This window comes from Streptomyces novaecaesareae, from assembly GCF_000716875.1.
GTDB lineage: Bacteria > Actinomycetota > Actinomycetes > Streptomycetales > Streptomycetaceae > Kitasatospora > Kitasatospora novaecaesareae.
This window is the reverse complement of the sequence record NZ_JNWQ01000036.1, coordinates 1-55,837: the sequence shown is the minus strand read 5'-3', so window position 1 is coordinate 55,837 and position 55,837 is coordinate 1. Positions and strand designations below refer to the sequence as shown.

The following is a 55,837-nucleotide window of genomic DNA, read 5'->3' as shown; positions in this document are numbered from 1 at the left end:
CGCGGTGATCACGTGGGTGGTGGAGATCGGCGCCTTGAAGACGAACGACGTGATGTACATGATCGCCGAGGAGGTGGCCTCGGCCGCGAAGCCCTGCGGGGGGTCCAGCTCGATGATCTTGCGGCCGAGCGTCCGCATGATCCGCCAGCCGCCCGCGTAGGTGCCCAGCGAGAGCATCGTCGCGCAGGAGATCTTCACCCAGACCGGGATGTCACCGGTGGTCTGGTGGCCGGAGATGGTCAGGGCCATCACCACGATGCCCATGGTCTTCTGGGCGTCCTGCAGACCGTGCGCCAGGGCCATCGCGGCGGCCGAGGCGGTCTGGGCGACCCGGAAGTTGCGCTTCGCCCGGTGCGGGTTGGCCCGGCGGAAGATCCACAGGATCGCCAGCATCACCAGGAAGCCGCCGACCAGGCCGACCACCGGCGAGACCACCATCGGGATGACGATCTTGTCGATCACCCCGCTCCAGATCACGTCGATCCCGCCGGCCAGCGCCGCGCCCACCATGCCGCCGAACAGGGCGTGCGAGGAGGAGGACGGCAGGCCGAAGTACCAGGTGACCAGGTTCCAGGCGATCGCGCCGACCAGGGCGGCGAACAGGATCGCCATCCCCTGGTTGCCGCTGGGCGTCTCGATGATCCCCTTGGAGACGGTGTGCGCCACGCCGCTGCCGAGGAAGGCGCCCGCCAGGTTCATCACCGCGGCCATCGCCAGCGCGGCCCGCGGGGTGAGCGCCCGGGTGGAGACCGAGGTGGCGATCGCGTTCGCCGAGTCGTGGAAGCCGTTGGTGTAGGTGAAGAAGAACGCAACGCCGATGACGGCGATGAGTGCTGCCATGTCCACGAGGGTCAGGACTCCTTGACGGCGATGGTCTCCACCGTGTTGGCGACGTGCTCGAACGCGTCCGCCGCCTCCTCAAGGACGTCCACGACCTGCTTGAGCTTGAGCACCTCGATGGCGTCGTACTGACCGGAGAACAGGTGGGCGAGCAGCTTGCGGTGGATCTGGTCGGCCTGGTTCTCCAGCCGGTTGACCTCGATCCAGTACTCGGTGAGGTTCGACATGCTCCGCAGGTTCGGCATCGCCTCGGCGGTCAGCTCGGCGGCTCGCGCCAGGACCTCGATCTGCTGCTCGATCCCCTTCGGCAGGGTCTGGATGTCGTAGAGGACGACCAGGTCGACGGCCTCCTCCATGAAGTCCATGATGTCGTCCAGCGACGAGGCGAGGCTGTAGATGTCCTCGCGGTCGAAGGGCGTGATGAAGGACGAGTTCAGCTGGTGGAAGACGGCATGGGTGGTGTCGTCCCCGGCGTGCTCGGCGGCGCGCATGCGCTCGACGATCTCCGCACGGGCCGACACGTCTGATCCCAGCAGCTCCAGCAGGAGCTTCGATCCGACGACGAGGTTCTCCGCCGCGGCGGCGAACATGTCGTAGAAGCTCGTCTCCTTCGGGGTCAGGCTAAAACGCACGGAAATCTCCGATGTGCGGGGTAGGGACTGAACGATGCTAGGTGCAACCAAGCGCAATCATGCAAACGGGGGGCCGAGACAGGAGCCGGAACCTCCCCTTCCGTTCGGCTGCCGCACCGGCCGATTCCGACCGCACCGCCACCTGCGGACGCGAGCCCCCAGTCTGACGGAACCTCGCCCGGATTGTCCCCGTCGTGCAAGCGCAGGACCAGGGCGCCGCTCAGACGGGTGAACCCCCGGACGGCCCGCGCCCGGGCTCCGGCACATGCCGCCTCGGCCGTCGGAACACCACGGAAGGCCCGGGTGTTGGACACTGGTGGCCGACGCAGCCACCAGGCATCCAGACGAAGGCGGGCCGATGACCACCACGCAAGCGCGCACCGAGCCGGAGCAGGTGCCGGGGGCCGACCCGCACGCCGGCCACGCCGCCGCCGCAGCACACAGCGGCCCGCACGGCTACAGCGCGCAGAAGGACGCCCACCTCAAGCGGCTGCGCCGGATCGAGGGCCAGATCCGCGGCCTCCAGCGCATGGTCGACGAGGACGTCTACTGCATCGACGTGCTCACCCAGGTCTCGGCCAGCACCAAGGCACTGCAGTCCTTCGCGCTCTCCCTGCTGGAGGAGCACCTGCGGCACTGCGTCGCCGCGGCCGCCGAGCAGGGCGGCACCGAGCTGGACGCCAAGGTGGCCGAGGCCACCGCCGCGATCAGCCGCCTGCTGCGCAGCTGACCCTCCGGCCACTCCGGGGTCCGTCGCTCGTCGGGCAGGCCGGCCGTCGACCCGTCAGCCGTCGGCTTCCCGGTCGGCCTGCCCCGGCTCCGCCCGGTCGAGCAGCACCTCGTCGATCCGTTCGGTCGGCAGCCGGTCGCCGGAGCTGGCCGTCGCGGCGATCATCAGCTCGCCGGCCAGCTCGATCTCGTCGAGGGCCGCGTCGTCGTGGCCGCCGCTGCGGCCGCCCGTGGACGACACCACCTGCACCACCCCTTCAGTGCCTCGCCAGCCCGGGCGGCAGCCACCCGACGTCCAGCCTAGGCACTCCGGGGCCCGTCCACATGGCACGGACGGGCCATCTCGGCGCCGCCGAAACGGGTGGCCGTCGCTCCCCGGACGGCCACCCGCTCCGGCTGCGCCCGGTCTCGCCCCGGCGCCGGAGCGCTGCCCCGGCGGCCTACTTGGGGCTCTCCGTGGGCTTCATCTGGTAGATGTCCGAGGCGGCCGGCTCGGCCGCCTGGACCGGCTTGCCGAAGTCCGCCAGCGAGACCGTCGAGGTGACCTTCACCTGGTCCTTGGGCTCCTTCGAGCCGGCCACCCCGGCGAAGGTGAACACCTCGACCACCTTGCGCAGCCGGCCCTGGTCGTCCAGCCAGGCGTCGTACGGGACCTCCTTGACGGTGAAGGTCTGCGCACCCATCCGCAGGCCGTCCCCGCCCCGGCCGCCGGTCGCCTCGGCCGCCTTGGCCAGGTCCAGGGTGCCGCGGTAGTGGTGCAGGGCGACCCCGTCGGCGGTCTCGGTGCCGACCGCCTCCGCCTTCTGCGCCCCGCGCAGCGCCCCCGCCGCCGAGGCCGGGTCGGTCGCGCCGCTGCTGACCAGGTTGCCGTCCGGCAGCTGCCGCACGTCCAGCTTGACCCACTTGCCCTCGGGCACCTTGGCGCCGCTGTTCTGCAGGTAGACGGTGCCCGGCAGGACCACCTCGACGATCTTCCCGGTGGTCGCCGCGCCCGGCGGCACCTGGACCTCCAGCCGGCCGATCCGTTTCACGTAGTCGTAGCCGCCCGTGCCGCTGAACGAGGCCTTCTTCTCGGCGGACTCGGTCACCAGCTCGGTGGCGGTGTGCGCGGAGCCGGTGCGGCCGGTGATGTCGGCCGCGTTGCGCACCGCCGTCAACGGGTCCGCGGCGAGCTGGTCGGGGCCGCTCGACTGCTGGTCGGAGGAGCCGCCGCCGGAGCCGCCCGAGCAGCCGGCTGCCCCGGCCGCCAGCGCGGCGGCGAGCAGGGCGGCCCCGGCCGCCGAGCGCAGGTGCGGACCCGGACGGCGCGCTGGCCGCCCGGTGCGCTGCTGGTCGGTCATCTTCATCCTCGCGACAACCCCCTCGGGCCCGTACTGCCCCGCCGACACCGCCGACTGGGCAGAGCTCTTTCCGGGCAAACGAGTTGGGCGGCGAAGGGTTACGGGTGCCGGCGCCCCGGAGGGCGTCGCGCACCGGCCGCCCGGCGCGTTACGGTGAACCACGTGCACAGTGAGCTGCCGGCCGCACCCGGCACCACCCGGATGCCCGAACACCGCCTCGCGATCAGCGAGCGCGGCTCCTTCGCCTTCGCGACCTGCAGCTGCGGCTGGTACGCCCCGGCCCGCCGCTCCCGGGACCTGGCCCGCCGCGAGGGGGCCGACCACCTCGCCGAGAGCGGCGTCGTGCCGGACTGACCGGACGGGGCGGCTCAGGCCGCGAGATCGGACTCCGGCGGCTGTTCCTCGGCCCGTACCGCCCCGCGCCCGCGCCGCCGGCCGCGCCGGCCGTTCCCGGCGACGGCTGCCCCGCCGCGCTCCGGCGCCCGGATCAGCGGGGCCACGGCCGTCCGGCTCAGTGCGTGGCAGAACGGGACCAGCACCGCCATCGCGATCGGCGCCAGCAGCAGCACCACGGCGACGGCGAGCGCGAAGCCGCCGATCACGTCGGTCGGGTAGTGGACACCCATGAACATCCGGCAGAAGCCCTGCAGCAGGGCCAGGCCGCCGGCGATCCAGCCGAGCCGCCGGTTCACCAGGAACAGCGCCACCGCGACGCCCATCGTCATCGTCGAGTGGTCGCTGACGAAGGAGTGCGTGCCGGCCTTGCCGTCCACCAGCACCAGCAGCCCGGGGTGGTCCACGAACGGGCGCGGACGGTCCACGATCGCGGCGATCGGCAGGTTGGCCAGCTCGGCGATGCCGACCGAGAGCGGCACCCAGAGCAGCCCGGCGACGGCCACCGGCGCGTCCGGGCGGCGTCTGGCCTGCAGCCAGGCCACCAGCCCCAGCATGGCCAGGCCGATCAGGATGCCGTACTCGCCGATCCACGAGACCAGGTGGTCCAGCCACTGCGGAGAGCGTTTGGCCAGGCCGTTGACGGCGTAGAGCAGACCGAGGTCGGGGTTGGTCGTGTCGGCAAGCGGCGTCGACACGCCGCACCTCCTTCTGGTCCGCTGCACCTGTTCGATCCCGCCGGGGCCCACCCGGCGCGGACGACTGACGAGGGGCCACCGGAAGAAACGTCATTTCCGGGACACAGCGTTCCACGGAAACGCGCAGTTATGGAAACTTGACTCAGCGTCCACACCGCGCACACAGGTCCCGGCCGCCCCGGCCGTGACACGGCCTACCGGCCCGCCCCGGCCACGGGCGGCGGGGCGGCCGGAGCCGTCGTGGCCGCTGTGGCCGCCGGAGCCGTCGTGGCCGTCGGAGCCGTCGGAGCCGTCGAGCCGGGGCGGCTCGGAGCGTTGACGGCACCGTCGTTGTTGCGGGTCGGCAGCGCCTGGGCGCCGTCCGAGGTGACCCGGGTCGCGCCGATGTACTCCTTGGTGTCGATCTTGTCGTAGCGGATCACCGCGTTGGTGTGCGGCGCGTTGATCATGTACCCGCCGCCGACGTAGATCCCCACGTGGTGGATGCTCCGCGGATCGCTCAGGTCCGTCGCCCAGAACACCAGGTCCCCCGGCCGCAACTGATCGCGCGACGGATGCGGGCCGGCGTACCACTGGTCGTTGGCCACCCGGGGCAGCGTGATGCCCACGCTCGCGAACGCGGCCACGGTCAGCCCCGAGCAGTCGAACCGCCCGTTCTGCGAGGGCAGGCCGTCACCGCCCCACAGGTACGGGGTGCCCAGCTTGGTCTGCGCGAAGTAGATCGCCGCCGCCGACTGCGCGGACACCTCCACCGGCGCGGTCGGCGCGGTGAAGCTGCGGGCCATCGCCTGGATGTTCCGCACGTAGCCCTGGGTCTCCTTGTACGGCGGGATGCCCTTGTTGCTCGTCACCGCGTACGGGCCGGCGTTGTAGGCGGCCAGCATGTTGGCCTGCGGGTCGCCCGGCACGCCCGAGACGTCCTTGGCGAGCGCGCAGTCGTAGGCCGCCGCCGAGGCGATCGCGTCGTACGGGTCCCAGACGTCCTTTCGGCCGTCCCCGTTCCCGTCCGTTCCGTACGTCGCCCAGGTGCCCGGCATGAACTGCGCCATTCCCTCCGCGCCCACACCGGAACGGGCCTTGGGGTCGAAACCGCTTTCCTGGTACAGCTGCGCCGCGAGCATCGGCGGGGAGATCTCCGGGCACAGCGCGCCCCACTTCTGGACCGCATCCTGGTAGGCCGCGGGGACCGTTCCGGGAGAGAGGGCCGAACGATTCGCCGACTGCTGCGGCGTCCCACTGGCCGCATAAGTCCCCATCGTCACCAGCCCGATGAATCCGAACGCAACAACTCCCGCAGTGGCGGCGGCCGTCCCGGCCTTCCGGAGTACCATCAGCACCATCCCGACGAATCGTCAGTCGAAGTGTCCCGGAAGGCGTTGCTCACCGCAATCATCAGAGATACAAAGAGTGAGCGCTATCCTTCGTACGGTGGACATCCTCGCGTACGTGTCCGATGCCTCACGACCAATCCGCGAGAAGTAGCCAAGTCGACATCAGATCTGGCCAAGAATAGGCACCGACCCTTCGCGCGGGCCGGGTCCGGGCCCTTGAATTTGCCTGATCGGGCGGTGAGATGGAAATGAACCTGAGCAGCGTGCACACCTATGCGGTCGGCCACCTGGCCGAGGACCCACCCAAGAAGCCGAATATCGACACCATCATCGGCGGGATCGCCCCGGACTGGGGCCCGTTCGCGAGCCTCGGGTCGGAGGCCCGGGTGATGGTCGAGGTCATCATGGCCGTCGCCATCCTCGTCTGCCTCGGCATCGCGGTCTGGGGCGCGGCCAAACAGCGGATCGGCGCGACCGCGATGCGCGACAGCTTCGGGGCCGAACAGGGCAAGGGGCTGATCGTCGCCGGCCTGACCGGCGTGTTCATCATCGGATCACTCGGCACTCTGTTCACCATTGTCTACGGCATGGCGATCTGACGATCGGACAGCAGTAGTCCGGCTCATCCGAGACCGGGTCCCCGCCCGGACCCCCTCCAGCGGCCGGCCTGCCAGGAGTTCACCCCCGTTCCCACCCTCCGTCCGCGCCCGCCCCCGGGCGGAGGGCCCCCGGAGCCGCCCCCGGCTCCCCGCACCAGGAGGGCCGCCGTGCCGTTGTCCGACGACCAGCCGCACACCCGTACGCGGCTACCGGTCGGCGAACAGCCCTCCCCACAGCCGAGCCTCCGTCAGTCACGGCCCCTGCGCACCCTGCTGACCGTCCTCCTGGTGGTCACCCTGCTCGTCGTGGCCATCGCCATCGCCAACCGCGGCAAACCCGACCTCGGCAGCGGCAGCTCCGCCGACCGCGCCACCCCCAGCGCCCCCTCCGGCGCCGGCCCCGCCCCCAGCGGCGACCAGCCCGTCGGCACCACCGTCAACGGCATCCCGGCCGGCTACCCGCACAGCGACCAGGGCGCCCAGTCCGCCGCGGCCAACTACGCGGTGGCCATCGGCTCCGCCGACATGTTCCGCACCGACAGCCGACACGCCATCGTCGCCACCATCGCCGACCCGGCCGCCGCACCGGGGCTCCAGAGCCGCCTGGACCAGGGCTTCGGCGGCGACACCGTCGCCCGCTACGGCCTCGACGCCCAGGGCCACGCCCCCAAGGGCCTCACCTTCGTCAGCCGCACCGTCCCGGTCGGCACCAAGTCGACGGGCTACAGCGACAGCGACACCAAGGTCGAGGTCTGGTGCACCGGCCTCACCGGCCTCGCCGGCGAACGCTCCGTCCAACCGGTGACCACGAACTGGTTCACCCTCACGCTCTCGCTGCACTGGACGGGCAGCGACTGGAAGCTTTCCGACTTCACCCGCAAGTCGGGACCGGCCCCGATGCCGGGCGATCAGCAGGCGGCCACAGCGGATGAGATCGCCGGAACAGCAGAGCAGTTCGGAGGGTTCCGCTATGCGCGTTGACGGTGCAATCAGGAATCGGCTCCCTCGATTCGGTCGGGTCGTCACGGCCTTCGCCCTCGCTCAGGCCGCGGCCATCGGCATGGCATCCCGGGCCTTCGCGGAACCGAGTCCGAGCCCTTCGGCGAGCAACAACTGTGACGTCCTGCCGCTGCCCGGCAGTGACGTCTACTGTGCGTCGAAGCCCGGAGGGTCGATCCCCGGCGGTGGCACTGTCAGCAACGTGACCGATCCGCTCGGGTCGTTGGCCAAGAGTTGTGCGCAGGCTGCGGCGTGGGTGGTGCGGAACCTGTCGGGGGCGATCGACGGGACGACGCAGGTGGACTTCACCAATGCGTCGTTCCTGCAGCAGTACGCCGTGGTGTTCGCGGTGTCGACGGTGATCACGCTGGTGTTGTGGTTGCTGGCGGTGACGAAGCGGGCGGTGCGGGGGGCGCCGTTGACGTCGGCGTTCTCGGAGGCGATCGGGTTCCTGTGGCTGACGGTGGTGGCGTCCGCGTTCACGCCGTTGATCCTGTACACCGTGGTGAGCGTGACGGACGGGCTGACCAAGGCGATCGCGGTCGGGACGAAGACGGACACGGGGTCGTACCTGGGGGGGTTCGCCGACACCTTGGAGAAGGGGAACGTCGGCGGCGGGCCGTTGATCCTGGTGCTGGTGTCGCTGGTCGCGGTGCTGGCGGCGGCGGTGCTCTGGATCGAGCTGCTGATCCGGGCGGCGATGTTGTACGTGGGCGCGCTGTTGGGTACGGCGGTGTACGCGGGGCTGGTGGACAAGCAGTTGTGGAAGCACGTGCGCCGGTGGGCGGGGGTGATGCTGGCGGTGGACCTGGCGAAGCCGATCATCGTGGTCATCCTGGGGTTGGCGGGTGCGGTGGCGACCGGGGCGGGGGCCGGTGACGACTTCGCCCGGGTGCTGTCGGGGTTGGCGATCCTGTTCCTGTCGATCTTCGCCAGTGCCGCGATCTACCGCTTCGTGCCGGGCTTCGGCGACGAGATCCTGAACATGCGCCAGGCCCGGGCCAACGCGGTGCAGGCGGGTTCGGCGATGATCAACGGCACCGCGAACCTGATGAAGCAGGGCATCACCACCCACGGCGACCGCGGTCAGGCGTCCGGCGGGGGTGGCGGGGGTGCGGGCGGCGGCTCGGTCGCGCCGGGCATCGCCGCTCACGCCGGTCGGACGCCGGCTCCGCCGCCGCAGGCAGGGCCGCCTCAGGCGGCCCCGGTTCCGATCCGCGACAGCAATCCAGCGAAGGGAGGGTGACGGGTAAGTGAGCAGCGAACCGCTCGGCCAGTACGGCGCCCAGTACGCCCAGCCGTACGTGCACCAGCGCCGCACCTACCTGATCGGCAAGGCCCGCCCGAACGCGCCGATCGGCCGGAACCGGGAGTCCGGCGAGATCATGCTGATCATCTTCGGGGCGTTCCTCGGCATGCTCTGGGGCCTGTTGATGCCGATCCTGGCGCTGCGGATCGGCGGTCTGGTCGGTCTGCCGGCGCTCGCCATCGCGGCGGTGTACGTGCCGTACCGCAAGCGGACGTTCTACAAGTGGGTGGAGATCAACCGCACCTACCGCCGGACGATCCGCAGCGGGCGGGCGGTGTGGCGCTCGGACGTGATGGACGCCGGGACCCGGCTGGACGGCCGGGAGGTGGAGGTCGGCCCGCCGCCCGGGGTGGGGCGGTTGCGCTGGCTGACCGCGCCGTTCGGGCCGGACGAGGTCGGGGTGCTGATGCACCTGGAGCGGCGGACGGTGACGGCCGCGATCGAGATCGAGGGCCCGGGTGTCGGGCTGCGCGACTCGGAGGACCAGGAGGCGCTGGTCGACCGCTTCGGGACGCTGCTGAAGCACGTCGCCAACGGGGACGGCTTCGTGACCCGGCTGCAGATCCTGGCCCGCACCCTGCCGGCCGACCCCGACGCGCACGCCAAGGACGTGGAGCGCCGCGGCGATCCGGCCTCGCCGCGCTGGCTGCAGGACTCGTACGACCAGTTGCAGTCGATGGTGTCGACCTCCTCCGAGCAGCACCGGGCGTACCTGGTGGCGTGCATGCACTACACCCGTGACCTGGCCGCCGAGGCGCACGCGATGGGTCGTACGGCGACCGGCCGGCGGGCGCGGGACGACGAGGGGCTGGCGGCCGTGATGGCGCGCGAGCTGACCGACATCTGCGCCCGGCTGGCGGAGGCGGACATCCGGGTGCGCCAGCCGCTGGGCCAGGCCCGGCTCTCCTCGCTGCTGCACTCGATGTACGACCCGGACCACCCGATCGACCACATCCAGGCGATGTCCCGCCGCAACGCCTGGCCGGCCGAGCTGGACGCGACGCACCCGCAGTACCTGGAGGCGAAGACGCGGGAGTCGGCGACCCGGGAGCCGTGGTGCCACGCCACCGCGTGGATCAAGGAGTGGCCGCTCACCCCGGTGGGCGTCAACTTCCTGGCGCCGTTGCTGGTGCACACCCCGGACGTGATCCGGACGGTCGCGGTGACGATGGACCTGGAGCCCACCGACGTCGCGATCGAGCGGATGCTGACCGAGAAGACCAACGACGAGGCGGAGGCCAGCCGCGCCGCCAAGATGAACCGCACGGTCGACCCGCGCGACCTGGCCCACACCGGCCGGGTGGACCAGCGCGGTGACGACCTGGCCTCCGGCGCGGCCGGGGTGAACCTGGTCGGCTACATCACGGTCTCCTCGCGCAACCCCGACGCGCTGGCCCGCGACAAGCGGACCATCCGGGCCTCGGCCGGCAAGAGCTACCTCAAGCTGGAGTGGTGCGACCGCGAGCACCACCGGGCCTTCGTCAACACCCTTCCGTTCGCCACCGGCATCCGCCGCTGAGCACGCCCGCGCCCCCTCGCCGTACCCGTCCGTCCACCGCTGACCCGTCAGGAGGCCTCCCATGGCGCTCGGCAACCTCACCGAGGCCTTCACCAGCCTGATGTTCGGCAAGGTGGAGACCACCCGCCTGCCCGTGCGCACCTCCACCGGCCAGGCGCAGGCGGTCTACCTGCCCACCGCCGCGCCGGGGCTGGGCGACTCGGGCGTGATCATCGGCCGGGAGGTGTACAGCGGCAAGGGGTACGTGTACGACCCCTTCCAGCTGTACGGGCAGCAGCTGCCGGCCCCGCACTGGCTGGTGCTCGGCGAGTCCGGAAACGGCAAGTCGGCGCTGGAGAAGACGTACGTGCTGCGGCAGTTGAGGTTCCGCGACCGTCAGGTCGTGGTGCTCGACGCGCAGGGCGAGGACGGTGTCGGCGAGTGGAACCTGATCGCCGACGCGTTGGGCATAAAGCCGGTCCGGCTGGACCCGATGGCGGCCCGGGACGGCGGCGTGAAGCTCAACCCGCTGGACCCGGCGATCACCACGACCGGGCAGCTGTCGCTGCTGCGCACCATCATCGAGGTGGCGATGGGGCGCGGCCTGGAGGAGCGGGCCGGCTTCGCGCTGAAGGCCGCGCACGCCCACGTGGTGGCCTCGGTGAAGGACCGTCAGCCGGTGCTGAACGACATCATCGACACCCTGCGCAGCCCCGAGCTGTCCTCGGTGGAGTCGCTGGGCGTGGCGGTGGACGAGGTGCAGTCCTGGGGCCTGGACGTGGCGCTGGTGCTGGACCGGCTGGTCGACGGCGACCTGCGGGGCATGTTCGACGGGTCGACCACCGACGGCATCGACCTGGACGCACCGCTGATCGTCTTCGACCTCTCGCACATCGACCGCAACTCGATCGCGATGCCGATCCTGATGGCGATCGTCGGGGTGTGGCTGGAGCACACCTGGATCCGGCCGGACCGGAGGAAGCGCATCTTCCTGGTCGAGGAGGCCTGGCACATCATCAACAGCCCGTTCGTGGCGCAGCTGTTCCAGCGGCTGTTGAAGTTCGGCCGTCGGCTCGGGCTCTCCTTCGTCGCGGTGGTGCACCACCTGTCGGACGTGGTGGACGGTGCGGCGGCGAGGGAGGCGTCGGCGATCCTGAAGATGGCCTCCACCCGGACGATCTACATGCAGAAGGCCGAGGAGGCGCGGGCCACCGGCCGGGTGCTGGGTCTGCCGCGCTGGGCGGTGGAGATCATTCCGACCCTGTCGCCGGGCATCGCGGTCTGGGACGTCAACGGCAACGTCCAGGTGGTCAAGCACATCATCACCGAGGCGGAGCGGCCGCTGGTGTACACCGACCGTGCGATGACCGAGGATGCGGTGGCCGAACGGGTGCGGGCGGAGCGGCAGTTGGCGGCCGAGCCGGGGGTCTGAGGGAGGGGTCTGCGCAGTCTGCGCACCCCGCGGACCGCGATGGTTCGTCAGGAGGTAATCCTCTCGTTACGTTCGACGTCCTGACAGCTACGCGCGTTGACTCTAGGCTTCACAGGCGCAACACATGCCGTACGCCGATGCTGTCCGCAGCCGGTGCTCCTCCGAGGTGCAGGGGACCCCTCATGCTCACCGTCAGATCCCGACGGACGGCGCTCGCCGTCGTCGCCGCCGCAGGTCTGCTCGGCACGGTGGCCGTGCCGACGGCCGCCCAGGCCGCCGACGCCAAGCGTCACAAGACCGTCAACCTCCAGCTGCTGGCGATCAACGACTTCCACGGCAACCTGGAGCCCCCGGCCGGCTCGTCCGGCACGGTCAAGGAGATCGACCCGGCCACCGGCAAGGAGGTGTCCACCCCGGCCGGCGGCATCGAGTACCTGGCCACCGAGCTGCGCAAGGCCCGGATCCCGGCCGACGACTCGATCACCGTCGCGGCCGGTGACATCGTCGGTGCCAGCCCGCTGACCTCGGCGCTGTTCCACGACGAGCCGACCATCGAGGCGATGGACAAGCTCGGCCTGGACGTCACCTCCGTGGGCAACCACGAGTTCGACGAGGGTGCGCAGGAGCTGCTGCGGATGCAGGAGGGCGGCTGCCACCCGACCGACGGCTGCTACGAGCCCGGCCGCACCTTCAAGGGCGCCAACTTCAACTACCTGTCGGCGAACGTCACCGACGAGAAGACCGGCAGGACGCTGCTGCCGCCGTACTGGGTGACCAAGTCCCAGGGCGTGAAGATCGGCTTCATCGGCGTCACCCTGGAGGGCACGCCCAACATCGTGACCGCCGAGGGCGTCAAGGGCCTGAAGTTCGCCAACGAGGTCACCACGATCAACAAGTACGCCGCCGAGCTCAAGGCCAAGGGCGTCAACTCGATCGTCGCGCTGATCCACGAGGGCGGCTACCCGGCCAGCAGCGTCTACAACTACGACTGCGGCGCGGCCGGCCAGGGCATCTCCGGCCCGATCGTCGACATCGCGAAGAAGATCGACCCGGCGGTCGGCGCCATCGTCACCGGCCACACCCACAACGCGTACGCCTGCAGCATCCCCGACCCCAACGGCGTCCCGCGCTCGGTGACCAGTGCCGCCTCCTTCGGCCGGCTCTTCACCGAGATCGACATGAAGCTCGACAAGACCACCGGCGAGATCGTCCGCCCGTCGGTCAAGGCCGAGAACCACGTGGTGCGCCGTACGGTCGAGAAGGCGCCCGACATGACGGCGCTGGTCGACCACTACCAGAAGCTGGCCGCCCCGATCGCCAACCGTCCGATCGGCTACGTCGGTGCGGACATCAACGGCCGTGGCAGCAGCGACCTGGAGAAGCCGCTCGGTGACGTGATCGCCGACGCGCAGCTGGCGGGGCTGGCCCCGGCCGACAAGGGCGGGGCGCAGGTCGCCTTCATGAACCCGGGTGGCATCCGCTCCGACCTGGTCTACAAGGCCTCGGGCAGCGAGGGCGACGGGGTGGTGACCTACGGCGAGGCGTTCACCGTCCAGCCGTTCACCAACATGATGCAGGTCAAGACGCTGACCGGCGCCCAGCTGGTGCAGCTGCTCCAGCAGCAGGTGAGCGGCCCCAACGGCGCTGCGCCGAAGGTCCTGCAGGTGTCGTCGAACCTGCACTACACCCTGGACATGCGCAAGACCGGCGCGGATCGGGTGCTGGTGGACTCGATCCGGCTGAACGGCGCGCCGCTCGACCCGGCCGCCAAGTACCGCGTCGCGGCCAACGAGTTCCTGGCCGGCGGCGGCGACGGCTTCCCGGCCTTCGCGGCCGGCACCGACAAGCTCGTCGGCGCCTCCGACCTGGACGTCTTCACCGCCTACCTGGGCGCCCACAGCTCGGCGGGCGCGCCGCTGCAGGCCCCGGCGCAGGACCGGATCAAGGTCATCGGCCCGGGCACCGACATCGACTGACCGTGAGTCGGCCGGGGCCCGTGGGCCCCGGTGGGGACGGGCGGGGCGCTGTCGGGGCGCCCCGCCCGTCCCTTTTCGCTATTCGGGTGCGGGCCCGCCGGGCAGCCGGACGGTGGCCAGCGCGCCGGGGCCGCCGTCCGCGGCCGGGCCGAGCGTGACCTCCCCGCCCGCGTCCCGGACGCTCTGCGCGACGATCGACAGCCCGAGGCCGGAGCCGGGCAGCTGCCGCGAGGACGGCGAGCGCCAGAACCGGTCGAAGACGTACTGCAGTTCGTCCGGCGGGATGCCGGGGCCGTGGTCGCGGACGGTCAGCACGCCCTGCCGCAGCCGGATGTCGACGGTGCCGCCGGGCGGGCTGTACTTGACCGCGTTGTCCAGCAGGTTGATCACCGCCCGCTCCAGCCCGGCCGCGTCGCCGTGCACGTACCAGGGCTCCGTGCTCGTCTCGAAGACCAGCCCCGGGCCGCGCAGCTTCGCCCGCTCGACGGCCCGCCCGGCGATCTCGTGCAGGGCGACGACGGCGAGGTTCGGCCCGGCCTTGGGGGAGTCCGGGCGGGAGAGCTGGAGCAGGTCGCCGATCAGGACGGTGAGCTCCTGCATCTGCGCCTTCATGTTGCCGAGCAGCTTGGTCTTGGTGGCGGCGGGCAGCGGGCGGCCGGTGTCGTTGCTGCGGATCAGCAGGTCGACGTTGGTGCGCAGCGAGGTGAGCGGCGTGCGGAGTTCGTGGCCGGCGTCGGCGATCAGCCGGGTCTGCCGCTCGCGCGAGTTGGCGAGGGCGGTGCTCATGGAGTTGAACGAGGTGGAGAGGCGGGCGATCTCGTCGTCCCCGTGGACGGGGATGGTGGTGCCGACCTCCTCGGTGCGGGCGATGTGCTCGACGGCGTCGGTGAGTCGGTCGACCGGCTTGAGGGCGGAGCGGGCGACCAGGCGGCCGGCGACGGCGGCGAGGAGGATGCCGCCGACGGAGACGGAGCCGAGGAGGATGGCGAGGCCCTGGAGGGACTCCTCGACGGGCTTGATCGGCGCGGCGACCATGACCAGGACCGGCGGGTAGCCGGGAATGACGTTCGGGTACCAGGCCAGGCGGACCATGGCGGGCGAGCCGTCCGTGTACTGCCCGTCGCGGACGGCCGACTGGCCCTTCTTGAGGGCGAAGACCTTGGCGTCGCTCGGCTGGATGACGATGGCCCGCTTCGCGCCGGGCGGCAGGCAGACCTGGGACAGGTCGGAGGAGACGTTCTGGGTGTCCCGCAGCGGCGGGCTGCCCAGGTCCGTCGGCGGGCGGCTGCTGCGGGGGGTGGCCAGGGACTTGGCGAGCGCTTCCTGCGGGGTGTCGCCGCAGGGGAAGTTGCCGTTCCTCGGCAGCGGCTCCGGTTCGGCACTGAGCAGGTCGGTCCGGACCTGGTTGTAGAGCTGCTTCTCCACGATGAACCAGCACGCCAGGGCCGACAGGGCGATCGCCACCGCCACCGCCGCCGCGCTCAGGAAGGTGAGGCGGCTGCGCAGGGAGCGGGAGCGGAACCAGTGGACGAGGTGCTGCCAGCGGCCCGGCGTGCGGGGCGGGGCCAGCGGAGGGGCCGGCGGAAGGGACGGGACGTTGCTCACGCGCCGGCGCCGGCGGCCGGGCGCAGGGCGTAGCCGACGCCGCGTACGGTCTGGATCAGGCGGGGCATGCCGCCCTGCTCGGTCTTGCGGCGCAGGTACATCACGTACACGTCCAGGGAGTTGGAGGAGGGCTCGAAGTCGAAGCCCCAGACCGCCTTGAGGATCTGTTCGCGGGTGAGGACCTGGCGGGGGTGGGAGAGGAACATCTCCAGCAGCATGAACTCGGTGCGGGTGAGTTCGATCGGCTTGCCGGCCCGGGTGACCTCGCGGGTGGCGGTGTTCATCCGCAGGTCGGCGAAGGCGAGCACCTCGCTCTCGTCCTCGGCGGCGGCGCGGGCGGCGGCCTCGGTGGCGAGGGCGTTGCGGCGCAGCAGGGCGCGGACGCGGGCGAGCAGTTCGTCGAGCTCGAAGGGCTTGGCGAGGTAGTCGTCGGCGCCGACGTCGAGGCCGGTGACGCGGTCGCCGACGGCGTCGCGGGCGGTGAGCATCAGCACCGGGACGGTGTCGCCGCGCGAGCGCATCCGGCGGACGGCGGTGAGGCCGTCCATCCGGGGCATCATGATGTCCAGCAGGACGAGGTCGGGCCGGTCGCGTTCGACGGACTCCAGTGCTTCGTAGCCGTCGGTGGCGGTGGCGACCTCGTAGCCCTCGAAGGCGAGGCTGCTCTCCAGGGCGTCCCGGAGGGCGGGTTCGTCGTCGACCACGAGGAGCCGGGCGGAGGGGTGGCCGGGCTCGGCGGGGGTGCGGTCGTCGGCGGACGGGGTCATGGGCGGGTGCCCTTTCTCGTCGGGTGGAGGGCCTGCTGGGAGCAATTGTCCGTCGTGCGGGTGGTGGCCCGAGCGGTTTCGGCCTGCGGGTTCCGGCCTACAGGTTCTGGCCGGCTTCGAGCTTCGGCAGGACCTGCTTGATGTCGTTCATCGGGATGGCGAAGCCGAGGCCGACGCTGCCGGCGGTGCCGCCGCCGGCGGTGGAGCTGGTGCCGTTCGGGGCGTACATGGCCGAGTTGATGCCGATGACCTGGCCGTTGGCGTTGATCAGCGGGCCGCCGGAGTTGCCGGGGTTGAGGGCGGCGTCGGTCTGGAAGGCCTTGTAGGTGGTGCTGCTGCCGCTGTTCGACTGGGGCGTGTTGCCGCGCGTGCCGGGCAGGGTGGGGAAGCCGAAGCCGCCGTTGCCGCTGGTGGTGCCCTGGTCGAGCTGGACGGTGACGTCGCGGTTCTCGGCGCTGATGATGCCGGAGGTGACGGTGCCGGTGAGTCCGTCGGGGTTGCCGATGGCGACGACCGGGTCGCCGACGGCCACGGTGGAGGAGTCGCCGAGGACGGCGGGGGTGAGGTTCCGGGCGCCGGTCGCGGTGATCACGGCGACGTCGAGGGACTTGTCGGTGCCGGTGACGGTGGCCTGGGCGGTGGAGCCGTCCTTGAAGGTGACGGTGATCCGGCCGCCCTGGGCCGCGGTGTCGATCACGTGGTAGTTGGTGAGGATCCGGCCGTCCTTGTCCAGGACGACGCCGGTTCCGGTGGCGGTGCCGTTGCCGTTCTTGACGGTGATCTGGACGACGCTGGGCGAGACGGCGGCGGCGATGGCCGGCACGTTGGCGCTGCCGTCGCTGCGGGCGGAGACCGGGCTGGCGACGGTGCCGACCCGGGTGTCGCCGGACTGCCGGTCGGCGGCGACCACCCCGCCGGTGACCCCGCCGATGACGGCGGCGATCGCGGCGACGGCGGTCACCAGGGCGAGCCGGCCGCGCAGCAGGCCGCGCCGGGCCCGGCCGCCGTGGCCGCCGGGGCCCTCGGGGGCGCCGGGGCCGATGAGGGTGGGCGGCTCGGGCGGCATGGGCGGGGGAGGGGGCGGTCCGTCGAAGCCGCCGGCGGAGTGGTCCTCACGGTAGGCGTACCCCGCCGGGCCGGTGGTGGCGTCGGTGCCGCTGCCGAGCACGGTGCCCTCGATCACGCGGGGCCGGGGCTCGTACGGGCCGTAGTGCTCGCCGGGGTACTGCTGCTGCTGTTCGCTCATGCCGACCAAGCTCCGCCCGGTGGATGAGGAGCGGATGAGAACCGGCTCAGAAGGGGGAGAGAAGCCCGTTGGGTTCTCATAAAGCCTGGTCAGACGGCATGCGGAGCGGAGGCGGGGATTCCGGATCGGCCCCGCTTCCGACTCCGGGTGCTACGCGGCCCCGGATCGGCCGGGCGCGGCCCCGTCGCAGCCGCAGGAGCGGCGGATGACCAGGCGGGACGGGAACTTGCGGACCCGCTCGGTGTCCGAGCCGGGCACCATCAGGGAGTCGTCCAGCACCAGGTCCACGGCGGCCCGGGCCATCGCGTCGCGGTCGGAGGCGACGGTGGTCAGCGGCGGGTCGGCGAGCGCGGCCTCCGGCACGTCGTCGAAGCCGGCCACCGCGAGGTCCTCGGGGACCCGCAGGCCGACCTCGCGGGCGGCCCGCAGCACGCCGATGGCCTGGTCGTCGGTGGAGCAGAAGATCGCCCGCGGCCGGTCCGGCGAGCGCAGCACGCCCAGCGCGACCTCGTACGCGCCGTAGCGGTGGAAGGGCGCGTCGATCAGGTGCGGCTCGGTGGGGACGCCGTGCGCGTCCATGGCGCGCTGCCAGCCCTCGACGTGGTCGATCACCGGGTCGCCGGGGGCGGGGGACTCGACCGGGCCGCCGAAGCAGGCCACGTACGGGTGCCCGTGCACCTCCAGCAGGTGGCGTACGACGGCCTCGGCGCCGCCCACGTCGTCGGTGACCACCGCGACGTCGTCGATCGCCTCGGGGCGGCGGTGCAGCAGCACCACCTTGGCGCCCTCCATCGCGGCGAACTCCTCGGCGGCACGCTGCGAGGGGCCCTGGCTGACCAGGATCAGGCCGGAGACGCGCATCCCGAGGAAGGCGCGGACGTAGTGCACCTCGCGGTCGTCCACGTAGTCGGAGTTGCCGATCAGCACGAGCTTGCCGCGCTCGGAGGCGGCCCGTTCGACGGCGTGCGCCATCTCGGCGAAGAAGGGCTGGCGGGCGTCCGGGACGACCATGCCGATCAGGTTGGTCCGGCGGGAGGCCATCGCCTGGGCGACGCTGTTCGGCCGGTAGCCGAGCTGCTCGATCGCCGCGAGGACCTTCTCCTTGGTGGCGGGCGCGACCGGGCGCGGCCCGTTGTTGATGACGTAGCTGACGACCGCGGTCGAGGTACCAGCCAGTCGGGCTACATCGTCGCGCGTCACTTTGGCCACGAGTGGAGTCTACGCGTGTGGCCTTCGGGGCGGCAGTGGGACCTGGGGCCGCCACCGGGTGTATGGCGGGCGGACGCGGGATGAACCGGACAAGCCGGGCGGGGGGCGGCTCGCCCGGCCCGCCCGGCTCGACGGTCAGGCTTCCAGCGGGCTGGTGGGGCGCTGGGCGAGCTCCGGGCGCTCGCCCTTGTCGGGCTTCTCCGGGACAACGAAGCGGTAGCCGACGTTGCGCACGGTGCCGATCAGCTGTTCGTTCTCCACGCCGAGCTTGGCGCGCAGCCGCCGGACGTGCACGTCCACCGTCCGGGTGCCGCCGAAGTAGTCGTAGCCCCAGACCTCCTGCAGCAGCTGCGCCCGGGTGAAGACCCGGCCGGGGTGCTGGGCGAGGTACTTGAGCAGCTCGAACTCCTTGAAGGTGAGGTCGAGTGTGCGGCCCTTGAGCTTCGCGGAGTAGGTGGCCTCGTCGACGGAGAGGTCGCCGTTGCGGATCTCCATCGGGCTGTCGTCGGTGACGACCTGGAGGCGGCCGAGCGCGAGCCGCAGCCGGGCCTCGACCTCGGCCGGGCCGGCGGTGTCCAGCAGGACGTCGTCGATGCCCCACTCGGCGGTGACGGCGGCCAGGCCGCCCTCGGTGACCACCAGGATCAGCGGGCAGCCGATGCCGGTGGAGCGCAGCAGCTGGCAGAGGCTGCGGATCTGCGGCAGGTCACGTCGGCCGTCGACCAGGATGACGTCGGCGCTGGGGGTGTCCACCAGGGCCGAGCCCTCGGCGGGGGCCACCCTGACGTTGTGCAGCAGCAGGCCGAGAGCGGGCAGTACCTCGGCCGACGGTTGCAGGGCGTTGGTGAGGAGGAGGAGAGAACTCATACCCGGTGGTCCCCTTTCCGGGTCGTCGCGGTCGCGTTACGGCTGCCGCCACAGCCGGATGGCGCACGTGCTGAGGGTGGGGAGAGGAGGACGGGCGCCTGGGGCGTACCGAGGGAGCGGGCGGCGCGCAGGGCGCGACGGCGGACCGGCCTGGGGTCCCGCAACCCCCGGCGCACCGTTTCTGCCCTGTTCATCACCGTGAACCTCCGGTCTGGCCCGGTGCCGGGTGGCGGCCCGGTGCCGGTGGCGACGCCCCGGCCGGCCGGGGCACGTCGTTGTGCCGCGTCGGACGGGGCGGTTCCCGCGGTACGCCGGGGGTGGGCCGACGAATCGCACGAACGTCCGTACTGGCGTCCTGAAAGCACAAAAGGACCCGGGGGCGACTCTGCCCGGATCCCTCTTGGTGGTCGAGGATAGCCGACCTCCTCCCGCACCGGGAGTGCCGGAATCCGGTGGTTCCGTCTCCCCCAGCCGAAAACGGCTGGGAGGTGCCCCCACCGGGCGTGCGCCGGGTGAGTCTGGACACAGCTTCGAGCGCCGCCGCGCACCGGCCGGGCCGGGGCGATTGCCGGTCGTGGCGGCGGACACGCCATCATGGGACGCACGTCGGCGGCGTTGCGCGGGTCCATCGTTCGGGTGGTCGGGCGGCCGTCGGTGGCGAGCCGGACCGGGGCACCGGGGCCGGGCGAGGACGACGAGAAGGGGTGGCCCCATGGGTGCGACCACCGAGCCCGCGAGCGGCGCCCGGGTGCGCGGGACGATCCGCTACTGGGCGGCGGCGAAGTCCGAGGCCGGGCTGGCCGAGGAGCCGTACGAGGCGGCGACCCTGGCGGAGGCGCTGACGGCGGCCAGGGAGCGGCACGCCGACCGGCCGAAGCTCGTCCAGTTGCTCGGGCACTGCTCGTACCTGGTCGACGGCGCCCAGGTGGGCGGCCGCGACCACGCGGCCGTCGCCCTGACCGAGGGCGGGACGGTCGAGGTCCTCCCGCCGTTCGCGGGAGGCTGAGCGGCGTGACGGACATCGACAACCCGAACCACGGCGGCGGCTACGGCGAGTGGCCGCAGCAGCAGGCGCAGCAGCCGCAGCAGCCCTGGCAGCCCCAGCAGGCGCAGGCGCCGCAGCAGCACCCGCAGCACGCGCAGTACCCGCCGCAGCAGGCGGGGCACCAGCCGGGGCACCAGCAGCCGTACGGCTACCCGGTGGACGACGCGGCGGCGACCACGGTGATGCCGCCGGTGCCGGCCTTCGACGACGGCCCCGCCACGACGCTGCTGCCGCCGGTGCCCGCGTTCGACGACGGCCCCGCGACCACGCTGCTGCCGCCGGTGGTGGTCTCCGGTGCCATGCCGGTCGCGCCGCCCGCCGGGCCGCCCGCCGGGCCGCCCCCCGGGGCGCCGCGGCACCCCGGGCAGGCTCCGATGCAGCACCGGCACCGGGCCCCGCAGCAGGCTCAGCCTTCGCAGCCGCAGCCGCAGCCGCAGCCGCCGTCGCGGGCCCGGCACGCGGCCCCGGCGCCGCAGCCCGCCGTCGCGCAGCAGTCGGCGGAGGCCTTCGACCCGCCGACCATGACGCTCAAGCGCCCGGCCGCTCCCGGCCCGGCGGGCGTTCCCGCCGTGCCGCCGTTCGGGGCCGTTCCGGCGCAGCCCGTACCGCAGCACGTACCGCAGTCGGCACCGTCGGCCGGCCCGCGCGGCCGCACCGGTTCGCCGATCATCGACCCGGGCCTGCAGCCGGCCCTGATCACCGCCGGTGCGGCCGCGCTGCTGGCCGCCGGTGCCGCGCTCGGGCAGGTGGCGCTGGCCTTGGTGGTGGCGCTGCTGCAGCTGCTGACGGCGGCCGGGTGGTTCCGGCTGAACGGCATGTGGCCGGCCCGGCAGGGCATCCTGCTGGCCGCGCTGTCCGGCTTCACGGCGGACGCGGCGGTGCTGCTGGCGGACTCCGACGGCGGTGTGGCGGCCGTCGTGGGGACCCTGGGCGGGTTCTTCCTGCTGGTCCTGGTGCTGCAGACGTTCCGTCCTTCGGATCCGAAGGAGCGGTTCTACGCGCTGACCGTGCTGGGTTCGGCCACCGTGGTGACGGCGTTGTGCACCACGCTGCTGCTGGCGGAGTGGGTGCCGGCCGGGGTGGGCGCGGTCGCGCTGGCCACCGTGCTGGCCGCGGCGCCGCTGCCCGGGCCGAAGCAGCTGGGACCGGTTCTGGGCCTGGTCGCGGCCGTGGGGCTGGGCCTGCTGCTCGGCGCTCCGCTCGCGCTCGGTGCGCTCGCCGGTCTGGGCGCGCTGGTCGGCCGAAGGGTCGCGGCGTACGACTTCCCGTCCCGGTTCGTGCACATGACGGCGGGCGTGGCGCTGCCGCTCGCGGTGGCCGCGCCGCTGATCTGGATCGCCACCGACCTGCTGGCCTGACCTCCGCCCCGCCGGGCACACCCCTCCCGCCGACGTCCCGCCCCGGAACCATGCTCCGGGGCGGGACGTCGTACGGTCGTGCGGGAGCGGCCGGGTCCGATGGCCGCCACGGGACAGCGAACGACCACAGCGAACAGCGAACGACCACAGCGAACGACACAGCGACCGACTACGGCGACCGGCGACGACGGGGGACACGATGCGCGGATGGCTGAAGGCCACGATCAGCCTGGCGGTGCTCTGCGGCCTCCTGGTGGGCGCGGACCGGATCGCGGTCGGCGTGGCCGAGGACGAGGCCGCCGACCGGATCGTGAAGAGCGGCCGGATGAGCCAGCGGCCGGACGTCTCGATCGAGGGCTTCCCGTTCCTCACCCAGGTGCTGTCGATGAAGCTGGACGACGTCCGGATCTCCGCCGACGGCCTGACCGTCGGTGACGGCAGCCACCAGGTGGCGCTGCACTCGTTCAAGGCCAAGCTCTCCGGCGTCGCGGTGAGCGACAGCATGAGCAGCGCCACGGTGGACAGCGGCACCGGCAGCGGGGTGATCTCCTACCCGGACCTCGCGCAGCTGCTGCCGCCGGCCTCCCAGTTGCTGCACGGGGCCAAGCTGCCGGTGGGCAGCGGCACCCGGCTGAACCTGTCGTACGGCGGGCCGGGCAAGGTCAAGGCCTCGCTGGGGCCGATCGCGATCGGTGAGGGCAGCGTGCACAACGACGGGAACACCGTCACCGTGGACGGCTTCCGGCTGAGCTCGCTGGCCGGGATGGTCGCCGGGATCACCAACCAGCAGATCGAGCCGATGAGCTTCACCCTCGACGCGCTGCCGGCCGGGCTGAAGCTGGCCGCCAAGGACGGCGACAAGGACGGCGTGACGCCGCTGCCGGAGGGCCTCCAGCTGACCTTCGACGGCAAGGGCGTCAAGCTCCTGGGCTGAGCCCTGCGCCGTGACGGGCCTGCCGAATCGTTCCGCTCCGCGAGACGCGCTGTTCCAGCGCCGACCGCGGAGCGGTGTCGTTTCCGCCCGTGCCGTACCGCCGGAGGGCCACCCCGCCGGGCCCGGTGGGTCGACTTCAGGCCAAATCCCGCGATGCGGTCGATTTGGTCTCATTATTCGATACGCTGATGACAGTGGGCCGCCGGTGTCCCTAGCATCGTCGGCATGAAGCGACAGACGGACCTCACGAAGCGGCGGGCGGTAGACCTGTGCCGCGTGGCCGCCTGTCTGTGTCGAATGCGCTGACTCGGCGTTCCGGCGGGGTAGTTGACACCCGTAGCCGATCTCTCCGGTGACCGTTCCCGGCTGTAATCGCGGGTTGGCGCCGACGTACTCCGCAGTTCCCTGCCCGGCCGCACCGGTCCACCCGCTCTGTCCCGCCATTCGGACAGGGATTCGGACCGCACCCGCCCGGCACCCCTGCAGCACCTCCTGAGCAGCACCTTCCGCAAACCGCCCTCGGATGGAGAACATCACCATGAGCCGCAGCGACGTCCTGGTCGACGCCGACTGGGTCCAGGCCCACCTGGACGACCCGAAGGTCGTCATCGTCGAGGTCGACGAGGACACCACCGCGTACGAGAAGAACCACATCCGCAACGCCGTCCGGATCGACTGGAAGCAGGACCTCCAGGACCCGGTCCGCCGTGACTTCATCGACCAGGCGGGCTTCGAGGCGCTGCTCAGCGCCAAGGGCATCGCCAACGACGACACCGTCGTCCTGTACGGCGGCAACAACAACTGGTTCGCCTCGTACGCCTACTGGTACTTCAAGCTGTACGGCCACGGTGACGTCCGCCTGCTGGACGGTGGCCGCAAGAAGTGGGAGCTGGACTCCCGCGACCTGGTCGCCGAGGTGCCGGCCCGCCCCGCCACCGAGTACAAGGCGCAGGCCGCCGACTCGTCGATCCGCGCCTTCCGCGACGACGTGATCGCCGCCATCGGCAACCTCAACCTGGTCGACGTCCGCTCGCCCGACGAGTTCTCCGGCAAGCTGCTCGCCCCGGCCCACCTCCCGCAGGAGCAGTCGCAGCGCCCCGGCCACGTGCCGAGCGCCCGCAACATCCCGTGGGCCAAGAACGCCAACGACGACGGCACCTTCAAGAGCGACGACGAGCTCAAGGCGCTCTACGAGGCCGAGGGCATCGACCTGGCGAAGGACACCATCGCCTACTGCCGCATCGGCGAGCGCTCCGCGCTCACCTGGTTCGTGCTGCACGAGCTGCTCGGCCAGGAGAACGTCAAGAACTACGACGGTTCGTGGACCGAGTACGGCAGCCTGGTCGGCGTGCCGATCGAGCTCGGCAGCAACTGAGCCTCCGGCTCGACCCGTAAGTCAGAAGGGAAGTACGGACATGTGCGGTGCGAAGGCCGGCGGGCCGGACCTGGCAGGAGTTGACGTGGCGAACGAGACGATCATCCAGGGTTCGGTGACCCGCGACGGCGAGCCGGTCAACGGCTACGTCCGGCTGTTGGACGAGGGCGGCGAGTTCACGGCCGAGGTGCCCACCTCGGCGACCGGCCAGTTCCGGTTCTTCGCCCGCCCGGGCAAGTGGACCCTGCGCGCGCTGGTGCCGGGCCAGACCGTGGACCGCCAGGTGGTGGCCTCCCAGGGCACCGCCGTCGAGGTCGCGATCGCGGTCTGACCGGCGCGGTGACATCCACGCGGTGAGATCCACGCGGTGACAGCCGCGCGGTGACGTGCCGAGGGCCCCTGCCGAGCAGGGGCCCTCGGCCGTACCGTGGAGGGGTGCAGGCAAGACGGCGGCGTCGCTACTACTTCGCCATGATGGGCGTGTGCCTGGGCCTGTTCGTCCTGGCCTGGGGTGTGGTGCGGTTCTTCTCGGTCGGCGCGGCGATCGGCATGTGCGTGGTCGCGATGGTCATCCCGCCGGCCGCGGCGGTGTTCGCCAACAAGCGGGACCCGGACGACGACTGGTGGAACGACCCGCGCTGGGACGACCCGAAGTGGGACGAGCCCGGCCACGACCGGGACCGCCCCGACCACGAGGAGCACTCGTAGGGATTCAGTACACGAGCGCCTGGACGCCGTCCGCCATGATCTCGCTGACGAAGACCTGGGCGCCCGCGATCCGGACTCCCTCGACGGTGTCCTTCTGCTCGATCCCGCGCCGGGCCGCGCACTGGGTGCACAGCGTCACCGAGCCGGCCGCCAGGATCGACTCCAGCAGGTCCGGCAGCGGTGCCGCGTGCGGCAGTTCGAACTCCGCCGCCCGGCCCGGCAGCGCGAACCAGGAGGACTCCCCGGTCAGCCAGAGCGAGACCTCGATCCCGCTGGCGACGGCCACGGCCGCCACCGTGAACGCCTGCGAGCACCGCTCCGGCGCGTCCGCCCCTGCGGTGACCTTGATGACCAGTTTCTTCGACATGGCGCCACCTTAGGGCTCCCGCAGCCCCCGCCGTCCGTCATCCCGGGAACCCGTGGGCAAAGCTTGAACGGCGCGCCGGCACCGGCGCGAACGGCGACGTGGTGGGGCTCACCGCGACCGGCCGCAGCCCGGCGGATAGAGTGAGCCGAGCAAAATCCACCACACTGTCGCCGCCTGGGAGCCCCCCGTGTCCGGTCTGGAAATCTTCTTCGACGGTCTGCTGGCCCTCATGGCCGTGCTGATCACCTGGTTCGCCATCTTCTCGGTGATGAAGCTGTACCAGGGCCAGCGCTGAGCCTGCCGTACGGTTGAGGCATCCCGCACCGACGACGACAGCGACCAGGAACATGATCGAGATCCCCTCTGACCTCCACAAGGACGTCGTCCCGCTCGCCTTCCTCCTCGGCACCTGGGAGGGCGCGGGCGTCTATGACTTCCCCGGCACGGAGAAGTGCAACTTCGGCCAGGAGATCGTGATCCGCCACGACGGCCGTCCCTTCCTGGAGTTCCGCTCCCGCACCTGGGTGCTGGACAACGAGGGCGAGAAGGTCCGCCCGCTGGAGAACGAGCACGCGTTCTGGCGGATCACGAGCAACCACGACGGCACCAGCGGCCCCCGGGGGATCGAGATCTCCTCCGTCCGCGACGACGGCACGGTCGAGATCTGGTACGGCGAGCTGGCCGACGGCAAGCCCCAGGTCGACGTCTCCACCGACGCGGTGGCCCGGATCGAGGGCTCGCCGGAGTACTCGGGCGGCAAGCGGCTGTACGGCTTCGTCAACGGCGAGCTGCTCTGGGTCGGCGAGAAGGCCGCCCCGAACGTGCCGCTGCGCCCGTACATGTCCGCGCAGCTGAAGAAGGTCCTCAGTCCGGCCCAGCTGATCAAGGACATCAACGACCTGCCGGACGACGGCATCGCGTTCTTCAAGTAACCGGCTTCTTCAACCAACCGGTTTCTTCGAGTAACCGGCTCGGCAAGAGCAACCAGCACAGTTCGTGCAGAGGTAGGGACCGGCCCCCGGCCGGTCCCTACACTTGCCTCAGGACCCCCGACTTGGCAGGGACAGCACCGTGGCGGACACCGGCACCACCGACTGGCAACTCTCCGGCGACTGGAAGACCGACCTGCGGGAGCGCGGCTACCGCCTCACCCCGCAGCGGCAGCTGGTGCTGGAGGCCGTCGACGTCCTCGACCACGCCACCCCCGACGAGATCCTCTGCCACGTCCGGCAGACCGCCAGCGGCGTCAACATCTCCACCGTCTACCGCACCCTGGAGCTGCTGGAGGAGCTGGGCCTGGTCTCGCACGCCCACCTCGGCCACGGCGCCCCGACCTCCCACCTGGCCGGCCGCCACCACCACCTGCACCTGGTCTGCCGGGACTGCGAGAAGGTCACCGAGACGGGCACCGAGATCGCCCAGCCGCTGATCGACAGCCTGCGCGCACAGCACGGCTTCGACACCGACCTCAAGCATTTCGCCATCTTCGGCCGCTGCGCCGACTGCACCGCCAAGCTCGCCGGGGGCCGGTCGTAAGCTGGCCGGTATGACCGGTGTGAAGAGTCCGCTGCTTGCCCTGCCCGGAGCCGTCCCCGCCGAGGGCGCCGACGAGGGCGTCGCCGCCCACTACGGCGACATCTTCCGCGAGCAACGCCACCTCTCGCAGGGCACCGGCTTCGTCGACCAGTCGCACCGCGGGGTGGTCACCGTCACCGGCGCGGACCGCCTCTCCTGGCTGCACCTGCTGCTCACCCAGCACGTCAGCGAACTCCCGCCGCAGCAGGCCGTCGAGGCGCTGGTGCTCTCCCCGAACGGGCACGTCGAGCACGCGCTCTACCTGGTGGACGACGGCACCACCACCTGGGCGCACGTCGAGCCGGGCACCCAGGGCGCGCTGGTGGCCTACCTGGAGAGCATGAAGTTCTTCTACCGGGTGGAGGTCGCCGACGCGACCGCCGACTACGCCGTGGTGCACCTGCCGGCCGGCTCCACCGCCCCCCTCGACGGTGCCGCCGCCGTCCGCGAACTCCCGTACGGGCGCGACCTCTTCGTGCCGCGCGGCGACCTGGAGAAGCTCACCGCCGGGTACGGCCCGGCGGCCGGGATCTGGGCCTACGAGGCGCTGCGGATCGAGGGCCACCGGCCCCGGCTCGGCTTCGAGACCGACCACCGGACCATCCCGCACGAGGTGGACTGGCTGCGCACCGCCGTCCACCTGCAGAAGGGCTGCTACCGCGGCCAGGAGACCGTCGCCCGGGTGCACAACCTGGGCCGCCCGCCGCGTCGGCTGGTCTTCCTGCACCTGGACGGCACCGAGGAGACGCTGCCCCCGCACGGCACCGAGGTGCGGTCGGCCGCCGACCCGGACGGGCGGGCGCTGGGCTTCGTGACCTCCTCGGCCCGGCACCACGAGCTGGGGCCGATCGCGCTGGCGATCGTCAAGCGGAACGTCCCGGTGGACGCGGTGCTGCTGGCCGGGACGGTGCCGGGCACCCAGGAAGTGATCGTCCCGCAGTAGTGGTGCCTGCGGGTTCTACACCTCGACGAGGACGGTGAACGGGCCGTCGTTCACCAGCGCCACCTGCATGTCGGCGCCGAACCGGCCCGTCTCCACCTTGGCGCCCAGCGCGCGCAGCTGGGCGACCACCTCGTCCACCAGCGGCTCGGCGACCGGGCCGGGGGCGGCGGCGTTCCAGGTGGGCCGGCGGCCCTTGCGGGCGTCGCCGTAGAGCGTGAACTGGCTGATCACCAGCAGCGGGGCGCCGAGGTCCGAGCAGCTCTGCTCGACGCCCTCGCTGCGACTCCCCCGCTCGCCTCCGGCCGCTTCGGACCCGACGCCGACGTTCGTCGCTCCGGTACTCCCTCCTGCGTCGGTCGCTTGTCGCTCCTCGCTCTCGGCGTCGGCGCGGCCTTCGGCTCGGGGGGAAGGCTCGGCCAGCAGCCGCAGCGTCCAGAGCTTGCGGGCCAGTTGGGCGGCCTTGGCGGGGGTGTCGTCGTGGGTGACGCCGACCAGGACGCAGAGTCCGGGCCCCTCGATCGCGCCGACGGTCTCACCGGCCACGGTCACCCGGGCCTCGGTCACTCGCTGCACCACTGCTCGCATGCCGTCATTGTGCCGGAGCGCCGTACGGCCGCCGGAGGGGGCCCGGGCCGGGCGCGGGAGGGGCCCGGGAGGCGGCGGTCGACGGCGCCGCGTCCCCCACATGCGTCACAGGGGTCGTCCTCGGGCGCACGCGCAGGGCGCGCGTGATGGTGGTGCACGCCGTGGTGCACGCGCCTGCGCAGGTTCGGGCGCCACTCTTCCTGCGGAAAGCACTGGTCATATCAGCCACCCCCGTTCGCCAGGGGGCCGTTCGGGTGCACGGGCAGTGCGCGCGCGCCGGGTGGGGTGGCACGCTGGTGGACCGTACGAAGGGTCCGGGGCGCCATGAGGTCCGCCGCGCCGGGCCCGGGGTTCGGCCGGGCGGTCGAGCCGGTGGGTCAAGGCGTTCTGGCGGTGTCGCCCCGGCGGGTGGTCGCGGCCGGGAGCGGGAACCTCCGGGGGCCTCCCGCGCGTGCCGACGGACGGGACACCGAGCCCGTCGGGGGACGGGTCGGACCGGCGGCAGGGACGGGGTGCCGTGAGCGGGCGGGATCGGACGACGGCAGGTGGTTGGGTGATGGACGCGAGCAGCGCGGCGCGGGACCGGTCCGGGCAGGTGGCGCGGGCCCCCGGGGGCCCGGGAGGGGCGGCGGCGGGCGCGGAGGACGAGCCCGATCTGGAGCGGCTGGGCCTGGACCAGCTGCGGGTGCTGCGCCGGGAGACCCTGGAGCTGGAGGCAGACCTGTCGTACCTGCGGCGGCTGCTGCACGGGCGGATGGACATCCTGCGCGCCGAACTCGACCGGCGGCCCGGCGCGGGCCCGGTCCGTACGGCCGGTGCGCCCGGCCCCGAACCGGACCCCGGCGACCTGCTGGACCGGCTGCCGGCCATCCTGACCGACGTGCCCTCCACCGTGCGGCGCTCGGCCCGGCACGTCACCCTCGGCCCGCCGCGCACCCAGGAGTCCCAGCTGGAGGCGGACACGCTGATGGGTGACGTCCAGCTCGCCGATCTGGCCGCGCACCCGGCCGAGGAGCTGCTGGCCGCCCTGGAGCGGCTGCGGGCGCACGAGCGGGAGGTGTCCGGACGGCGCCAGCGGCTGCTGCGCACGGCCGACGGTTGCAATGCCGAGATCACCCGCAGGTACCGTGATGGGGAAGCACGGGTCGACGACCTGCTCGCAGGGGGGACGCTCTGACCGGGTGAGTCGCTGCGGGCGGGTGGGGCCCGGCTCACTCCCCGGCCCACCCTCGCCCCGGAAGGCTCACGCCCCATGTCCCAGCTCGCCACCGCGCCCGTTCTCGCCGAGGTCATACGCTCCGGCTTCGTCGAGGGCCGCCACCACGGGTCCCTGGTGCTGCTCGCCGCCGACGGCTCGGTCGAGTTCGCGCTCGGCGACCCGGATGCGCCGGTCTTCCCGCGGTCGACCGCCAAGCCGTTCCAGGCGGTGGCCACGCTGCGGGCCGGGCTGGCGATCGAGGGCGAGCTGCTGGCGCTGGCGGCCTCCAGCCACTCTGCAGAATCGTTTCACCTCACCGGTGTGCGGACCATCCTCGGCTCCGCCGGACTCGACGAGTCGGCCCTGCGCACCCCGGCCGACCTGCCGCTGGACGAGACCGAGGCGGAGCTGCTGCTCTCCGCCGGCGGCCGCCGCGCCCCGATCCTGATGGACTGCTCCGGCAAGCACGCCGGCTGGCTGGCCGCCTGCGTGGCCAACGGCTGGGACACCGCCGGCTACCTCGACCCGGCCCACCCGATCCAGGCTCTGGCCCGGGAGGCCCTGGAGGAGGGCACCGGCGAGACCCCCGGGCACGTCGGCGTGGACGGCTGCGGCGCGCCGCTGCTGGCCGTCACGCTGACCGGCCTGGCCCGCGGCTACCGCAGCCTGGTCCTGGCCGGCGAGGGCACCGCGCCGCGCCGGGTCGCCGACGCGATGCGCGCCCACCCCGAGTACGTGGCCGGCACCCGCCGGGCCGACACCTGGCTGATGCGGGCGCTCCCCGGCGCGCTGTCCAAGATGGGGGCCGAGGCCGTCCAGGTGGTGGCGCTGCCGGACGGGCGGGCGCTCGCCTTCAAGATCGACGATGGCGGCGAGCGGGCGCGCGGCCCGGTGCTGGCCGCCGCGCTGCGCCGGCTCGGGGTGACCGGGGCGGACGAGACCGTCGAGCGGATCGGCGCGGCCCCGCTGCTCGGCGGCGGCGCGCCGGTCGGACAGGTGCGGGCGGCCTTCTAGGGGCTTCGCAGGGCCTGCTCGGACTCCCGGTGGGAGCCCGTCGGGGTGCGGGCGGCGCGCGGCCGGTGCACGGTGGACCGGGGGCCGTCGCACAGCTGAGGGAGTCCGCCATGACCGACCATGTGTACCGGGTGACCGAGATCGTCGGATCCTCGACCGAGAGCGTCGACGCCGCGATCAGCAACGGGGTGGAGCGGGCCGCCCGGACGCTGCGCAACCTCGACTGGTTCGAGGTGTCGCAGGTCCGGGGCCATCTGGAGGACGGCCGGGTCAAGCACTACCAGGTCTGCATCAAGGTCGGCTTCCGGCTGGAGGACTGACCCGGCCCGCAGGCCCGAGCCGGTTCAGCCGCGTTCCGGCAGCACCAGCGGCCTCCGCCGTGGCGGCGCGCAGGCCTGAGGCGGCCTCATGGGTCGGCCCCGGCGAGCAACCGCTCGCCGGGGCCGATGTCGTGCCGCTACCGCCGACGGTGCCGCTGCCGCCGCCGCGCAGGTGCGGCTACGCGCTCAGCGGGTAGCGCGCGTCCAGGTCGCGGAAGACCGCCCCGTTGAGTACGAAGGCCCGCTTGCACTCCTCGACCACCCGGCGCCGCTCGACCTCGTCCATCGCCGCCCCGGCCGCGTCCAGCTTGGCCCGGTACTCGCGCTTGAAGGCGGCCGGGTTGTCGACCTCCTCGAAGACGTAGAAGCGCACGCCGTCGCCCTTGCGCTCGAAGCCCCAGGTCTTCTCGGCCACGCCGCGGATGATCTGACCGCCCGACAGGTCGCCCAGGTAGCGGGTGTAGTGGTGCGCGATGTACCCGGCCGGCCACTCCTCGGCCAGCTCCTCGACCCGCGCGACGTACGCGGCGGTGGCGGGCAGCGGCGCCAGCCGGTTGCGCCAGTCGGGCCCGCGCAGGTGCGCCAGGTCGCGCTCGATGGCGGCGGTGCGCAGCAGCGTCCGGTCGACGAAGGGGCCGGCCAGCGGGTGCTCGGCGAGCTGCTCGATCCGGCTCTCCAGGGCCCGGTAGACGAACCAGAGTTGGCCGGTGAGGTCGGCGTAGGCCTCGACGCCGAGCCGTCCGTTCAGCAGGTGGCTCATGAACGAGGAGTGCTCGGCGGCCTCGTGCTCCTCGCTGCTGGCGGTGCGGAGCACGGTGGAGAACGGGACGGGCTCGGGCGTGGGCATGCGGCCTCCTGGGATCGGAATCAGCCCGGCGGTTTTGGTTAGCCTAACCTGAGTTCTTCTTTTGCCGACAGGCTGTCGGTAAACCGTCCCACAGCTTGCCCGCGATCCGCTCCACGAACCGGAGACACCGGAGATACCGGAGATACGGCGAAGGCCGGGGCCCGCGGACGAATCCGCGAACCCCGGCCCCAGGCTGTCCCGACCTACCTCGAACTACCCTGATCGAACGAGATCGGAACGACGGCTCAGTGGCCGCCCTGCTCCGCCAGGCGCTTGATCGAAGCGGTGACCTCGGCCTCGGCCTCGGCGCGGCCGACCCAGTTGGCGCCCTCGACGGACTTGCCCGGCTCCAGGTCCTTGTAGACCTCGAAGAAGTGCTGGATCTCCAGGCGGTCGAACTCCGACACGTGGTGGATGTCGCGCAGGTGCTCCCACCGCGGGTCGGTCGCCGGGACGCAGAGCAGCTTGTCGTCGCCGCCGGCCTCGTCGGTCATGTGGAACATGCCGATCGCACGGCACTTGATGAGGCAGCCCGGGAAGGTCGGCTCGTCCAGGATGACCAGGGCGTCCAGCGGGTCGCCGTCCTCGCCGAGCGTGCCCTCGACGTAGCCGTAGTCGGCCGGGTAGCGGGTCGAGGTGAAGAGCATCCGGTCGAGCCGCAGACGGCCGGTCTCGTGGTCGACCTCGTACTTGTTACGAGAGCCCTTCGGGATTTCGATAAGGACGTCGAACTCCAACGGTTCCTCCAAGGTAGGGACTGACAGAATCCAAGTGTCTCCTACGGGAGTGAGTGCTCGGGAAAGGGGCCGGTCGGTGGGAGCAGGGGGAGGCACGCCGCGCCGGCGCAGGGGGACGGCGGCGGGCTTGTTCGGGGCGGCGCTGCTCGTCGCGGGTACGGTCCTGACCTCGGGCGGAGCGTACGCGCAGCCCTCCCCGCCCCCGGGCGGGCACAGCACCGGGCCCGGCGAGGGCGAGGACCACGACGGCCAGGGCGACCGCGACGGCGGGAAGGGCGACCACGGCAAGGGCGGCGCCAAGCCCCCGGCCGGCACGAGCCCGAGCGCCACCGCCGGCACCGCCACCCGCCGCGCCGCGCCGCCCGCCGGATCCGCCGCCTCCTCCGCGCCCGCCACCGGCGGCGACCCGTCCGCCGTACGCCCGGCCCCCGCGCCGGCCGTCGTGCTGGCCGCGGCGGGCCCGGAGGCCGCCGTCCCCACCGCGCAGGGCCTCCAGCAGGCGCTCGCCGCCGTCCTCGCCGACCGGAACCTCGGCGAGGTCACCGTCGCCGTCGCGGACACCGCGGACGGCCGACTCCTCTACGGCTCCGGCGAGAACACCCCGGCCACCCCCGCCTCCACCACCAAGCTGGCCACCGCCATCGCGGCCCTGTCCCTCATCCCCGGCGACACCCGGTTGAGCACCAGGGTGGTCCGCGGCGCGGAGCCGGGCACGATCACCCTGGTCGGCGGCGGCGACCCGACGCTCACCGCACTGCCCGCCGACCAGGTGCAGATCGGCGGGCAGCCCGTCGACGCCGACACCGCCCCCGCCTCGCTGGAGGAGCTCGCCCAGCAGACCACCGCCGCGCTCTCCGCGGCCGGCACCACCACGGTCAGGCTGGACTACGACCTGTCCTTGTACTCGGGCAGCCCGCAGCACATGAACCACGACGCGCAGAACATCGCGCTGGTCGTCCCGCTGATGGTGGACGAGGCCAAGGCGGACCCGAGGAGCCGGGAGGACGCGCCGGCCCGCGTCGCCGACCCGGCCGGCGGGGCGGCGGAGGCCTTCGCCGCCCTGCTCAAGGCCCGGGGCGTCACCGTGGAGGGCAGGGCCAAGCCCGCCGCCGCCCCGGCCGCGGCCGGAGCGCCCGTCCTCGGCCGGGTCGAGTCGCCCACGATCGACCGGCTGGTCGAGCGCCTGCTGACCACCTCCGACAACCAGCTCGCCGAGGCGATCGCCCGTCAGGCCGCCCTCGCCGCCCACCAGCCGGCCGGCTTCGAGGGGGCGGCCGCCGCCGTCACCCAGGAGCTCACCAGGCTGGGTGTGCCGATGGCCGACGTGGTCCTCAACGACGGCAGCGGCCTGAACCCGCGCAACGCGATCCCGCCCGCCGTCCTGGTCCGGCTGCTCTCCCTGGCCGCCTCCGAGCAGCACCCGGCCCTGCGCCCGGTGCTCACCGGCCTGCCCGTCGCCGGCTTCACCGGCACCCTCGGCAAGCGGTACGGCTCCGGGTCGGGCGCCGCCGACGCGGCCGGGCTGATCCGCGCCAAGACCGGCACCCTCAGCGGCGTCAACACCCTCGCCGGCACCGTCGTCGATGCCGACGGCCGCCTCCTCGCCTTCGCCGTCATGACCCGCACCCCCGTCACGGCCTCCGTCGACACCACCCGCGCCGCGATGGACCGCATCGCCGCCCGCCTCACCGCCTGCGGCTGCCACTGACCCGCCGCACCGCCCCCGGCCCCGGGCGGAGCTGTTCGCGGCAGGTGGCTGCCGTAGGCGGTGGGGAGCACGTACGGTGAGGGCATGACGAGCGCGAGTGGCGGTGCTGACATGGTCGACTGGAACCTCGCGGTCGCGACTGCGACCAGGCTGGTTCGGCCGGGGCCCGAGGTGAGCCGGGCGGAGGCGGCGGCGGTGGTCGCCGAGCTGCGCCGACACGCCCTGGAGGCGGAGGAGCACGTACGGGCGTTCACCGGCATGCGGTCGTCGAGCCTGGCCCAGGCCGCGGCGACGCCGGTGCTGGTGGTGGACCGCCCCGGGTGGGTGCGGGCGAACGTGGCGGGCTTCCGCACGGTGGTCCAGCCGCTGGTGGAGAAGCTCCAGGCGCGGCGGGCGAACAGCGCGACGGCCGGGATGCTCGGCACCGTGGGGGAGAAGGCCACCGGCATCGAGGTCGGGGCGCTGCTGGCGTTCCTGTCGACCAAGGTGCTGGGCCAGTACGAGACCTTCGCCCCGGCGGAGCCCCCGCTGGAGGCTCCGGACAGCCCGGCGGCACTGTTCGACAAGCCGCGGCTGGGGCCGGAGGGCCCGGGGCCGGGCCGGCTGCTGCTGGTGGCGCCCAACATCGTGCACGTCGAGCGGGAGCTGGACGTCGACCCGTCCGACTTCCGGCTCTGGGTCTGCCTGCACGAGGAGACGCACCGGACGCAGTTCACCGCCGTGCCGTGGCTGCGCGACCACATCCAGTCCGAGGTGCAGTCCTTCCTCGCCGAGACGGACGTCGACCCGGGCGCCCTGCTGGACCGCCTGCGGGACGCGGCGGGTTCGCTCGGCGGCCTGCCGGGCGTCGGCGGCCGGGAGAGCGCCTCCTCGTCGAACCTCCTGGAGATCGTCCAGTCGCCGGCGCAGCGCGAGATCCTCGGCCGGCTGACGGCCGTGATGTCGCTGCTGGAGGGCCATGCGGACGTGGTGATGGACGGTGTGGGCCCGGCCGTCGTGCCGACGGTCGCGGAGATCCGGGAGAAGTTCCAGCAGCGCCGGGACCGCGGTGCGAACCGGCTCGACCTGCTGCTGCGCCGACTGCTGGGCATGGACGCCAAGCTGCGCCAGTACCAGGACGGCGCGGTGTTCGTGCGCGGGGTGGTGGAGCAGGTCGGCATGGAGGGGTTCAACCGGGTGTGGACCTCCCCGAACACCCTGCCGACCAAGGAGGAGATCCACGACCCGGCCGCCTGGGTGGCCCGGGTGGCCCGCTGACGGCCCGGCCGTGACGCAGGCGCGCCGCCAGCCGGGCGGCAAGCGGCGCGCGTCGGTCAAACCCGCTCGTACGAGTGGTCCAATCGGGCAGACGACGGGTGAAGAAGCGTTTCTTCATTCACCCGAACGTGGGACGGTGGTCGTACCGGTGGCGCGGGTGGCGTAGCGGGTCGCTCCTTTCTGCCACCATCTGTGAGCGCCCGGTAACGCCGCGCTACGCGACTGCGCGGCCCCGCCGCGTCAGCCGCAGCCCTGTCCCCCCTCCGTCGAGGAGTCGTCCGCCGTGGGCCCTCACCCCGCCGTCGCCGCGATACGCCTGGCCGTTCGCCGCACGCTCACCGACCTCGCCGCCGAGGCCGGTTCCACCTTCACCGCGCCCGTGCGCGAGCCCCGCGAGCGCCCGGCCGGGGCGCCGCTGGTGGGTGCCGCCGTCGGCACCACCCTGATCGGCAACGCCGCCCGCCACCCGTCCGGGCTGCCCCGGACCCCGGCTGCGCCCGGCTCGCCGCTGGTCCTCGTCGCCGTCAGCGGCGGCGCGGACTCGATGGCACTGGCCATCGCCGCCGCCTTCGAGGCCCCCAAGATCGGCCTGCGGGTCGGCGCCGTCACCGTCGACCACGGCCTCCAGGCCGGCTCCGCCGAGCGCGCCGCCCAGGTGGCCGAGCGGCTGCGCTCGCTCGGCCTCGACCCGGTCGAGGCGATCCCGGTGCGCGTCGGCCGCACCGGCGGCCCGGAGGCCGCCGCGCGGGACGCCCGCTACGCGGCCCTGGACGAGGCCGCCGACCGCCACGGCGCGATCGCCGTCCTGCTCGGCCACACCCGGGACGACCAGGCCGAGACCGTACTGCTGGGCCTGGCCCGCGGTTCGGGCGCCCGCTCGCTGGCCGGGATGCCGGCCCAGAAGGGCCGCTACCGCCGTCCGCTGCTGGAGCTGGACCGGGCGGCCACCCGGCAGGCCTGCTCCGCCCAGTCGATCCCGGTCTGGGACGACCCGCACAACTGTGATCCCGCCTACACCCGCTCCCGGGTCCGGCACGAGGTGCTGCCGGTCCTGGAGAAGCACCTGGGCGGCGGCGTGGTCGAGGCCCTGGCCCGCACCGCCCGGCTGTTCCGCGACGACGCCGACGCCCTCGACCAGTGGGCCTCCCTGGCCGAACGCGACCTCCGTACGGGCGAAGGCGCCTTGGACGCCGTGAAACTGGCCGAACTGCCGCCGGCCGTACGCCGCCGGGTGCTGCGCCGGGCCGCACTGCGCGCGGGCTGTCCGGCCGGGGACCTGTTCGCCCGGCACCTGGAGACGATCGACCTGCTGGTCACCGGATGGCGAGGCCAGGGGCCGCTGCACCTACCCGGGGGCGTCGAGGCCACCCGCAGGTGTGGCACGCTGGTCTTTCGGCGGCAGGGCGACTGACGGGCGAGGCATGCCCCGGGGGAGCCGACCGCCGGCCACACAGACCCCGAACGTTTGAGGACGTATCCCCGGTGGACCAGAACGACATGGGCGCTGACCTCGCGAAGGTGCTCATCAGCAAGGACGAGATCGACGCCAAGCTCCTGGAGCTGGCCGAGCGCATCGACCGGGACTACGCAGGCAAGGACCTGCTGATCGTCGGCGTCCTCAAGGGGGCCGTGATGGTCATGGCCGACCTCGCCCGGGCCCTGCACTCGCAGGTCACCATGGACTGGATGGCCGTCTCCTCGTACGGGATGGGCACCAAGTCCTCCGGCGTGGTGCGGATCCTGAAGGACCTGGACACCGACATCGCCGGCCGTGACGTCCTGATCGTCGAGGACATCATCGACTCCGGTCTGACGCTGTCCTGGCTGCTGGGCAACCTGGGCTCGCGCGGCCCGGCCTCGCTGGAGGTCTGCACCCTGCTGCGCAAGCCGGACGCGGCCAAGGTCGAGATCGACGTGAAGTACGTCGGCTTCGACATCCCGAACGAGTTCGTGGTCGGTTACGGCCTGGACTACGCCGAGAAGCTGCGTAACCTCCCCTTCATCGGCACCCTCGCCCCGCACGTCTACGGCGGCTGAGGGTCCGTTCGGGCTAGGGGCGGGAACAGTAGGTCGTTCCCGCCCGTTGGACCGGGGGACCAAAAGAACCAAAGCCGTGTCGCAGTGCTCCCGCCATCGGTGGGTCCGACTGCGGTACGGTCCAATAAACCGCTCTTCACATGAGCACCGACCGGATGCGCCGCGGCCCACAGCCACACGGCGCCGTTGAGTGGCAGGAGGGACGGGGCGGCAACGCCCCGCATGGATGGACGTCAAGCGATACTTCCGTGCGCCGATCATGTGGATCGTGCTGGCCGTCCTCGCCGTCATCGTCTTGATGCAGGTCGTTTCGGATTCGAACGGCTACAAGACGGTGGACACCGGTCAGGTGGTCGCGGCGATCGACGCGCACAATGTCAAGTCGGCGCAGATCACCACCGGTGACTCGAACACGATCAAGATCCAGCTGAAGGACGGGGCAACGCTGCCCAACGCCGGTACGGGCAAGACCCCGTCCGGCGCCAAGTTCCAGGCCTCGTACATCGGCGACCAGGGTGTCGCGATCGCCGACAAGCTGCAGGCCCAGATCAACGACAAGGACGCGAGCACGCTCGCCGAGGGCTACACCGTCAGCCCGGAGAAGCAGAGCACCTTCGTCAGCCTGCTGCTGTCGATGCTCCCGATCGTGATCATCGTCCTGGTCTTCCTGTTCCTGATGAACCAGATGCAGGGCGGCGGCTCCCGGGTCATGCAGTTCGGCAAGTCCAAGGCCAAGCTGCTCACCAAGGACACCCCGAAGACCACCTTCTCCGACGTCGCAGGCGCCGACGAGGCGGTCGAGGAGCTCCACGAGATCAAGGAGTTCCTGCAGGAGCCGGCCAAGTTCCAGGCCGTCGGCGCCAAGATCCCCAAGGGCGTGCTGCTCTACGGCCCGCCCGGTACCGGCAAGACCCTGCTGGCGCGTGCCGTCGCGGGCGAGGCCGGGGTGCCGTTCTACTCGATCTCCGGCTCGGACTTCGTCGAGATGTTCGTCGGTGTCGGCGCCAGCCGCGTCCGCGACCTCTTCGAGCAGGCCAAGGCGAACGCCCCGGCGATCATCTTCGTCGACGAGATCGACGCCGTCGGCCGGCACCGCGGCGCGGGCCTCGGCGGCGGGCACGACGAGCGCGAGCAGACCCTCAACCAGCTGCTGGTCGAGATGGACGGCTTCGACGTCAAGGGCGGCGTGATCCTGATCGCCGCGACCAACCGCCCCGACATCCTGGACCCGGCGCTGCTGCGCCCGGGCCGCTTCGACCGCCAGATCGCGGTGGAGCGCCCCGACCTCCAGGGCCGTCTGGACATCCTCAAGGTGCACCAGAAGGGCAAGCCGATCGCGCCCGACGTCGACCTGTCGGCCGTCGCCAAGCGCACCCCCGGCTTCACCGGTGCCGACCTGTCGAACGTCCTGAACGAGGCGGCGCTGCTGACCGCCCGCTCGGACAAGAAGCTGATCGACAACGGCATCCTGGACGAGGCGATCGACCGCGTCGTGGCCGGTCCGCAGAAGCGCACGCGGATCATGTCCGACAAGGAGAAGAAGATCACCGCGTACCACGAGGGCGGCCACGCCCTGGTCGCGGCGGCCTGTCAGTACAGCGACCCGGTGCACAAGATCACCATCCTGTCCCGCGGCCGGGCCCTCGGCTACACCATGGTGCTGCCGGACGAGGACAAGTACTCCACCACCCGCAACGAGATGCTCGACCAGCTGGCCTACATGCTGGGCGGGCGCGCGGCGGAGGAGCTGGTCTTCCACGACCCGACCACCGGCGCCTCGAACGACATCGAGAAGGCCACCGCCACGGCGCGGGCCATGGTCACCCAGTACGGCATGACCGAGCGTCTGGGCGCGATCAAGTTCGGCAGCGACAACTCGGAGCCGTTCCTGGGCCGCGAGATGGGCCACCAGCGCGACTACTCGGAAGAGGTCGCCGGGCTGGTCGACGAAGAGGTCAAGAAGCTCATCGAGAGCGCGCACAACGAGGCCTGGGAGATCCTGGTCGAGAACCGCGACGTGCTCGACAACCTGGTGCTGGAGCTCCTGGAGAAGGAGACCCTGAACAAGGAGCAGATCGCCGAGATCTTCGCCCCGATCGTCAAGCGCCCGGCCCGGCCGGCCTGGACGGGCTCCGCCCGCCGGACGCCGTCCACCCGGCCGCCGGTGCAGTCGCCGAAGGAGCTGGCGCTCACCAACGGCGCCGCCGCCGCGGTGGACACCGCTCCGGTGGACATCGTGAAGCTCCCGCCGCTGCCGGCCGCCGAGCCGCCGACCGAGAGCTGACCCCCCGGATCCAAGGGGAATGGATGCCGCGTCACCAGGGTTTGTACCCTGGAGGCGCGGCATCCGTGCTGTTCAGCCAGAGTTCCCAGACGTAAGCGAGGCCCGCATGATCGACCCGGTGACGCTCGACGGTCCGCCCGCCGTCGGTGCCTTCGACCAGAAGCGGGCCGAGAACGCCATCCGCGAGCTGCTGCTCGCCGTGGGGGAGGATCCGGACCGCGAGGGCCTGCTGGAGACCCCGGCCCGGGTGGCGCGTGCCTACAAGGAGATATTCGCGGGCCTCTGGCAGGAGCCGGAGGAGGTGCTCACCACGACCTTCGACCTCGGCCACGACGAGATGGTGCTGGTCAAGGACATCGAGCTGACGTCGGTCTGCGAGCACCACCTGGTGCCGTTCCGCGGCGTGGCGCACGTCGGCTACATCCCGTCCACCAGCGGCAAGATCACCGGCCTGTCCAAGCTGGCCCGGCTGGTCGACGTCTACGCCCGCCGGCCGCAGGTGCAGGAACGCCTGACCAGCCAGGTGGCCGACGCGCTGATGCGGATCCTGGAGCCGCGCGGGGCGATCGTCGTGGTCGAGTGCGAGCACATGTGCATGTCGATGCGCGGCATCCGCAAGCCCGGCGCCAAGACCATCACCTCGTGCGTGCGCGGCCAGCTGCGCGACGCGGCCACCCGGGCCGAGGCGATGAGCCTGATCATCGGACGATAGGGGCCGTCGGCCGACAGCGGCTGTAGCTCAGGGCACCTCGTGCTCCGCGTGCGCCGGAGCCGGGGTGCCCAGTGCGTTGCGGCGCTCCGGCATCCGCAGGGTGACCATCCGGCGCCAGCCGTAGGCGCGGTCGTACAGGTAGAGCGCGTGCACCCCGAGGGTGACCACGGCGAGCTGCCAGCGCGGCCAGCGCAGGATCCGCGCCATCCGGGCGGTGACCGCCAGGCCGACGTCCCGGTGGGTGCGGATCTCGCCGCGGGCGCTGGTCTCCAGGGTGTGCCGGATGTACGGGCCGTGGCCCTCGGCCTCCAGCCGCAGCAACTCCTCGTGGCAGTACGCGAGGTGGTTGTCCTCGTCGGCGGAGATCATCCGCATCGCCCGGCCGAGGTCGGGGTTGTCCCCGTACACCTTGACCAGCTGGCGCATCTGCTCGGCGGCGCGCTGCTCGGTGACCCGGCTGTGCGCGAGGTAGGTGATGATCTCGCGCTCGGTCAGCGGGACGTCGCTGTTCAGCCGTTCGTGGGAGAGGCCGACGCCCTGGCGCTCCAGCAGCATGCAGTAGTCGGCCTCGTCCGGGACCGCCACCTTGGGCAGGCCGCGCTTGGTCAGCAGCTGGGTGAAGATCCGGCCGTGCTTGCGCTCGTCGGCGCCGTGCCGGGCCACCTTCGGGGCGAGGACCGGATCGCTCGTGAGGGCGGTGATCCGCTCGTTCTCCCAGCCGCCCTGGTCCTCGCCGCCGGCCGCGATGCTGCAGAACAGCTGGTACGCCTGGTCGTTCCGGTAGATCTCGTTGAAGAGCGATCGGGTGCTCAGCACGGCGCCTCCTGCGCGGATCCGGGGCGGCGCCCGCCGGGGCGGCGGGCGGACGGCCGCGATACGTTCCCCCCGGGCCGCCGGCCGACCGGGCCGACCGGCGGGTAATCACTCACACGCGTTAGCCGAGGTGCGAGCCCAGCCACTCCAACGAGGCCGGGAGCTCCTTGGTCCAGCTGTCGAAGTTGTGCCCGCCGTCGTCCAGGTAGAGCGATTCGACTGTGAACTGCGGGTTGGCCGCCGTGGCCTGGGCGGCCTGTTCGACGAACTGGACGGTCTGCGGGTAGTCGCCCTCCTTGCGGGTGGAGACCACCAGCAGGTTGAGCGGCGGCACCGGCAGGTTCTGCAGCCGCCAGCCGAGGTCGTGCTGCTGGGTCAGCGCCTTGTCGCCGTTGAAGAGGTCTCCGTTGGTGTAGTTGTCCTGGCGCACGGTGAAGTCGCCGTGCAGGCTCGCCGCGCTGCCGAAGACGTTCGGGAAGCGCATCGCCAGGCGCAGCGCGCAGCTGCCCCCGGTGGAGTAGCCGAAGGTGGCCCAGGACCCGGCGGTACGGCCGACCCGGTAGCTGCTGCGGACGGCCTCGGGCACGTCCTTGACGAACCAGGTCTCCGTCCGCGGGCCGCCGGGGACGTCCACGCACTCGGTGTCCCGGGACGGGACGACCGCCGGGCGGGCCATCACCAGGACGGTCGGCGGCATCTTGCCGGAGCGCTGCAGCTCCATCGCGGTCTGGGCGAAGGGGAGCTCGTGGAGCAGGTTCAGCGTGGTGCCCGGGTAGCCGGCGATGGCCAGCAGGACGGGGAAGCGGACCAGGGCGAACTTCGGGTCGAAGTACTCGGGCGGCAGGTAGACGAACATCTGGTCGGAGAAGCCCGTCTCCTTGCCGCTGACCCGGACCGACTCGACCTTGCCGACCTCCTCGGGGGTGCCCTTCGGCAGGTTGGTGATGGTCTCCAGGCCGCCCTCGCCGGTGGGCTGGACCAGCGCGTCGGCGACCGGGGTGCCGCCCTTGTGGTTCTCGTTGCTGGTCAGCGCGAGCTTGGCGCCGCCGGGGCTGAGCAGGTCGTCCCAGGACGTGTAGAACCCGAACGAGTTGTTCACCGAGAGCGCGAGCACGGCCAGGACCGAGACTTGAACCACCGTCAGCAGGCCGATCCGGCCGAGCACCGGCAGCGGGCGCTGCCTCGCCAGCCGGGGCCAGATCCACAGGGTGGTGACGAGGGCCGCGGCGCCGAGCGCGAGCAGCGAGTTCACCAGCGCGTCGCTGGTCAGTTCCATGCCGTCGGCCTTCCGGTGGGAGACTGTCGGTGCAGGCTTCATCGTCTGGCGGTCCGTCAGGCCGGGCCACCGCGGCTAGGCTGTCCGGGCGCCCGGGAGGGGGCGGTGGGGCGGGGTAAGTCACAGGCAACCGGCGCCCTAGAATGCGGCGTCCACCGTACGTAACGCGTCCCGGAGGGTCCTGCCGCGCCACGCTGCGGCAACCCCCCGGCTCCCACCGCCGGCTCAACCCGCAGCGCGTCCACGGCCCCGGTTTACCGACCGTTTCCGGGTCCTTGGTATGCGCATTGCCTGATGAAGGAATAGGCATGAAGGTCCATCACGCGTCCTCCCCCGGAGTGACCGGACACCGCCCCGCAGCCTCTACGCTGAGCTTCCATGAGCGTTCCCGTGTCCGTTGAGCCGAGCCCCGAGCAGCCGCCGCGCCGTCGTCGCGGCCTGCAGACGCTGCGTACCCAGGCAGCCTCCGTTCCGAGGGCCTGGCTCCCGGGCGCGGTCGGCTACGCCTGTCTGCTGATCGGGCTGGTCGACATCGCCAGTGCGGTGTTCCCCAAGCTCCGGCACACCAAGATGCACACCTTCGCGGGGCAGCTGCCCGGCGGCACCACGAGCCTGGCCGCGGTCGGCACGCTGATGGTCGGCATCCTGCTGGTGCCGCTCGCGCACGCGTTGCGCCGGCGCAAGCGGCGGGCCTGGCGGGTGGTCTGCGTGCTGCTGCCGGTCGGTGCGGCGCTGCACATCGTGCGCTGGCACCAGGTCGGCCCGGCGGTGGTCTCGCTGGCCGTGCTCGCGGTGATGCTCGTGCACCAGCGCGAGTTCTACGCCAAGGCCGACCCGCGCACCCGCTGGCGCGCGGTGGTCAACCTGGTCGTCATGGGCGTCCTCAGCGTGCTGCTCGGCCTGCTGATCGTGAGCACCCGCACCAAGTACGAGTTCGGCCACCCGGGCCTGGGCGAGCGCCTGCAGCACGTCGGGTACGGACTTTTCGGCTTCGAGGGCCCGATCCGCTACACCAACGAGCGGATGTCCGACCTGGTCGCCTACCTGCTCGGCGGGCTCGGCCTGCTGACCGCCTTCACCACCGCGTACCTGGCGCTGCGCCCGGGCAAGCCCAAGCCCGAGCTCACCGCGGACGACGAGGAGAAGGTCCGCGCGCTGCTGACCAAGCACGGCGAGCGCGACTCGCTCGGCTACTTCGCGCTGCGCCGCGACAAGAGCGTGCTGTTCTCGCCCACCGGCAAGGCCGCGATCTCCTACCGGGTGGTCTCCGGCGTGATGCTGGCCTCCGGTGACCCGGTCGGCGACGTCGAGGCCTGGCCGGGCGCGATCAAGGTGTTCATGGCCGAGGCCCGCGAGCACGCCTGGGTGCCGGCCGTGATGGGCTGCAGCGAGGTCGGCGGCGAGGTCTGGACCCGTGAGGCGGGCCTGGACGCGCTGGAGCTGGGCGACGAGGCGATCGTCGACACCTCCACCTTCTCGCTCTCCGGCCGGGCCATGCGCAACGTCCGCCAGATGGTCAAGCGGATCGAGCGCAACGGCTACTCCTGCAAGGTGCGCCGGGTCTCCGACCTCACCGTGGAGGAGAAGTACCGGATCGCCGACGCCGCCGCCCGCTGGCGCGGCACGGACACCGAGCGCGGCTTCTCGATGGCGCTGGGCCGCTTCGGCGACCCGCTGGACGACGACTGCGTGGTCGTCACCGCCCACAAGGACCCGGAGGAGGGCGAGAGCGGCGACGACCTGAAGGCCGTGCTGCACTTCGTGCCCTGGGGGCCGGACGGCATCTCGCTGGAGCTGATGCGCCGCGACCGCGCCGCCGACCCGGGCCTGAACGAGCTGCTGATCGTCGCCGCGCTGCAGGCGGTGCCCGCGATGGGCATCCGCCGGGTGTCGCTCAACTTCGCGATGTTCCGCTCGGCGCTGGCCCGCGGCGAGCGGATCGGCGCCGGCCCGGTGCTGCGCGCCTGGCGCGGGTTGCTGGTGTTCCTCTCGCGCTGGTTCCAGATCGAGTCGCTGTACAAGTTCAACGCCAAGTTCCAGCCGGAGTGGGAGCCGCGCTTCCTGGTGTTCCCGAACACCCGGGACCTGCCGCGGATCGGCTTCGCCGCGATGCAGGCGGAGGCCTTCATCACCCTCGGCATGCCGCGCTTCGGCCGCAAGCGCCAGCGTGAGGGGCTGATGCCGGTGCCGTCGGCCCGCGAGGTCACCGAGGCCGCCTGAGGCCGTCTGAGGCCGGTCGCCGTGAGCGGCCGGTGTGGACGGGCCGCTGTGGACCGCACGGGGCCCCCGCCGAGAATCCTCGGTGGGGGCCCCGTTCGATAATGGGGAGCATGAGCGAACTGCCGTCCTTCTCCTTGCCGGCCGGTCTGCCGCGGCTCGAACGCTGCGCCGTGATGGGCGTCGTCAACGTCACGCCCGACTCCTTCTCGGACGGCGGGCTCTGGCACGACCCCGCCAAGGCGATCGCGCACGGGCTCGCCCTGCGGGCTCGCGGCGCGGACCTGGTCGACGTCGGGGGCGAGTCCACCCGGCCGGGCTCGCAGCGGGTGCCCGAGGACGAGGAGCTGCGCCGGGTGATCCCGGTGGTGCGCGAGCTCGCCGACGCCGGGGTGATGGTGTCGGTGGACACCATGCGCGCCTCGGTCGCCGAGCGGGCCGTCGAGGCCGGCGCCGCGGTCGTCAACGACGTCTCCGGCGGGCTCGCCGACCCGGCGATGGCCCGGGTGGTCGCCGAGACCGGCGCGCCCTTCGTGGTGATGCACTGGCGCGGGCAGTCCGCCGACATGGACAAGCTGGCCGTCTACGGCGACGTGGTGCGCGACGTGGTCGCCGAGCTGACCGACCGGGTGGACGCGCTGCTGGCGGCCGGGGTCAAGGAGGACCAGCTGATCCTCGACCCCGGGCTCGGCTTCGCCAAGACCCCCGAGCACAACTGGGCGCTGCTCGGCCGCCTGGACGAGCTCACCGCGCTCGGCCGTCCCGTCCTCGTGGCGGCTTCGCGCAAGCGGTTCCTGGGTACGCTGCTCGCCGACCCGGCAACCGGGGAACTGCGCCCGCCCCGGGAGCGCGACGACGCGACGGCCGCGGTGTCGGTGCTGTCGGCCAGGGCCGGGGCCTGGGCGGTGCGGGTGCACGACGTGTCCGGCACGGCGGACGCCGTCCGGGTGGTCGCGGCCTGGCAGCGCGCGGCGCGGCCGGGGCACTCCTGCCCGACGGCGGGCAAGGACGGCGGGGTGAGGGAGGGTCTGTGACAGGTGACGGCAGGTTGAGCGGCGGTACGGCCGGACAGGCCCGCGAGGCGGACCTGGAGGCCGTGCTCGCGGCGAACCGAGGACTCTACGAGGCGTTGGAGCGGGGGGACCTGGAAGCGGTCGAGGACGCCTGGCTGGGCGCCGCGGACGCCGACGACAAGGGCGGCGTGGTGTGCGTGCACCCCGGCTGGCCGGTGCTGCGCGGGCGGGCGCAGGTGACCCGTTCGTACATGCTGATCATGGCGAACACGGAGTACATCCAGTTCTTCCTGACCGATGTCGAGGCCGAGGTCCACGGTGATGTGGCCCTTGTCACGTGCACGGAGAACATCCTCTCCGGCGGTGAGGCGGAGGAGGAGGGCGAACTCGGACCGCTGGTCGGCGGAAAGGTGGTCTCGACGAATCTGTTCCGTCGTACCCCGGCCGGGTGGAAGCTCTGGTCGCACCACGGTTCACCCGTTCTGACCAGCGGTGACGAGGACGACGAGGACTGATTCCGGCGACTGCGGAAATGTCGTGCCGGGAAGCCGCCCGGGAATTCGCGAGTGGTCACCGAACGTTCACGTCAATCGCCATTCCGGTGCGCGTAGCGTCGTTTGCTGCCGGGTAGGACGGTCAGGCGTTGTCCGTGCTCGCGGGTAGATTCGAAACGGAGTGGCGGGCGTGCTGCCCGCCTTCGCCCTGCCCGTCCATGCCTTTCTCCGGGCGGGGCCCGTCCGACTGGGAGCAGTGATTCGTTTGCTGGACCGCGTCACCCTGCGGGGGCTGCGAGCCCGGGGCCACCACGGCGTCTTCGAGCGCGAGCGCGTCGAGGGCCAGACCTTCGTGGTCGACCTCGTGCTGTACCTGGACACCCGCCCTGCCGCGTCCGGAGACGACCTCACCCGCACGGCGCACTACGGCATCGTGGCCGAGGAGGTCACCGCGATCATCGCCGGGGAGCCGGTCGACCTGATCGAGACCCTGGCCCAGCGCATCGCCGACCAGTGCCTCAAGCACGAAGCGGTCGAGGAGGTCGAGGTCACCGTGCACAAGCCGGACGCCCCGATCACCGTGCCGTTCGACGACGTGACCGTGACCATCCACCGGGGCCGCGCATGACCCCCACCGCGCGCCCGGTATCCGATGCAGAGGACTTTCGATGAGCACCAGCGACCAGACCGTCGCGCCGAACGCGTTCGACCTGGAGAGCCGGGTGGACTCCGCCGACACCACGCTGCACAGCCAGCACTGCGCGGTGATCGCGCTCGGCAGCAACCTGGGCAACCGGCTGGACACCCTGCAGGGTGCCGTCGACGCGCTCGCCGACACCCCGGGGCTGAAGATCAAGGCCGTCTCCGCGGTCTACGAGACCGAGGCCGTCGGCGGCCCCGAGGAACAGCCGAACTACTACAACGCGGTCGTGGTGCTGCGCACCTCGCTGCCCCCGCGGGACCTGCTGGAGCGCGGCAACGCGATCGAGGACGCCTTCGGGCGCGTGCGGACCGTCCACTGGGGCCCGCGCACCCTGGACGTCGACATCCTGGCCTACGAGGGCGTGCTCAGCGACGACCCGCAGCTGCTGCTGCCGCACCCGCGCTCGCACGAGCGGGCCTTCGTGCTCGCCCCGTGGCTGGACGCCCAGCCGGAGGCCGAGGTGCCCGGCCACGGGCGGGTCGACGCGCTGCTGGACGCGCTCGGCGGGGCGGACGCGCAGGGCGTGAAGCGCCGCGAGGACATCCGGCTGACGCTGCCGGAGTAGCCGCCCGGGGCAAGCGAGGAGCGAGCGCTGGAGCGCCGACCGTCGGCACCGGACCGGACCGGAGCGGTTCGGAGGCGAGCGGGCGAGTAGCCGCCAGGGAACTCGACCGGGGGCCCGGCCGTACGAGTAGGTGACCGTCGTTCGCGCGGGTGCCCGCCCGGCCGGGCCCGGTACGGTGGCCTGGCGCCGCCGAGCCGGGCCACCGGGCGGGCGGCCGGCTCTGGTACCCCGGGAAGGACCTGCTCCGAGTGAAGCTGCTTCGCCTCCGCCTGCTGATCGGCATCACCGCCGCCACGACGGCGCTGTCCTGGGCAGGCTCCAAGCTGTGGGCCTCCCTGGACACGCTGCCGGCCGTGCCGGGCGCGGCGCCGATCGTGCTGGCGGCGGTGGCGGTGATCCTGCTGGCGACCGGGCTGTCGCTGCGGGCCCGGCTGAAGGCGGTGCGCGAGCGCCAGCACGGCGCGAAGGGGGTCGACCCGCTGCTCGCGGCCCGGGCGGTGGTGCTGGGGCAGGCCAGCGCGCTGGTCTCGGCCGTGGTCACCGGCATCTATGCGGGCGCGGGGATCTACCTGCTGGGGGAGCTGGACGTGTCGGCCCGCAAGGATCAGGCCGTTACGGCCGGGTTCGCGGTGCTGGCGGGGGCCGCGGTGATCGCCGCGGCGCTCTGGGTCCAGCACGTCTGCAAGCTGCCGGAGAACCACGACGGCCCGAACGGATCGGGCGGTCCGGCGGCGTCGCACCGCTGAGCAGGGCCTTCTTGGTGATCTTGAGTGAAACGCCGGGCACGTGCGGTAAAAACCGCACCATGTCAAGGGCGGAAGGGGACCCTGGGCTGACAGGGCCCCAATTCGCACGCTAGTTTCTTGGCATGTCTCGCGGACGCCACCGTCATTCCTCCGTCCTCGGCCGGGTCTTTCCCCCCACCGCCGCCGGCGTACTGCTGGTCGCCGCACTGGCCGCTCTGGTTTTCAGTCAGGACACCATCCTGGTGCGCTCGGTGGGCGTCGCGGCGGTGATCGCGACGCTCGGCTTCGCGCTGCTGCTGCGCCAGCGCGACAAGGCGGCCCGGGCGGCCGCCGAGATGTCCGCGGCGCAGCGGCTGCGGGCCGAGGAGCGCTTCGAGGAACAGCTGGCGGAGGCCGAGTACGCGGCGGAGGTCGCCGAGGAGCGGGCCACCCGGTTCGGCCGACGGCTGACGGCGGAGAAGTCGCGGCTGGCGAAGGCCGAGACCGAGATCGCCCGGCTGCTGCGGGAGCGGGCCGTGTCGGTGGCCGAGCAGGCGCTCAAGGAGGCCGAGGCGGCCCAGCGGGCGCTCGCCGCGAGCCGCCCCAAGTACCCGGCCAGCCCGGCCGCCTACGTGCGCGCCGCGGCCGTGCTGCGGCTGCTGGAGCGCCGTGCGGCGGAGCAGGAGGCGCAGCGGGCGCTGACGGCGGGCGCGGAGGTCGCGCTGCGGGCGCGTACCGCCCCGGCCGCGCCGGTGGCTCCGGCCGTGCAGGCCGCCCCGGTGGCCGTGCCCGCCCCGGTGGTGCCCGCGGTGCCCACACCGGCGCAGGCGCCGGTGGCAGAGCCGCCGCGGCGGTCCGCGCCGGTGCAGCCCGCGCCGGTGCGCCCGGCGCTGACCGCGACGGTCGGTCAGCTCGGCGGGACGCCGGCCGCCCCGGCCGCGGCGCCGGTGCCGGCGGAGCGGCAGCGGCCGCGGATGGCGCAGTCCGGGCAGGTGCGCGGGCAGGGCTTCAGCTTCTTCGGCCGAGGCCCGGGCGCGGCGGTGCGCCCGGGCGCACCGGCGCCGGCGGTGGGCAGTGTCGCCGAGCTGGGCGAGCGGGCCGACCTGGCGGACGTGGTGGGCGACGAGGCGGTGGCCGCCAAGGCCGAGGCCGAGGCCCGGGCCGCGGAGACGACCGAGGTGGAGGACGGCGTGCTGGCCGCGCAGCCGGACGGGCTGCCGGAGCAGGGCGAGCCGACCGTGGTGGACCTGACGCCGGAGGACGAGACCGAGCTGATCCAGCTGCCGGAGCTGCGCGCCTCGCGCTGAGGGACCTGGACGAACGCCGCGGCGCGGGAAGTCGGACGGACCGACTTCCCGCGCCGCGGCGTTGTCAGGGGGGCGTCAGGGCTGGACGCCTCAGAGGTCGATGCCTCAGGCCCGGACGTCTCAGAGCTGGACGCCGAAGTCCTGGGCGATGCCCGCCAGGCCGGAGGCGTAGCCCTGGCCGACGGCGCGGAACTTCCACTCGCCGCCGTTGCGGTAGAGCTCGCCGAAGATCATCGCGGTCTCGGTGGCGGCGTCCTCGGAGAGGTCGTAGCGGGCGATCTCGGCGCCGCCGCTGGCGTTCACCACACGGATGTAGGCGTTGCGGACCTGGCCGAAGTTCTGGCCGCGGGCGACGCCGTCGTAGATGGTGACCGGGAAGGTGATCTTGGCGGCCTCGGCCGGCAGGCCGGCCAGGTTGACGTTGATCGACTCGTCGTCGCCCGCGCCCTCGCCGGTGCGGTTGTCACCGGTGTGCACGACGGTGTTGTCCGGCGTGCTGGTGTTGTTGAAGAAGACGAAGTGGCCGTTGGACAGCACCTTGCCGTCCGCGTTCAGCACGATCGCGCTGGCGTCGAGGTCGAACTCGGCGCCGGTCGTGGTGCGGACGTCCCAGCCCAGGCCGACGGTGACCGCGGACAGACCGGGGGCCTCCTTGGTCAGCGAGACGTTGCCACCCTTGGAGAGGCTCACAGGCATGGTGATTGCAGTCCCTTCATTCGCTTCGCGCGCTTTTCCCGGGACAACGCAATACTCCGGCGGCTTGGTTCCGCAGGGACCGTGAATTCTTCGTGGGCGTCAATGACAGGGCAAAGTTCGGGCAAAGAGCGGTGTCAGATCCGGCGGAACCGGCCCTGCAGCGACCAGATGTTCGGGTTGTCGGCCAGATCGGGGTGCATGTCGAAGAGGTCGGCGAGGGTGTCCTGGAGGAAGTCCCGGGCCTCGCGGCGCAGCTCGCTGTGCCGGATCACGGCCGGCGGCTCGTCGGGCAGCCAGGTCGCGGTGACCTCGACCCAGTTGAAGCGGCGGGCGAAGCGCAGCAGCTCGGTGTTCTGGGTGAAGTCGAGGTCGGCGGTCTGCACCCGGGCGGCCCGGCTGCCGTCCGGGTCGCGGTCGAGGTGCTCGGCGATGTCGCACAGCGCCCAGGCGAAGTCGAGCACCGGCACCCAGCCCCAGGCGGTGGAGAGCTCCGCGCCCTCGGCGTCCAGATAGACGTCGCCGCAGAACAGGTCGTGCCGCAGGGCGTGTACGGACGCGGTGCGGTAGTCCGTCTGCGGGGGGTCGGGGAAGCGGTTGGAGAGGGAGTAGCCGAGCTCGATCACGTACGCCATTGTCGGGGGTCGGGGCCCGCCCGGGTAACCGGCCGCCCCGCGTCACGGGCAGGCGGGCGGGCGAGTAAACCGCGTGACCGGGCGGGGCGGTCGCGGGATGATGGACGCATGCCTGAGCCCATCCGCGTACGGGGGTCGGTGGTCGTCCCCGACGCCGAGCTCGTCTGGCGCTTCTCGCGTTCTTCCGGCCCCGGTGGCCAGCACGTCAACACCTCGGACTCCAAGGTCGAGCTGCGCTTCGACCTGGCGGCCACCAAGGCGCTGCCCGAGGTGTGGCGCGAGCGTGCCCTGGAACGGCTGGCCGGGCGGCTGGCGGACGGCCGGGTGCTGGTGGTCCACGCCTCGGAGTTCCGCTCGCAGTGGCGCAACCGGGAGGCGGCCGCGGCCCGGTTGTCGGCGCTGCTGACCGAGGCCTGCGCGCCGCCGCCGAAGGCCCGGCGGGCGACCAGGCCGAGCCGCGGGATGGTCGAGCGGCGGCTGTTCAACAAGCGGCACCGCTCCGAGTTGAAGCAGGGCCGCCAGGTGCCGCGGGGCGGCGAGTAGCTCAGCCCAGCGCGCGGTAGCCGCCGCGGAAGTAGAGCAGCGGGCGGCCGCCGGGGTCGGGTACGGCGGCCTCCAGGACGCGGCCGATCAGCAGGGTGTGGTCACCCGCGGGTATCCGCTGTTCGGTGCGGCACTCGACGGTGGCCAGCGCGCCCTCGATCAGCGGGGCGCCGGTGCGCGGGCCGCGGTGGTGCGGGGTGTCGGCGAACAGCAGCCGGTCGCTGAGCCGGCCCTTCATGGCGAACCGCGAGCCGATCGTCTTCTGCCCCTCGGTCAGCACCGAGACCGCCCAGGTGTCGACCCGGGAGAGCACCTCGTCCATCCGGGAGTCCTCGCGGACCGAGACCAGCACCAGCGGCGGCTCCAGCGACACGGAGAGGAAGGACGTGGCGGTCATGCCGACGTCCTCGCCGTCCTCCGGGTCGTGGACGGTCACCAGGCTCACGCCGGCGGCGAGCTGGGAGAGTGCTGCCCGGAACTCGTCGGGCGTGGCGTGGGAGGCAGCTTCGGGCTGCGGCGACGGGTACACGTACCGCACGGTAGTCGTCACCCGTGGGAAACGGCATCGGGCCTTGGTCGTAGGACCGGCGGCGCAGCCGCGGGGTTGCGGCCGGTGGCCGGACTCACTCCCAGGAGTGAAGCGGGGGGACGGGCGGAGGCAGTCGGCTTCAGTCTGCGGCCGGGGTGGTCGACCACAGGAAATGGTCCGATAGCGCTTTATGTCCCGCTATGGGACGGATGAGCTGATTAAGGGCGCATTAGTGTCGTGTGATTTAAGTCACAAGTGGCTGCCTATTGCTGACCGAGCGTGCCGAACGCTGTGCTCCCTGTGATTCAGTTCTTCTGGCAATCGGACGATAACCAATCAAGAACTATCCGAAGCAGCCGGGGAGCCCCCGCATGGAAGCCGAGTCGGAGCCGTACGTCCGTCTCGCGACCCTCCGCACCTTGCACCGGGTCGTGGCGGACCTCAACGCTGCCCGCAGCCTCGCGGGCACGCTGCAGGCCGTCGTCGAGGGCGCGGTGCACGGGCTCGGCTTCGACGCCGCCGCGGTCAGCCTGGTCCGGCCGGACGGCGACCTCGTGGTGGCGGCCGTCTGGGAGCTGGAGGAGAGCGCGATGGGCGGGCCCTCCGTCCTGCTCGGCCAGGTCGGCTCCCGGGAGTCCTGGGACCGGCTGCTCGGCGTCAGCGACCACTGGGGCACCCTGCGCTTCCTGCCGTACGACCGCGGCTGGGCCGTCGCCAGCGACATCCCGCGCTGGATCGGGGACGGCACGCTGCCCGTGTACGCCAACGACTGGCACCCCGCCGACGGGCTGCTCGCCCCGATGTACAGCGCCGGCGGCGACCTGCTCGGGGTGCTCTCGGTGGACCGCCCGCGCAGCGGCAAGCGCCCCGGCGCCTGGACCCGCGAGGCGCTGGAGATGTTCTCGCTGCAGGCCTCGATCGCGATCGGCAACGCCCGGCTGCGGGCCGAGATGCAGCGCGCGCTGGCCCGCCTGGAGAAGGAGCAGCAGGCGCTGCGGGCCAGCGAGGAGAGCTTCCGCCAGGCGTTCGAGTACGCACCCAGCGGGATGGCCATCACCGAACTGCACGGCGCCGGGCGCGGCCAGCTGACCAGGGTCAACGACGCGCTGTGTCGGCTGCTCGGCCGCCCCCGGGCGGTGCTGCGCCAGCAGAGCTTCGCCGACCTCGTCCACCCCGAGGACCGCGCCCTGCTGGAGCGCACCAGCGCCGAGAGCGGCCGGGCGGAGCTGCGGCTGTCCCGGCGGGACGGCGGCTACCAGTGGGTCTGTCTGCGCAACTCGATCGTGGCCGACGCGGCCGAGGGACCGAGCTTCCTGCTGACCCACGTCGAGGACATCGAGGACCGCAAGCGGCACGAGTTCCAGCTCGCCCACCGGGCCAGCCACGACGCGCTCACCGGCCTGCCCAACGGCGCCGAGCTCAAGGCCCGGCTGGCCCGCCGGCTCTGCGCCCAGCCGCAGCCGGTCGGCGCGGCCGCCGTCCCGGCCGAGGCGGCCTACCCGCCGCCGTACGGCTACCCGGCCGACTCCTACAGCGCCCACGCCGCCCACGAAGCGCTGGAGGGCGCGGACCCGTACGCCGGGCCGGTGCACGGCTACGGGCTCCCCGAGGGCGGCCCGCCGCCCGGCCTCGGCCCGGGCTACGGGGAGCACGTGCACGCGGTGGTCCCGGCCGACCACGGGCCGGGCGGCGAGGCCTGGTCCGCGCCGTTCCGCTCCGGCGGCGCGGCCGCGGCGGACAAAGGGCTCGCGGTGCTCTTCTGCGACCTGGACGGCTTCAAGTCGATCAACGACCGGTTCGGCCACAACGCGGGTGACGCGGTGCTGGTCGAGGTCGCCCGGCGGCTGAGCCAGGCCGTCCGGGACGGCGACACGGTGGCCCGGCTCGGCGGCGACGAGTTCGTGGTGCTGGCCGACGGCATCGGCCGGGAGGAGGCGAAGGACCTCGCCCACCGGCTGCGCAACGCGATCATCCCGCCGATGCGGATCGACGGGCGGGCGATGCGGGTGGGAGTGAGCCTCGGGATCGGCTGGGCCGGCTGCGGGATGAGCATCGAGGAGGTGCTGCAGACCGCGGACGAGCGGATGTACGACGAGAAGCGGGCCCGGGGCGGGGCCGTGCGCGGTGCGCGCGGCGAGCGGTCGCACCGGCGGGCGGGCTGAGGCGTACGGGAGCGGAGGGCGGGGCCGCCCGGGCCGGGCCGGGGCCGTACGGGAACGGACGGTACGGCCGTGCGGGCCCCGGCGCCGCAGGTCGGGCGAGGTTACCCGTGAGTTGTCAAGGGGTCTTTTCCAGCCGTCACATCCGGCAGGTAGGGTTCCCGGTACGACAGCGTCCATGATCCGCGCCGCCCCCATCCGGCGGCGCGCACCGGATGGGGGAGCAGACCACCGTGACGACCGACGGCAGCAACGGAGTGCCCGAGGGCCAGGGGGGCGGTGCCCCGCAGGACGACGACCCGTTCGGCTACCTCTACCGCCCGGCCGACGGCTCCACCGGGCAGCCGGCCGAGCCGCAGCAGGGGGTCCCCCGGACGTCGTACAGCCGTCCCATGGAGGTCGGGCGCGCGCAGTACGGCCAGCACTACCCGCAGGCGGGGCCGCCGCGGGCGCAGCAGCAGCCGTACGGCCAGCCGGGGTACCCGGGCGGCCAGCCGCAGGGCCCGTACGGGCAGCCGGGCGTGCCGCAGCAGTCCGAGTACGGCGCCGGGCCCACCCAGCAGACCCGCTACGCCGAGCACTCCCGGCCGCAGCCGGGGGAGGAGCCGAGCAGCAGCGGCCGGAGCAAGGGCGCGGTGATCGGCGCGGTCGCCGTGGTCGCGGCCATCGCGATCGGCGCCGGGATCGCGCTCTCCAAGGGCGACCCGGACGGCGGCAAGGAGGCGAAGGGCGGCACCGCGACCACCGCCGCGCCGGGCCCCGCCACCCCGGGGCCGACCGGTACGACCGCGGGCGCCTCCCCCTCGGCCAGCGCCACCCCGGTGTCCGGCCCGTCGACGGTGGACGCGGGCCAGCTGCAGGGGCAGAACGCGCCGTCCGGCAACAGCATCAAGGGCGCCAAGTCGGCGGACGGCAGCTACCTGACCCTCCAGCCCGGCGGCTCGGTGACCTGGACCGGCGAGATCGCCACGGCCGGCACCTACAAGATGTACGTGCACTACAACTACGCGGGCTCGGACTTGAAGGGCGCCGCCGTGGTGAACGGCAAGGACTGGCCGAGCGGGGTGGCCTACAAGACGTACGGCGCCCCCAAGGACCCGGCGTCCTCCTGGTTCAGCACCTGGATACTGCCGCAGTTCCAGGCCGGGTCGAACACGGTGACCCTCACGGTGCCCTCCGGGGCGATCCTGATCGACCAGATCTCCTTCGAGCCGTACGGCGGCTGAGCCGCCCCCCCCGCCGGACGCACCACGGCCGCCCGTCCCCGCAGGGGGAGGGCGGCCGTTGCCGTCGCGGGCCCCGCTGCTCAGGCGGGCTTCACGGTGGAGAACTTCTCGCCGCCGAGCGCCCAGCGGCCGTGGCGCATGACGGCGACCAGGTCGTAGCTGGTGGAGTCGACCACGACGAGGTCGGCGAGCTTGCCGGTCTCCAGCGAGCCGATGGAGTCGCTCAGGCCGAGCAGGCGGGCCGGGGTGGCGGACAGCGACTCGACGGCCTGGCCGAGGCTCAGCCCGTTGACGGTCACCGAGCGCTTGAACGCCACGTCCAGGGTGAGGGTGGAGCCGGCGATCGCGCCGCCCTCGACCAGCCGGGCCACGCCGTTCTTGACCTGGACCTGGAGGGGGCCGAGGGGGTAGAGGCCGTCGCCCATGCCGGCGGCGCCCATGGCGTCGGTGATCAGGGCGACGCGG

At 72.5% G+C, this 55,837-nt stretch carries 58 protein-coding genes (1 of these 58 cut by a window edge); 37 read left to right on the top strand and 21 right to left on the bottom strand.

What is annotated here, in order from left to right; all coding sequences use genetic code 11:
• Positions 1 to 846 carry the 5' portion of an inorganic phosphate transporter gene (locus tag OP86_RS16255; protein ID WP_030059627.1) on the bottom strand. 150 nt of this gene lie to the left of the window's left edge, so the window shows 846 of its 996 coding nt (coding positions 1–846); its start codon is at positions 844 to 846; its stop codon lies off the left edge, out of view.
• A 5-nt stretch (positions 847 to 851) separates the two neighbouring features.
• The gene (locus OP86_RS16250) at positions 852 to 1,472 is read right to left on the bottom strand and encodes a DUF47 domain-containing protein (protein WP_030059626.1); all 621 of its coding nucleotides are present in this window, start codon (positions 1,470 to 1,472) and stop codon (positions 852 to 854) included.
• A 358-nt stretch (positions 1,473 to 1,830) separates the two neighbouring features.
• Here OP86_RS16250 and OP86_RS16245 point away from each other — a divergent pair, with 358 nt between their 5' ends.
• Complete coding sequence (locus OP86_RS16245) at positions 1,831 to 2,202, top strand: metal-sensitive transcriptional regulator (protein ID WP_030059625.1); 372 nt, start codon at positions 1,831 to 1,833, stop codon at positions 2,200 to 2,202.
• Positions 2,203 to 2,256: 54 nt separating this feature from the next.
• Here OP86_RS16245 and OP86_RS16240 read toward each other — a convergent pair whose 3' ends face one another.
• Positions 2,257 to 2,445: a hypothetical protein gene (locus OP86_RS16240; RefSeq protein WP_063832389.1), complete on the bottom strand. Its 189-nt coding sequence runs from the start codon at positions 2,443 to 2,445 to the stop codon at positions 2,257 to 2,259.
• A gap of 196 nt (positions 2,446 to 2,641) precedes the next feature.
• Positions 2,642 to 3,541 (bottom strand): SCO4651 family lipoprotein, encoded by a 900-nt coding sequence (locus OP86_RS16235; RefSeq protein WP_030059624.1) that lies wholly within the window; start codon positions 3,539 to 3,541, stop codon positions 2,642 to 2,644.
• A gap of 162 nt (positions 3,542 to 3,703) precedes the next feature.
• Here OP86_RS16235 and OP86_RS16230 point away from each other — a divergent pair, with 162 nt between their 5' ends.
• Complete coding sequence (locus tag OP86_RS16230) at positions 3,704 to 3,895, top strand: hypothetical protein (RefSeq protein WP_078589214.1); 192 nt, start codon at positions 3,704 to 3,706, stop codon at positions 3,893 to 3,895.
• Between the two features lie 14 nt (positions 3,896 to 3,909).
• Here the strand turns inward: OP86_RS16230 and OP86_RS16225 are convergent, their stop codons facing one another.
• Both OP86_RS16225 and OP86_RS16220 read right to left on the bottom strand, forming a co-directional pair.
• Complete coding sequence (locus OP86_RS16225) at positions 3,910 to 4,632, bottom strand: phosphatase PAP2 family protein (RefSeq protein WP_030059623.1); 723 nt, start codon at positions 4,630 to 4,632, stop codon at positions 3,910 to 3,912.
• A gap of 194 nt (positions 4,633 to 4,826) precedes the next feature.
• The gene (locus OP86_RS16220; protein WP_078589212.1) at positions 4,827 to 5,963 is read right to left on the bottom strand and encodes a C40 family peptidase; all 1,137 of its coding nucleotides are present in this window, start codon (positions 5,961 to 5,963) and stop codon (positions 4,827 to 4,829) included.
• Between the two features lie 248 nt (positions 5,964 to 6,211).
• On the opposite strand from OP86_RS16220, the gene OP86_RS16215 reads away from it, so the two are divergent.
• From OP86_RS16215 to OP86_RS16190, 6 genes are all read left to right on the top strand, one after another.
• Entirely contained in the window at positions 6,212 to 6,562 is a 351-nt protein-coding gene (locus OP86_RS16215) for a hypothetical protein (RefSeq protein WP_051830146.1), read from the top strand.
• Positions 6,563 to 6,730: 168 nt separating this feature from the next.
• On the top strand, positions 6,731 to 7,543 hold the full coding sequence (locus OP86_RS16210) for a hypothetical protein (RefSeq protein ID WP_030259541.1): 813 nt from the start codon (positions 6,731 to 6,733) through the stop codon (positions 7,541 to 7,543).
• Positions 7,533 to 8,807, top strand: coding sequence for a hypothetical protein (locus OP86_RS16205; protein WP_033332077.1), 1,275 nt, complete (start codon positions 7,533 to 7,535; stop codon positions 8,805 to 8,807). The genes OP86_RS16210 and OP86_RS16205 overlap by 11 nt, the downstream gene beginning before the upstream one ends.
• A 7-nt stretch (positions 8,808 to 8,814) precedes the next feature.
• Positions 8,815 to 10,389, top strand: a complete 1,575-nt coding sequence (locus OP86_RS16200) for an SCO6880 family protein (RefSeq protein WP_051830145.1) — start codon at positions 8,815 to 8,817, stop codon at positions 10,387 to 10,389.
• A gap of 61 nt (positions 10,390 to 10,450) precedes the next feature.
• The gene (locus OP86_RS16195; RefSeq protein WP_030059617.1) at positions 10,451 to 11,800 is read left to right on the top strand and encodes an ATP-binding protein; all 1,350 of its coding nucleotides are present in this window, start codon (positions 10,451 to 10,453) and stop codon (positions 11,798 to 11,800) included.
• Positions 11,801 to 11,982: 182 nt separating this feature from the next.
• On the top strand, positions 11,983 to 13,776 hold the full coding sequence (locus OP86_RS16190; protein WP_030059616.1) for a bifunctional metallophosphatase/5'-nucleotidase: 1,794 nt from the start codon (positions 11,983 to 11,985) through the stop codon (positions 13,774 to 13,776).
• A 78-nt stretch (positions 13,777 to 13,854) separates the two neighbouring features.
• Here the strand turns inward: OP86_RS16190 and OP86_RS16185 are convergent, their stop codons facing one another.
• The 5 genes from OP86_RS16185 to OP86_RS16165 all read right to left on the bottom strand — a co-directional run bounded on the left by OP86_RS16185 (position 13,855) and on the right by OP86_RS16165 (position 19,470).
• Positions 13,855 to 15,381, bottom strand: a complete 1,527-nt coding sequence (locus OP86_RS16185; RefSeq protein ID WP_324604099.1) for a HAMP domain-containing sensor histidine kinase — start codon at positions 15,379 to 15,381, stop codon at positions 13,855 to 13,857.
• Positions 15,378 to 16,148 (bottom strand): response regulator transcription factor, encoded by a 771-nt coding sequence (locus OP86_RS16180; protein ID WP_030059614.1) that lies wholly within the window; start codon positions 16,146 to 16,148, stop codon positions 15,378 to 15,380. The genes OP86_RS16185 and OP86_RS16180 overlap by 4 nt, the downstream gene beginning before the upstream one ends.
• A 97-nt stretch (positions 16,149 to 16,245) precedes the next feature.
• The gene (locus tag OP86_RS16175; protein ID WP_078589203.1) at positions 16,246 to 17,394 is read right to left on the bottom strand and encodes a S1C family serine protease; all 1,149 of its coding nucleotides are present in this window, start codon (positions 17,392 to 17,394) and stop codon (positions 16,246 to 16,248) included.
• Positions 17,395 to 17,544: 150 nt separating this feature from the next.
• Complete coding sequence (locus OP86_RS16170) at positions 17,545 to 18,603, bottom strand: LacI family DNA-binding transcriptional regulator (protein WP_030059612.1); 1,059 nt, start codon at positions 18,601 to 18,603, stop codon at positions 17,545 to 17,547.
• A 135-nt stretch (positions 18,604 to 18,738) separates the two neighbouring features.
• Positions 18,739 to 19,470, bottom strand: coding sequence for a response regulator transcription factor (locus tag OP86_RS16165; RefSeq protein ID WP_030059611.1), 732 nt, complete (start codon positions 19,468 to 19,470; stop codon positions 18,739 to 18,741).
• Positions 19,471 to 20,182: 712 nt separating this feature from the next.
• Here OP86_RS16165 and OP86_RS16160 point away from each other — a divergent pair.
• The 7 genes from OP86_RS16160 (at position 20,183) to OP86_RS16135 (ending at position 24,890) form a co-directional block, all read left to right on the top strand.
• Positions 20,183 to 20,476: a MoaD/ThiS family protein gene (locus tag OP86_RS16160; protein WP_051830144.1), complete on the top strand. Its 294-nt coding sequence runs from the start codon at positions 20,183 to 20,185 to the stop codon at positions 20,474 to 20,476.
• Between the two features lie 5 nt (positions 20,477 to 20,481).
• Entirely contained in the window at positions 20,482 to 21,873 is a 1,392-nt protein-coding gene (locus OP86_RS16155) for a hypothetical protein (RefSeq protein ID WP_030259531.1), read from the top strand.
• A 199-nt stretch (positions 21,874 to 22,072) separates the two neighbouring features.
• The gene (locus OP86_RS16150) at positions 22,073 to 22,807 is read left to right on the top strand and encodes an LmeA family phospholipid-binding protein (RefSeq protein WP_051830143.1); all 735 of its coding nucleotides are present in this window, start codon (positions 22,073 to 22,075) and stop codon (positions 22,805 to 22,807) included.
• A 225-nt stretch (positions 22,808 to 23,032) separates the two neighbouring features.
• Positions 23,033 to 23,113, top strand: coding sequence for an Ms5788A family Cys-rich leader peptide (locus OP86_RS39175; RefSeq protein WP_350517234.1), 81 nt, complete (start codon positions 23,033 to 23,035; stop codon positions 23,111 to 23,113).
• Positions 23,114 to 23,345: 232 nt separating this feature from the next.
• On the top strand, positions 23,346 to 24,182 hold the full coding sequence (locus tag OP86_RS16145) for a sulfurtransferase (protein WP_030059606.1): 837 nt from the start codon (positions 23,346 to 23,348) through the stop codon (positions 24,180 to 24,182).
• Between the two features lie 40 nt (positions 24,183 to 24,222).
• Entirely contained in the window at positions 24,223 to 24,513 is a 291-nt protein-coding gene (locus tag OP86_RS16140; RefSeq protein ID WP_030059605.1) for a DUF1416 domain-containing protein, read from the top strand.
• Positions 24,514 to 24,617: 104 nt separating this feature from the next.
• A complete protein-coding gene (locus OP86_RS16135) occupies positions 24,618 to 24,890 on the top strand; it encodes a DUF3099 domain-containing protein (protein WP_078589201.1) in 273 nt (90 codons plus the stop codon).
• A 4-nt stretch (positions 24,891 to 24,894) separates the two neighbouring features.
• Here OP86_RS16135 and OP86_RS16130 read toward each other — a convergent pair whose 3' ends face one another.
• Positions 24,895 to 25,257: a DsrE family protein gene (locus tag OP86_RS16130; protein WP_030059603.1), complete on the bottom strand. Its 363-nt coding sequence runs from the start codon at positions 25,255 to 25,257 to the stop codon at positions 24,895 to 24,897.
• A gap of 347 nt (positions 25,258 to 25,604) precedes the next feature.
• Here OP86_RS16130 and OP86_RS16125 point away from each other — a divergent pair, with 347 nt between their 5' ends.
• The 3 genes from OP86_RS16125 to ygfZ all read left to right on the top strand — a co-directional run bounded on the left by OP86_RS16125 (position 25,605) and on the right by ygfZ (position 27,775).
• Positions 25,605 to 26,189, top strand: coding sequence for a heme-binding beta-barrel domain-containing protein (locus OP86_RS16125; protein ID WP_030059602.1), 585 nt, complete (start codon positions 25,605 to 25,607; stop codon positions 26,187 to 26,189).
• 139 nt (positions 26,190 to 26,328) lie between these two features.
• Positions 26,329 to 26,793 (top strand): Fur family transcriptional regulator, encoded by a 465-nt coding sequence (locus OP86_RS16120; RefSeq protein ID WP_030059601.1) that lies wholly within the window; start codon positions 26,329 to 26,331, stop codon positions 26,791 to 26,793.
• Between the two features lie 19 nt (positions 26,794 to 26,812).
• Entirely contained in the window at positions 26,813 to 27,775 is a 963-nt protein-coding gene (ygfZ, locus tag OP86_RS16115) for a CAF17-like 4Fe-4S cluster assembly/insertion protein YgfZ (RefSeq protein WP_030059600.1), read from the top strand.
• A gap of 15 nt (positions 27,776 to 27,790) precedes the next feature.
• Here ygfZ and OP86_RS34805 read toward each other — a convergent pair whose 3' ends face one another.
• The gene (locus OP86_RS34805; protein ID WP_037777938.1) at positions 27,791 to 28,360 is read right to left on the bottom strand and encodes a D-aminoacyl-tRNA deacylase; all 570 of its coding nucleotides are present in this window, start codon (positions 28,358 to 28,360) and stop codon (positions 27,791 to 27,793) included.
• Between the two features lie 556 nt (positions 28,361 to 28,916).
• On the opposite strand from OP86_RS34805, the gene OP86_RS16100 reads away from it, so the two are divergent.
• The 3 genes from OP86_RS16100 (at position 28,917) to OP86_RS16090 (ending at position 30,892) form a co-directional block, all read left to right on the top strand.
• Positions 28,917 to 29,537 carry an RsiG family protein gene (locus OP86_RS16100; protein WP_234435042.1) on the top strand — a complete coding sequence of 207 codons (621 nt, stop codon included), beginning with the start codon at positions 28,917 to 28,919 and terminating at the stop codon, positions 29,535 to 29,537.
• Positions 29,538 to 29,612: 75 nt separating this feature from the next.
• Positions 29,613 to 30,572, top strand: a complete 960-nt coding sequence (locus OP86_RS16095) for an asparaginase (RefSeq protein ID WP_030259522.1) — start codon at positions 29,613 to 29,615, stop codon at positions 30,570 to 30,572.
• A gap of 110 nt (positions 30,573 to 30,682) precedes the next feature.
• Positions 30,683 to 30,892 carry a dodecin gene (locus OP86_RS16090; protein WP_030059596.1) on the top strand — a complete coding sequence of 70 codons (210 nt, stop codon included), beginning with the start codon at positions 30,683 to 30,685 and terminating at the stop codon, positions 30,890 to 30,892.
• 178 nt (positions 30,893 to 31,070) lie between these two features.
• On the opposite strand, the gene OP86_RS16085 is transcribed toward OP86_RS16090, so the two are convergent.
• Positions 31,071 to 31,739, bottom strand: coding sequence for a biliverdin-producing heme oxygenase (locus OP86_RS16085; protein WP_030259519.1), 669 nt, complete (start codon positions 31,737 to 31,739; stop codon positions 31,071 to 31,073).
• A 245-nt stretch (positions 31,740 to 31,984) separates the two neighbouring features.
• Positions 31,985 to 32,476, bottom strand: a complete 492-nt coding sequence (locus tag OP86_RS16080) for an inorganic diphosphatase (RefSeq protein WP_030059594.1) — start codon at positions 32,474 to 32,476, stop codon at positions 31,985 to 31,987.
• A 76-nt stretch (positions 32,477 to 32,552) separates the two neighbouring features.
• Between OP86_RS16080 and dacB the strand changes: the two genes are divergently transcribed.
• The 6 genes from dacB (at position 32,553) to folE (ending at position 40,474) form a co-directional block, all read left to right on the top strand.
• Positions 32,553 to 34,184 carry a D-alanyl-D-alanine carboxypeptidase/D-alanyl-D-alanine endopeptidase gene (dacB, locus tag OP86_RS16075; RefSeq protein WP_157849748.1) on the top strand — a complete coding sequence of 544 codons (1,632 nt, stop codon included), beginning with the start codon at positions 32,553 to 32,555 and terminating at the stop codon, positions 34,182 to 34,184.
• Positions 34,185 to 34,268: 84 nt separating this feature from the next.
• Entirely contained in the window at positions 34,269 to 35,441 is a 1,173-nt protein-coding gene (locus tag OP86_RS16070; RefSeq protein WP_030259513.1) for a zinc-dependent metalloprotease, read from the top strand.
• 283 nt (positions 35,442 to 35,724) lie between these two features.
• Positions 35,725 to 36,852 carry a tRNA lysidine(34) synthetase TilS gene (gene tilS, locus OP86_RS16065; protein ID WP_030059590.1) on the top strand — a complete coding sequence of 376 codons (1,128 nt, stop codon included), beginning with the start codon at positions 35,725 to 35,727 and terminating at the stop codon, positions 36,850 to 36,852.
• A 71-nt stretch (positions 36,853 to 36,923) separates the two neighbouring features.
• Positions 36,924 to 37,478: a hypoxanthine phosphoribosyltransferase gene (gene hpt, locus OP86_RS16060; RefSeq protein ID WP_030059589.1), complete on the top strand. Its 555-nt coding sequence runs from the start codon at positions 36,924 to 36,926 to the stop codon at positions 37,476 to 37,478.
• Positions 37,479 to 37,704: 226 nt separating this feature from the next.
• Complete coding sequence (ftsH, locus tag OP86_RS16055) at positions 37,705 to 39,762, top strand: ATP-dependent zinc metalloprotease FtsH (protein ID WP_030059588.1); 2,058 nt, start codon at positions 37,705 to 37,707, stop codon at positions 39,760 to 39,762.
• A 106-nt stretch (positions 39,763 to 39,868) separates the two neighbouring features.
• A complete protein-coding gene (gene folE, locus OP86_RS16050) occupies positions 39,869 to 40,474 on the top strand; it encodes a GTP cyclohydrolase I FolE (protein WP_030059587.1) in 606 nt (201 codons plus the stop codon).
• A gap of 27 nt (positions 40,475 to 40,501) precedes the next feature.
• On the opposite strand, the gene OP86_RS16045 is transcribed toward folE, so the two are convergent.
• Both OP86_RS16045 and OP86_RS16040 read right to left on the bottom strand, forming a co-directional pair.
• Positions 40,502 to 41,290, bottom strand: coding sequence for a ferritin-like domain-containing protein (locus OP86_RS16045; RefSeq protein ID WP_030059586.1), 789 nt, complete (start codon positions 41,288 to 41,290; stop codon positions 40,502 to 40,504).
• 118 nt (positions 41,291 to 41,408) lie between these two features.
• Entirely contained in the window at positions 41,409 to 42,563 is a 1,155-nt protein-coding gene (locus OP86_RS16040) for an alpha/beta hydrolase (protein WP_030259511.1), read from the bottom strand.
• Between the two features lie 378 nt (positions 42,564 to 42,941).
• Here OP86_RS16040 and OP86_RS16035 point away from each other — a divergent pair, with 378 nt between their 5' ends.
• The 7 genes from OP86_RS16035 to OP86_RS16005 all read left to right on the top strand — a co-directional run bounded on the left by OP86_RS16035 (position 42,942) and on the right by OP86_RS16005 (position 49,587).
• Positions 42,942 to 44,783: a phosphatidylglycerol lysyltransferase domain-containing protein gene (locus OP86_RS16035; protein WP_051830141.1), complete on the top strand. Its 1,842-nt coding sequence runs from the start codon at positions 42,942 to 42,944 to the stop codon at positions 44,781 to 44,783.
• Between the two features lie 110 nt (positions 44,784 to 44,893).
• Positions 44,894 to 45,814 carry a dihydropteroate synthase gene (gene folP, locus OP86_RS16030; protein ID WP_418952637.1) on the top strand — a complete coding sequence of 307 codons (921 nt, stop codon included), beginning with the start codon at positions 44,894 to 44,896 and terminating at the stop codon, positions 45,812 to 45,814.
• A complete protein-coding gene (locus OP86_RS16025; RefSeq protein WP_078589193.1) occupies positions 45,811 to 46,308 on the top strand; it encodes a nuclear transport factor 2 family protein in 498 nt (165 codons plus the stop codon). Before folP ends, OP86_RS16025 begins: the two co-directional genes overlap by 4 nt.
• Positions 46,309 to 46,555: 247 nt before the next feature.
• Positions 46,556 to 46,915, top strand: a complete 360-nt coding sequence (folB, locus tag OP86_RS16020) for a dihydroneopterin aldolase (protein ID WP_030059580.1) — start codon at positions 46,556 to 46,558, stop codon at positions 46,913 to 46,915.
• A gap of 40 nt (positions 46,916 to 46,955) precedes the next feature.
• A complete protein-coding gene (folK, locus tag OP86_RS16015; protein ID WP_030059579.1) occupies positions 46,956 to 47,555 on the top strand; it encodes a 2-amino-4-hydroxy-6-hydroxymethyldihydropteridine diphosphokinase in 600 nt (199 codons plus the stop codon).
• A gap of 248 nt (positions 47,556 to 47,803) precedes the next feature.
• Positions 47,804 to 48,301, top strand: coding sequence for a DUF3180 domain-containing protein (locus OP86_RS16010; protein ID WP_030059578.1), 498 nt, complete (start codon positions 47,804 to 47,806; stop codon positions 48,299 to 48,301).
• A 122-nt stretch (positions 48,302 to 48,423) separates the two neighbouring features.
• The gene (locus OP86_RS16005) at positions 48,424 to 49,587 is read left to right on the top strand and encodes a hypothetical protein (RefSeq protein WP_157849747.1); all 1,164 of its coding nucleotides are present in this window, start codon (positions 48,424 to 48,426) and stop codon (positions 49,585 to 49,587) included.
• 120 nt (positions 49,588 to 49,707) lie between these two features.
• On the opposite strand, the gene OP86_RS16000 is transcribed toward OP86_RS16005, so the two are convergent.
• Positions 49,708 to 50,283 carry a TerD family protein gene (locus OP86_RS16000; RefSeq protein ID WP_030059576.1) on the bottom strand — a complete coding sequence of 192 codons (576 nt, stop codon included), beginning with the start codon at positions 50,281 to 50,283 and terminating at the stop codon, positions 49,708 to 49,710.
• A 134-nt stretch (positions 50,284 to 50,417) separates the two neighbouring features.
• Positions 50,418 to 50,915 (bottom strand): hypothetical protein, encoded by a 498-nt coding sequence (locus OP86_RS15995; RefSeq protein WP_418952636.1) that lies wholly within the window; start codon positions 50,913 to 50,915, stop codon positions 50,418 to 50,420.
• Positions 50,916 to 51,023: 108 nt separating this feature from the next.
• Between OP86_RS15995 and arfB the strand changes: the two genes are divergently transcribed.
• A complete protein-coding gene (arfB, locus tag OP86_RS15990) occupies positions 51,024 to 51,458 on the top strand; it encodes an alternative ribosome rescue aminoacyl-tRNA hydrolase ArfB (protein WP_030059574.1) in 435 nt (144 codons plus the stop codon).
• 1 nt (position 51,459) lies between these two features.
• Here the strand turns inward: arfB and OP86_RS15985 are convergent, their stop codons facing one another.
• A complete protein-coding gene (locus OP86_RS15985) occupies positions 51,460 to 51,996 on the bottom strand; it encodes a flavin reductase family protein (RefSeq protein WP_418952639.1) in 537 nt (178 codons plus the stop codon).
• 362 nt (positions 51,997 to 52,358) lie between these two features.
• Here OP86_RS15985 and OP86_RS15980 point away from each other — a divergent pair, with 362 nt between their 5' ends.
• Entirely contained in the window at positions 52,359 to 54,149 is a 1,791-nt protein-coding gene (locus tag OP86_RS15980; protein WP_030259505.1) for a GGDEF domain-containing protein, read from the top strand.
• Between the two features lie 230 nt (positions 54,150 to 54,379).
• Complete coding sequence (locus OP86_RS15975; RefSeq protein WP_157849746.1) at positions 54,380 to 55,372, top strand: carbohydrate-binding protein; 993 nt, start codon at positions 54,380 to 54,382, stop codon at positions 55,370 to 55,372.
• An 80-nt stretch (positions 55,373 to 55,452) separates the two neighbouring features.
• Here OP86_RS15975 and OP86_RS15970 read toward each other — a convergent pair.
• A partial coding sequence (locus OP86_RS15970; protein WP_030259499.1) for an amidohydrolase family protein occupies positions 55,453 to 55,837 on the bottom strand: 385 nt, incomplete at its 5' end.

Coding starts and splice junctions, on each gene's coding strand:
- OP86_RS16245 (WP_030059625.1), top strand. CDS start 1,831: ATGACCACCACGCAAGCGCGCACCGAGCCGGAGCAGGTGCCGGGGGCC.
- OP86_RS16235 (WP_030059624.1), bottom strand. CDS start 3,541: ATGACCGACCAGCAGCGCACCGGGCGGCCAGCGCGCCGTCCGGGTCCG.
- OP86_RS16220 (WP_078589212.1), bottom strand. CDS start 5,963: ATGGTACTCCGGAAGGCCGGGACGGCCGCCGCCACTGCGGGAGTTGTT.
- OP86_RS16215 (WP_051830146.1), top strand. CDS start 6,212: ATGAACCTGAGCAGCGTGCACACCTATGCGGTCGGCCACCTGGCCGAG.
- OP86_RS16205 (WP_033332077.1), top strand. CDS start 7,533: ATGCGCGTTGACGGTGCAATCAGGAATCGGCTCCCTCGATTCGGTCGG.
- OP86_RS16195 (WP_030059617.1), top strand. CDS start 10,451: ATGGCGCTCGGCAACCTCACCGAGGCCTTCACCAGCCTGATGTTCGGC.
- OP86_RS16190 (WP_030059616.1), top strand. CDS start 11,983: ATGCTCACCGTCAGATCCCGACGGACGGCGCTCGCCGTCGTCGCCGCC.
- OP86_RS16180 (WP_030059614.1), bottom strand. CDS start 16,148: ATGACCCCGTCCGCCGACGACCGCACCCCCGCCGAGCCCGGCCACCCC.
- OP86_RS16175 (WP_078589203.1), bottom strand. CDS start 17,394: ATGAGCGAACAGCAGCAGCAGTACCCCGGCGAGCACTACGGCCCGTAC.
- OP86_RS16165 (WP_030059611.1), bottom strand. CDS start 19,470: ATGAGTTCTCTCCTCCTCCTCACCAACGCCCTGCAACCGTCGGCCGAG.
- OP86_RS16160 (WP_051830144.1), top strand. CDS start 20,183: ATGGGTGCGACCACCGAGCCCGCGAGCGGCGCCCGGGTGCGCGGGACG.
- OP86_RS16150 (WP_051830143.1), top strand. CDS start 22,073: ATGCGCGGATGGCTGAAGGCCACGATCAGCCTGGCGGTGCTCTGCGGC.
- OP86_RS39175 (WP_350517234.1), top strand. CDS start 23,033: ATGAAGCGACAGACGGACCTCACGAAGCGGCGGGCGGTAGACCTGTGC.
- OP86_RS16145 (WP_030059606.1), top strand. CDS start 23,346: ATGAGCCGCAGCGACGTCCTGGTCGACGCCGACTGGGTCCAGGCCCAC.
- OP86_RS16140 (WP_030059605.1), top strand. CDS start 24,223: ATGTGCGGTGCGAAGGCCGGCGGGCCGGACCTGGCAGGAGTTGACGTG.
- OP86_RS16130 (WP_030059603.1), bottom strand. CDS start 25,257: ATGTCGAAGAAACTGGTCATCAAGGTCACCGCAGGGGCGGACGCGCCG.
- OP86_RS16125 (WP_030059602.1), top strand. CDS start 25,605: ATGATCGAGATCCCCTCTGACCTCCACAAGGACGTCGTCCCGCTCGCC.
- OP86_RS34805 (WP_037777938.1), bottom strand. CDS start 28,360: ATGCGAGCAGTGGTGCAGCGAGTGACCGAGGCCCGGGTGACCGTGGCC.
- OP86_RS16100 (WP_234435042.1), top strand. CDS start 28,917: ATGGACGCGAGCAGCGCGGCGCGGGACCGGTCCGGGCAGGTGGCGCGG.
- OP86_RS16095 (WP_030259522.1), top strand. CDS start 29,613: ATGTCCCAGCTCGCCACCGCGCCCGTTCTCGCCGAGGTCATACGCTCC.
- OP86_RS16090 (WP_030059596.1), top strand. CDS start 30,683: ATGACCGACCATGTGTACCGGGTGACCGAGATCGTCGGATCCTCGACC.
- OP86_RS16085 (WP_030259519.1), bottom strand. CDS start 31,739: ATGCCCACGCCCGAGCCCGTCCCGTTCTCCACCGTGCTCCGCACCGCC.
- OP86_RS16070 (WP_030259513.1), top strand. CDS start 34,269: ATGACGAGCGCGAGTGGCGGTGCTGACATGGTCGACTGGAACCTCGCG.
- ftsH (WP_030059588.1), top strand. CDS start 37,705: ATGGACGTCAAGCGATACTTCCGTGCGCCGATCATGTGGATCGTGCTG.
- folE (WP_030059587.1), top strand. CDS start 39,869: ATGATCGACCCGGTGACGCTCGACGGTCCGCCCGCCGTCGGTGCCTTC.
- OP86_RS16040 (WP_030259511.1), bottom strand. CDS start 42,563: ATGGAACTGACCAGCGACGCGCTGGTGAACTCGCTGCTCGCGCTCGGC.
- OP86_RS16035 (WP_051830141.1), top strand. CDS start 42,942: ATGAGCGTTCCCGTGTCCGTTGAGCCGAGCCCCGAGCAGCCGCCGCGC.
- folP (WP_418952637.1), top strand. CDS start 44,894: ATGAGCGAACTGCCGTCCTTCTCCTTGCCGGCCGGTCTGCCGCGGCTC.
- folK (WP_030059579.1), top strand. CDS start 46,956: ATGAGCACCAGCGACCAGACCGTCGCGCCGAACGCGTTCGACCTGGAG.
- OP86_RS16005 (WP_157849747.1), top strand. CDS start 48,424: ATGTCTCGCGGACGCCACCGTCATTCCTCCGTCCTCGGCCGGGTCTTT.
- OP86_RS16000 (WP_030059576.1), bottom strand. CDS start 50,283: ATGCCTGTGAGCCTCTCCAAGGGTGGCAACGTCTCGCTGACCAAGGAG.
- OP86_RS15995 (WP_418952636.1), bottom strand. CDS start 50,915: ATGGCGTACGTGATCGAGCTCGGCTACTCCCTCTCCAACCGCTTCCCC.
- arfB (WP_030059574.1), top strand. CDS start 51,024: ATGCCTGAGCCCATCCGCGTACGGGGGTCGGTGGTCGTCCCCGACGCC.
- OP86_RS15980 (WP_030259505.1), top strand. CDS start 52,359: ATGGAAGCCGAGTCGGAGCCGTACGTCCGTCTCGCGACCCTCCGCACC.